Origin of the sequence: Aequitasia blattaphilus, from assembly GCF_024721305.1 — a bacterium.
In the GTDB taxonomy this organism is placed as follows: domain Bacteria; phylum Bacillota; class Clostridia; order Lachnospirales; family Lachnospiraceae; genus Aequitasia; species Aequitasia blattaphila.
On sequence record NZ_JAMXOD010000018.1, the window covers coordinates 1 to 52290 of the forward strand.

A 52290-nucleotide genomic window follows, 5' to 3' on the forward strand; every position below is an offset into this window, starting at 1 on the left:
TATTTAAGGTCTTTCAGGGTTGTTGTCTATTGTTTAATTATCAAGGTTCTGTTGTATTTCTTTGTTGTCTGCTCTTTCGAGTCAGCTCAACTATAGTATCACTTTAATCACTATACTGTCAAGGGTTAATTTGAATCTTTTTTTTCTTTTTTTTCAACCACCACTAATTGTGTTTTTATACTATAGTAAAAACTATATATTGATTAAGTGATTACAAACAAAAAACTGCCTAGCCGTTTTACTAAACAGTTTTTCATGAGCGGAGAAAGAGGGATTTGAACCCTCGCGCCGGTCACCCGACCTACACCCTTAGCAGGGGCGCCTCTTCAGCCTCTTGAGTATTTCTCCAGCAAAGGTTATTATACTAGAGCTAAATTTTAATGTCAATCAATTTTTTACTTTGTTTTTTGATCAATGAATTCTTGTATTCTGTCCTCCACAATCTTTGCAATCTCATTTGTCTTCATATCCTTGTATTCTTCATAGCTCAAAGACTCTAAAAAGTGAACTTGAACAGTAACTGATTTTGTAGAATTTTCATCGAAAGGTTTAAACGAATCAATCAATGCTACCGGAACAATAGGACATTTTGCTTTTGTAGCAGCCTTAAAACTTCCACCTTTAAAATCATGTACTTTATTACCATCCTTTGACCTGGTTCCCTCAGCAAAAATAAGATAGTTTCTGCCTTCTCTTACTTCCCTTGCTACATTATTGATTACTTCCAGTCCTTGTCTTGGGTCATCTCTCTTTAACATGTAAGCTTTCATACATGCGAAGGTTTGTTTTAAAAGAGGATAATTTGCAACCTCTTCTTTTGCGACAACAGAAAAAGGTATTGGACAAGCTTCTATAATAGCAAGTACATCATATAATCCCTGGTGATTTGGAAAAAACATAAATCCACTATCCTTTGGAATATTTTCTATCCCACCACTTACGATTTTTACATTACCACCGGTATTTGCTCTTCTAACAATATATTTTAAAAGAGTATACCTTTGTTTTTCAGTATACTTATCCACATGTTTCGCATAATAATTGAATTTTATCCAAATATATGGAAGTCTAAATATATTTCTCAACAACATCATAATAATTCTACGCACTTTTTTTCTCCTTAACTTACAAATTCACACTAATTATACATGTTTCTTCCGTTAATGTACAAGGAATATAAAAAAGAACTTGACTTTTGTGTATTGGTTAGTTAGTATAGTAATTAACCAAGGAGGTGATGTATGTGGAACTAACTCAGGATAAACCTATTTTTTTACAAATAGCAGAAACAATCGAGGACGGTATCTTAACCGAAATATTTAAAGAGGAAGAACAAATTCCATCTATAACTGAATTCTCAACTCAATATAAAATAAATCCGGCTACGGCCAACAAAGGAATTAATCTTCTAGTGGATGATGGAATAATCTATAAGAAAAGGGGTGTTGGAATGTTTGTATCAAAAGGAGCTACAGATTTATTAAGAAAAAAAAGACAAAATGATTTTTATCATACTTTTATAGAAAGACTTATAAAAGAAGCAAAAAAACTAAATTTGTCATCTACAGATATCATTGCAATGATAGAGAGGGGTTACGATTATGAGTAGTATTGTAATAGAAAACATTAGTAAAAACTTTGGTTCAGTAAAAGCCTTAAATCACATAAACTTAGAATTAACTGAACATAAAATATATGGTCTTCTTGGTCGAAATGGAGCTGGAAAAACCACTTTACTTAATTTAATAAACAATCGTCTATTTCCAAGTGAAGGGCAAATTCTTTTTGATGGTATAAACATTGAAAACAATTCATCTATACAAAATCAATTTTACTTTATTGGTGAAAAATCCCTTTATCCTGATTCAATGAAGGTAAAAGCTCTCTACAAATACACAAAAATGTTCCATCCTGATTTTGATGAAACGTATGCATATAAACTTTCAGAAATGTTTGGTGTACCATTGAAGAAAAAATTGAGCAGCTTATCCACAGGATATAAATCAATTGTAAAAAATATAGTTGCCCTATCAGTAAATGTTCCATTTGTTTTTTTTGATGAACCTATTCTGGGATTAGACGCAAACCATCGAGAGTTATTTTATAAGGTCTTGATTGAAAAATATATTGATCAGCCAGCGACATATGTACTTTCAACTCATTTGATTGAAGAAGTTTCAAACATTATTGAGGAAGTAATCATTATAAAAAATGGCGAGGTAATTAAAAATGAATCAAAAGAAGCTTTACTTGATAATGGCTATTCTATTTCCGGCCCTACTGGACTTGTTGAGTCTTATTGTAGCGGTAAAGAACTTATTGGTTTCGATACTTTAGGCGGGCTGAGAAGTGCCTATATAGTTGGAAAACCAGATGAAAACATACCACAAGGATTGGAATTATCCGGTATGGATTTACAAAAACTTTTTATTCAATTGACAAACATATAGGAGGGGATATAAATGTCACAACTAATAAAATATCAGCTTTTACAGTTGAAAAATTCATTCATCATATTCGCATTAATTTTATTTGGCCTTCTTATATTTGGCGGAATAACTCTTTACATTTTTGCAGATTCTAATGGAGCATCTTCTGTTAATGGTACAGAATTTTCTATGGTAATATTTATCTTTGTTATTTTTGTATGCTGCTTTGGAGAGAATTTTAGATTCTTTATTCAAAATGGTAAATCACGGAAAGAAATATTTACCAGTGTAATTTTCACTGAAATTATTACATCTTTCGGTATGACTATTTTTATATTGATTTTTAATTTTATAAGCAATGTTGTTTTTAATCGAAGTATAATAGCTTACAGTTCCTTAATAGAACAAATGTATGGAGAAAATCTATTTGGATTTATGAAATACATAGTTCAGTTTATCTTTATCTTTGCCACACTATTGGTTAGTGGAAGTTTTGGATTTTTGATTGCTACATGGTTTAACCGTGCTGGAAAAATTGGAAGAATTCTTATTGCCGCAGGAGTTCCTACCTTTCTATTTGTATTATTTCCTACACTCCTTGGAATTTTTCCTTCTTTAAGATTATTGATTGGCAATTTCCTTCTTTATTCTCTAGGACTGAAATCCAATAATCCTTTGATTGCTTCCTTGACATTTGTCATTACATTCATTATATTCTCAATTATCAGCTTCTTTATTGTACAAAGAACAGAAGCAAAATAATTGGGAGGTCATAAAAATGACAAAAGACATTGACATGAAAAAATTGCAAAAAGATGCAGAGGAAATCTTTCATAGCGGATTTGCCTGTTCAGAATCTGTTCTATATGCTATACGTAAAAACTTCGAAGTAGATATTCCTGATGATGCTATAGCAATGAGCTCTGGATTTCCTTGGGGATTGGGTGTAAATGGTGGATGCATTTGTGGAGCATTAGCTGGTGGCTGTATGTGTCTTGGCTACTTCTTCGGCAGAAGAAGCCCTGGTGAAGATAATCAAAAAATGCTGGAACTATCCGGGGAACTGCATAATCATTTTAAATCAAGAAATAAAAGCACCTGCTGCCGAGTTTTAACAAAAGGAAAAGAAAAAAATTCCCCAGAACGTAAAGCACAGTGTACCGATTTTGTTCAGGATACTACCGTCAAGGTTGCAGAAATATTAATCAGAGAGTTATAAAAATCAGAGGATATAAGAGTTGTCTTATATCCTCTGATTTTATAGATGACCATCATTAAACTCAATCATTGCATGGGTTGCATCACAAAATGGCTTATTTTTTGATTTCCCACACCGACAAAGTGCAACTCTGTTTCGAACTTCATATAAAGTCCCATCTGCTCCTTCAATTTGAATGGGTCCTTTTACGAAAATAGCAGAACTGGAATTTTTTTGAGGATCCTGCATAATAATGATTTCAGGTTCACTGGTTTCTTCTAAAATATTTCCCTCTTTATCAATCATAACAAGACGCCCTGCGGGACATTCTTTCGCAGCTTTGATTGCCATTTCTTTGTGATTTTCTATTCCATCACTTTCTGTCACACTCCATATATCTCCCTCTTCTGTATGACAAAATCTTGCAAAACAACATCTTCCATCATCTAAAAGGGTAATTTCATCCCCTTCTACTGCATCTTCAATTCTTTTAATATATTTTTCTTTTAACGCTGTTTCATCCCCGCGAAAGAAAGACTTTTCATGATTTCCGTCACAAAATGGCGCATTCTTAGATTTTCCACATCTACATAATGCATACTCTTCGCTTTGTGGTAATTTTCTTCCCTCTCTAAACTCATAGTGTTTTCCTACTGGAGTAATAATCATTTCTTTAATTGGAATATTCCCAGTAACAATATAAGGTCCATTTTCTGTAATTTTAATTTTCATGTCAAAGCCTCCTCTTTTTGATAATAGTATCATCAAAAAATAAAAAATACCCTAAATATTATCTTATTTAATAATATTTAGAGTATTTTAATTCTATTCCTCTTCAGCTAGTTCTTCATCTTCTTCATCCTTAATTCGAACCTTTGCAATACTTGCAACTTTATCAGTTCCAGATAAATTAATCAGTTTTACTCCTGAAGTAATTCTACCGATGACAGAAATGTCTGCGCTTTGCATACGAATAATAATTCCCTCTGTATTAATGATTAATACTTCACTATCTTCTTCAACAGCCTTAACTCCTACTACTTCACCTGTTTTATCTGTTATTTTATAGCATTTAACACCTTTACCGCCTCTTCGCTGGCTGGTAAATTCAGAAAGAACTGTTCTTTTGCCCATTCCTTTTTCTGATACAAAGAGTAAATGAGTACCTTGCGTATCCAACTGCATTCCAATGACTTCATCTCTATCTGCTAAATTCATGCCTCGAACTCCCATAGAAGTTCTTCCTGTCGAACGTACATCCTTTTCATTAAAGCGAATACACTGTCCATATTTTGTGACTAAGAAAATGTCTCTTTCATTATTGGTAAACTTCACTTCTATTAATTCGTCTTCATCACGAAGTGTAATTGCTGCCAATCCAGTTTTTCGAACATTTGAGTAATCCTTAATTGGAGTTTTCTTTACCAGACCTTTTTTCGTAGCCATGAAAAGATATTCTCCGTCTCTGTATTCAGAAATCGGAATAATCGCTGTTATTTTTTCTTCTGGTTGGAGCTGCAATAAGTTAATAATTGCTGTTCCTCTTGCAATCCTGCTGGCCTCTGGTATTTCATAACCCTTCATTCGATAAACACGACCAGTATTGGTAAAGAACATAATATAGTCATGAGTACTTGTCATAAATAAATCTTCTACATAGTCTTCATCTATTGTCTGCATCCCCTTGATACCTTTTCCTCCTCTGTTTTGAGATTTAAAAGTATCGTTTGACATTCTCTTAATATAACCCAATTTTGTCATGGTAATTACAACATCTGATCTTGGGATTAAGTCTTCCATATCAATATCAAATTCATCAAATCCTATGGAAGTTCTTCTTTCATCCCCATATTTATCACGGATTATGATGATTTCTTCTTTTATTACTCCAAGCAATAATTTACGATCTGCCAATATAGCTTTTAACTCATCTATTTTTTTCATGAGCTCTTGATACTCTGCCTCCAGCTTTTCTCTTTCCAAACCTGTTAATGCACGGAGACGCATATCAACAATTGCACTTGCTTGAACTTCTGAAAGTTCAAATCTTTTGATTAACTCTTCTTTTGCTATTTGAACATTACTGGATGATCTTATAATTTTAATTACTTCTTCAATGTTATCAAGAGCAATTAATAAACCTTGTAAAATATGTGCTCTTTCTTCTGCTTTATTTAACTCATACTTCGTACGTCTTGTAACAACCTCTTCCTGATGAGCCAGATAATGATTAAGCATTTCTAAAATATTCATTACCCGTGGTTCATTATTGACAAGAGCAAGCATAATGACACCAAAAGTATCCTGGAGCTGAGTATGCTTATAAAGTTGATTCAAAATAACATTTGCATTCGCATCTCTTCTCAATTCAATAACAATACGCATTCCTTCGCGGCTTGACTGATCACTTAATTCGGTAATCCCGTCAATTTTTTTATCCCGGACAAGCTCTGCCATTTTTTCAATTAACCTGGCTTTATTTACCATATAAGGAAGCTCTGTTACGATAATCCGACTCTTCCCATTTGGCATAGTTTCAATGTTTGTAATACCACGAACTCTGACTTTTCCTCTACCAGTGCGGTATGCTTCTTCAATTCCTCTGGTTCCTAGTATTTCACCACCAGTTGGAAAATCAGGTCCTTTTACTACACTTAATATTTCTTCTATGGACACTTCATCTATATCTTCAACGTGGTGATCTATAATTTTAATGACTGCATCAATAATTTCTTTTAAATTATGGGGGGGTATATTTGTTGCCATACCTACTGCAATACCAGAGGTTCCATTAATCAAAAGATTGGGAAATCTGGAAGGTAATACGGCAGGTTCTTTTTCTGTTTCATCAAAGTTCGGAACAAAATCAACCGTATTTTTATTAATATCTGCTGTTAATTCCATGGATATTTTACTGAGGCGTGCCTCGGTATAACGCATTGCCGCTGCACCGTCACCATCCACTGACCCAAAGTTTCCATGTCCATCTACAAGAGGGTATCTGGTAGACCATTCCTGTGCCATATTTACCAAAGCACCGTAAATCGAGCTATCTCCATGAGGATGATATTTACCCATGGTATCTCCAACGATACGAGCACATTTTCTGTGAGGCTTATCTGGACCATTATTCAGCTCTATCATTGAATATAAAATTCTTCTTTGTACTGGTTTCAATCCATCTCTTACATCTGGTAATGCTCTTGATGCAATAACACTCATCGCATAATCGATATAGGAGGTTTCCATTGTTTTTTTCAAATCCACTTCATGGACTTTATCAAAAATATTTTCTTCCATCTCTTATTTTCTCCTCCTATACATCCAGGTTTCTAACGTATTTTGCATTTTCTTCGATAAATTCTCTTCTCGGTTCAACCTTATCTCCCATTAACGTTGTAAAAGTTAAATCAAGCTCTGTGCTGGTTTCTTCATTCATTGTAACACGAAGTAAAACTCTGTGTTCAGGATCCATAGTAGTATCCCATAACTGATCAGCATCCATCTCTCCAAGACCTTTATATCTCTGAATCTTATTATTTCCATCCCTTCCTACTTCGGAAAGAATCTTATCCAACTCTTCATCAGAATACACATACCATACCTTTTTATTTTTCTCTAATTTATAAAGAGGCGGCTGTGCCAAATAAACGTATCCATCTTTAATTAAATCTGGCATAAATCGGTATAAAAATGTCAGTAAAAGTGTACTGATATGAGATCCATCTACGTCAGCATCTGTCATAATGATTATTTTATGATAACGTAATTTTGATATATCAAAATCATCATGTATTCCCGTACCAAAAGCTGTAATCATTGCTTTAATCTCTGCATTTGCATAGATTTTATCAAGTCTTGCTTTTTCCACATTTAAAATTTTTCCTCTAAGAGGTAATATTGCTTGAGTTCCACGATCTCGTGCTGTTTTTGCAGATCCTCCCGCAGAATCACCCTCCACAATATAAATCTCACACTTGCTTGGATCTTTATCCGAACAATCTGCAAGCTTTCCTGGAAGACTCATTCCGTCAAGTGCTGATTTTCTTCTTGTTAAGTCTCTGGCTTTTCTTGCCGCTTCTCTTGCTCGTTGAGCCATAACAGATTTTTCCACAGTCATTTTTGCAACAGATGGATTTTGTTCTAAGAAGATTTCCAACTGCTTACTAACTACATTATCCACAGCTCCTCTTGCTTCACTGTTTCCTAATTTTTGTTTTGTTTGGCCTTCAAATTGAGGGTCTTCAATCTTCACACTTATAATTGCTGTTAATCCTTCTCTTATATCTTCTCCTGAAAGATTTGGTTCACTTTCTTTTAAAAGCTTATTTTTTCTGGCATAATCATTAAAGGTTTTAGTAAGAGCATTACGAAAACCTACAATATGGGTACCACCTTCAGGAGTTGTAATGTTATTCACAAAGCCATAGGTATTATCGCTATAAGAATCATTATGCTGCATGGCAACTTCCACCATTACATTATTTACATTACCCTCACAATAAATAATATCTTCATACAAAGATTTTTTACTTCTATTTAGATATTTAACAAATTCTTTTATTCCACCTTCATACATAAAAGATTTTTCTATAACATTTTCATCTCTGTTATCTGTTAAAGTAATACGAAGCCCTCTTGTTAAGAAAGCCATCTCTCTGAATCTTTGTTTTAAAATATCGTAATCAAATATGGTTTCTTCAAATATGGTATTATCTGGTAAAAATGTAACCTTTGTACCAGTTTTATCTGGATCTGCTTCTCCTATTACTGTTAGTTTTTTCGCAACATTACCTTTTTCGTATCGCTGCATATATACTTTTCCATCATGATATATTTCTACTTCAAGCCAATTTGATAAAGCATTTACAACGGAAGCACCAACTCCATGAAGTCCACCAGATACTTTGTATCCACCTCCGCCAAATTTTCCTCCGGCATGAAGTACTGTAAATACTACTTCAACTGCAGGAAGTCCAGCTTTTTCGTTTATTCCAACTGGAATACCTCTTCCATTATCTGTTACCGTTACTGAATTATCTTTATTCAATATAATATGTATCGTATCACAAAATCCTGCTAAAGCTTCATCAACTGCATTATCCACAATTTCATAAACCAGGTGGTGAAGACCTCTTGAAGAAGTACTTCCAATGTACATACCTGGTCGTTTACGAACCGCTTCAAGCCCCTCTAATATTTGTATTTCATTTGCACCATATTCGTGTTGCACTTTATCTGCTGCCATTACAATCCTCCTAGTTTTCTCTTGTTACCTGACCTTGTTTTACATGGAAAAGTTTGTTAATAGAAAATCTGTGATTTACAAATTCATCTAATCCCGTACATGTAATAAGGGTTTGTATGTTTTTAATATTATCTAATAAATAGTTTTGCCTGTTTTTATCTAATTCAGAAAGAACATCATCTAAAAGTAAAACAGGATTTTGCTTCGTATACTTTTTAATCAATTCTATTTCTGATAATTTTAATGATAATGCCACAGTTCTTTGTTGCCCTTGGGATCCAAAGGTACGTATGTCTACATTTTCTACCATAAAACAAATATCATCTCTATGGGGACCAGAAGATGTACTTTTTAAACGTAAATCTCTTTCTCTATTTCTTTTCAACACTTGTTCTAAGGGTATATCTCCATTACTGGGTTCATAATAAATACTTAATTGTTCTTTTCCCCCAGTAAGGCTTAAATGTATTTTTGAAATAATAGAATTCAAAAATACAATAAGATTATTTCTCGCCTCTATAATTCTATTTCCATATTGTACTAATTGCTCATCCCATACATCTAAGGTTGATTCTAGTTTACCATTGAAAGAAATCTCTTTCAGTAAATGATTTCTTTGGTTAATTACTTTATTATAATTTGATAAATCACTTAAGTACAATTTATTAAGCTGCGAAAGCTCAAAATCTATAAATTTTCTTCTTTCTCCTGGACCATTTTTTATAATATTTAAGTCTTCAGGTGAAAAAAATACAAAATTTGTTATTCCCAATAATTCACTTGCCCTCTTAATCGGAAGCTTGTTAATAGCAATGCCTTTTGGACTATTTTTCTTTAAATGCATATCAATTTGATAATCTATTTCATTTTTTTCTGTTATCAATTCAATATGGGAAGACTCTTTACCAAACTGAATAATATCTTTATCCTTCGTTCCTCTATGAGACTTTGTTGTTCCACAAAGATAAACAGATTCTAATATATTTGTTTTTCCCTGGGCATTATCTCCATAAAAAATGTTTGTATTTTCATCAAAATCAATACTTAGAAAATCATAATTTCTATAGTTCTTAAGCTTCAATGATTTAATCTTCAATTTTAATTTCTTCCCCATTATAAGATACAGTATCCCCAGAATATAATTTTTTTCCTCTTCTGGTTTCTACTTCATTATTTACTTTTACAAGACCATTGCCTATAACATCTTTTGCCTCTACACCAGATTCTACAAGTCCAACTGCCTTTAATGCCTGGCCTAATTTAATAAACTCTTCTCTCAACTTTATGATTTCCATAATTACCTCACTTATGCAATTGAACTAAAATTAACTGGCAGCACTAAATAAATATAATTTTCATCTTCATCTTTTATAAAACAAGGAGCCTTTGCATTCATCAAATAAAGAGTAACTTCTTCATCATCAATTACACGGAGTGCATCAATTAAAAATCTTGGATTAAATCCAATCATTAAATCTTTCCCATCCTTATGAATCTCAATGCTTTCATCCATCGATCCAATCTGGGATTTTATTTGCAATTCCATGGATTCATCTTTGATATCAATAATAATTGGTTTTTTATCTCCTTCTTTTACAAAAAGGGTTGCCCTGTCAATAGCACTTAAGAGCTCTCTTTTATTGACTTTTATTTTTGTTTCATAATCTTTTGAAAGCATTTGATCAATTTTGAAATAATCACCTTCAATTAATCTTGAAACCACCATAGTCTGATCAAATTCAAATACAATATGATTGTTTGTATAAGATATTGTTACCATACTTTCTAACTCGCCAGACAATATTTTACTGATTTCCTGCAGCGTTTTTCCCGGTACAATCAATTTTGTATCTTCTGTCTCTTCTCCAAGTTCAATTTTACGAATGGAAATTCGATGTCCATCTAATGATACAACTCGAAACAGCCCTTCTTTAATTTCAAAAAGCTCACCTGTCATCTGCTTATTGGAATCATTATCTGCAATAGAAAAAATAGTTTGTCTTATTAATTCCTTTAAAGAAAACTGTGAGATTTTAAATTGATTGCTTTTTTCAATTTCAGGAAGAAAAGAAAATTCATCTGCTGCTTTTTCTGATAAGTCAAATTTAGCTTTTTCACACGTAATAGTAGTTTGATTATTTTCTTTTGATTCGATTGTAATTAAATTATCCGGTAATTTTCTTACAATATCAGAAAACAACTTTGCATCAATGGCAATCATACCATTTGTAATAATGTCTCCTTCTATAACAGTTTGTATACCTAATTCCATATCATTAGCAGTTAGCTTTATAATATCCATGCTGGCATCAATTAAAATACATTCCAATATTGGCATTGTAGTTTTAGAAGGTACTGCTTTGGAAACAATACTAACTCCTTTTAGTAAATCTGATTTATTACATACGATTTTCATGTGTGTAAAACTCCTTTCAGTGAATCTCTATATAAATATATATAAATGATTTCAGAAATAATAATAATAGGGCTTGGTGATACGTTGATAACTGCTGTAGAGCCCTGAAATACAGTGTTTTTAACGTATAAAAATCTGTGGATGAAGGATATTTACAATGTGGATGTGAGAGGATAACTTTCGTTGTATACCAACAGGTATAAACAATTGATTTGAGTTATCCTTATGTTATCCACAGAATTTTAAACAATTAAGAAGGATTTATCTTTTTTTGAATAATGCTTATAGTATTGGTTAAAAGCTCATCTTTTTTCAAATCCTGAGAAATTTTATCCACACCGTGTTTTATTGTCGAATGATCTTTCCCTCCCAGTAATGCACCAATCTTTTTTAAAGGTGTATCTGTCATATTTCTTATAAGATACATTGCAACTTGTCTTGGGTAAGATATTTCAGCGTTTCTCTTTGTTGATTTTAAATCACTGATGGAAACATTATAGTGTTCAGATATAATATCAATAATAAGTTCAGGAGTTACTTCCCTTTTATCTTCTGGAGAAATATAATCTTTTAATGCTTCTGAAGCAAGTTCAATATCAATATCACCCTTATTATTATTCAGTTTATAAAGAGCTATTAACTTGTTTAAAGATCCTTCCAGCTCCCGAATATTTGATTTAATATTGATTGCGATATATTCAATTACATCTTTCGGAATTTTATAGCGGTCTAAATGATCTAATTCAATTTTCTTTTGGAGAATTGCCATTCTTGTTTCATAGTCAGGAGAAGAAATGTCTGCCAGTAATCCCATTTCAAAACGGCTCTTTAGTCTGGCTTCCAAAGCTTCAAATTCTTTTGGCGGTTTATCAGAAGAAATAATGATTTGTTTACCCAATGAATGTAAATGATTAAAAGTATGGAAAAATTCTTCTTGAGTTGCAATCTTACCTATTATAAATTGGATATCATCAATCAATAGTACATCTGCGGATCTATACTTATCTCTGAATTTCGTCATTCCTGGTTCACTTTCAGAAATACGGCCTGTACGAAGAGATTCGATTACTTCGTTTGTAAAGGTTTCACTTGTTACATATAGTACTTTAGCATTTTGATTATTTTCTAATATAAAATTAGCAATGGAATGCATAAGATGGGTTTTTCCAAGACCAACGCCTCCATAAATGAAAAGAGGATTATATACTTTACCAGGAGATTCTGCAGTTGCTAAAGAAGAAGAGTAAGCAAATTCATTATTTTTTCCGACTACAAAGGTTTCAAATGTATATTTTGGTAGCAGTCCTGCTTTTTCAGCAGCCGTTTTAACTTTTTTTGAATGAACATTGGTTTGTCTTGATTTTTCAATACTGTTTATTCTTTCGTCGTCTTCCGATATAAATATGATTTCATATTCTTCATCCAGCATTTCAGCAATACATACTTTCAAAGGTAATAGATATTTTTTTTCAATGTATTCCACACTTGCATTTGATTCAACAAGAATATATATGGTATCATCAAGAACATCATAAATTTTAAGAGGTTTTATCCATGTATTAAAGGATATATTTGCTAGTTCATGCTCCACTCTTAAATGCTCAATTATTTCCGGCCATTTTTCCTTTACGACATTCATTTTTAATACTCCATTCTAATGATTTATTGGTTTATTTATTTTTAAACCTACTTTGTATATTTTACATCAAAAAGGAGAAATAGGCAATCAGTATTATGTTTTACTTGACGTTTCCCACTTTTTTTAATATAATCTAGTTTGATGTCTATAGAAATATGTAGGGTGTTTTCCCTTGCAGGATATAAGGAGGTGGATTCGTATGAAAATGACATTCCAACCAAAGAAAAGACAAAGATCTAAAGTACATGGTTTTCGTGCTAGAATGAGTTCCGCAGGTGGTAGAAAAGTACTTGCAAACAGAAGAGCAAAAGGAAGAAAAGTATTGTCTGCTTAGGCCGCATATTTGTGGCCTTTTCTTCTCTTTAAATTAGGAGAAAATGTATGGATTTTTCTGAATCATTGAGGAAAAATAATGAGTTTAGAAATGTATATAACAAAGGGAAAAGTCTTAGTAATAGACAGCTTGTTATGTACATATTAGAAAATAATCAGGAAAAAAATAGAATTGGAATTTCTGTGTCTAAAAAGGTAGGAAATAGCGTAGTAAGGCATAGAATAAAAAGACTAATTAAAGAAGCATATCGATTACAAGAAGAACGGTTTAAAGTTGGATATGATATTGTAATTATTGCACGAGCAAATGCAGTAGGAAGAAATTTTGATGAAATGAAAAAAGCAGTATTACATTTGAGCCGTCTTCATAATTTAATAAATTGAAAGTGGAGTGATTCTGTGAAAAGAGTTCTTATAGCTCTCGTTAAGTTTTATCGTAAGTATTTGTCGGGGTTAAAAGGAGGATCAAGTTGTAAATATTATCCTACTTGTTCTACTTATGCCTTAGAAGCGATTGAAAAATACGGCGCTCTTAAAGGTGGACGTCTTGCTATATGGAGAATTTTAAGATGTAATCCATTTTCAAAAGGTGGAGTAGATTTTGTACCCTAAAAAAGAATTTATTGGAGGATTTATAAATGACAGGATTGCTATTATCATCAACGGCTAATTGGCCGATTGTAGGTCAAATTGCGTGGTTAATGGGTAAATTGATGAACTTTATCTATACTACGCTGGATCAAATGCTGACAACAGATGTTGGATTGGTTGGTTTATCAATGGTAATATATACGGTTATCGTATATATGGTAATGTTACCAATGACAATTAACCAGCAGAAATCGTCAAAAATGCAGGCGGCAATGACACCTGAAATAAATAAGATACGTGATAAATATAAAAATAAAAAAGATCAGACTTCGATGATGAAGCAGCAAGAAGAAATGCAGCAAGTATATGATAAATATGGTACATCTATGTTAAGTAGTTGTCTTCCATTATTAATTCAAATGCCTTTCTTATTTGCACTTTATCCTGTAATTTTAGATATAAAAAAATATGTACCTGCAATTAAGAATGCTCCTGCAGCGGTGAATCGATTTTTAACAATACCAGATATCACGGTTTCACCTGCAGATATGATGAAAAATAGTGGATCTTTTGGCGTTGCATCTTGGATTATTATAGCAACAGCAATTGCACTTCCACTGATATCAGCTGTTACTCAGTTTGTAAGTAATAAGTTATTACAGTCAGCAAATCAAACATCTGTAGATAGTGATAATCCTATGGCAGGATCTATGAAAACGATGACTTATATAATGCCACTTATGTCAGTATTTATCGTATTTTCTTCGCCTTGTGCTATTGGTATATACTGGATTGTTAGTGCATTTGTTCGTTTGGTTCAACAGCTTCTTGTAAATAAGCATTTAAAGAAAATGTCTATTGATGAAATTATCGAAAAGAATAGAGAAAAAGCAAAGAAAAAGCAAGAAAAGCGTGGTGAAAAAGCAGAAAAAATAAATACCATGGCAAATGTAAATACAAGAAATATTAAGGAAAATGTTGAAAGAGGAAATTCAGGTATATCTGAGTCAGAACGTGAAAAAATTCTTAAAGAAGCGAAAGAAAAGACAAAGGATGCTAAACCAGGTAGTTTGGCTGATAAAGCAAATCTGGTTAGAAAATACAATGAAAATAAGTAGGAGGTAGAGGGATGGATTACATTACTGTATCGGCTAAAACTCTGGATGATGCACTTACTGAAGCTTTAGTAGAGCTGGGAGTTACAAGTGATCAATTGGATTATGAGGTTATTGAAAAAGGCAGTGCAGGTTTTTTGGGAATTGGGGCTAAACAAGCTGTTATTAAAGCAAGGAAGAAAATTCCTCAACCAAAAGTAGAAGAGGAAAAAGTAGAAAAAGAATTCAAGCAGGAAATTAAAAAAGAAGAAGCAGTAAAAGAAATAAAAGAAACAAAATCCTCAGAGGTTGTAGCAGTTCAAGCAGATACTGCAGAAGTAACAACTCAGTTTATAAAAGATGTACTGAAAGCAATGAATATGGAAGAAGTAAATGTTACATCTAAAATTGAGGATGAAGGTATGTTAAGCATTGATATGGAAGGTTCTAATATGGGAATCTTGATTGGTAAAAGAGGACAGACTTTAGATTCACTTCAATATCTTGCAAATCGTGTTGCAAATAAAAATCAAGAAGGTTATGTGCGTGTTAAGCTTGATACAGAGGATTATAGAAAAAGAAGAAAAGATACTTTGGAAAATCTGGCAAAAAATATTGCCAGCAAAGTAAAAAGAACTAGAAGATCTGTTTCTCTTGAACCAATGAATCCTTACGAGAGAAGAATTATACATTCCGCTCTTCAAGGTGATCCTGGAGTAGACACTCATAGCGAGGGTAATGAACCATATCGTAAGGTTGTTGTAACCTACGTAAATAGCAGAAGATAAAAAAGAGGGGATACATTTCCCTCTTCTTTTTTCTATTGTAAAGGAGTTTTTCTTATGATTAAAGATGAAAATAGAACCATTGCAGCAATATCTACAGCTGTAAGTCCTTCAGGAATTGGAATTGTAAGGATGTCAGGTAATCAGTCAATTGAGATTGCTGACAAGGTTTTTAAGGGTAAAAAAAGTCTGCATGAATCAAAGAGCCATAGGATACATTATGGACACATATATGAAGAAAATCAAATGGTAGATGAAGTTTTGGTTATGTTAATGAAGGGACCACATAGCTTTACGAAAGAAGATACAGTCGAAATAAATTGTCATGGAGGAGTTTTTATAGTAAAGAAAGTTTTGGATTTACTTATAAAGAATGGAGCTTCTCCAGCATTACCCGGTGAATTTACAAAAAGAGCTTTTTTAAATGGGAGAATGGATTTATCTCAGGCAGAAGCTGTATCAGATTTGATTTATTCACAAAACGATTATGCATTAAAAAATTCTGTAAATCAGTTAAAAGGAAAATTAAAAGATACAATTCAAGAGATACGAAATGAAATTATTTACAATACTGCATTTATTGAAACAGCTTTGGATGATCCAGAACATATAAGTATGGAGGGATTTTCAGATAAGCTTAATATAGAAATAAAAAAATGGCTTAAAAAACTTAATAATTTAATAGATAGTAATGAAAATGGTAAAATTATTAGTGAGGGAATTAAAACTGTTATTGTCGGAAAACCAAATGCTGGAAAATCTTCTCTTCTCAATGTATTATTAGGTGAAGAACGGGCGATTGTAACAGATATTGAGGGCACTACTAGAGATATATTAGAAGAGCATATAAATTTAAATGGTATACTTCTAAACATTATCGATACGGCAGGTATTCGTGATACGGATGATAAAGTTGAGAAAATAGGAGTTTCAAAAGCTGCTTCTTATGTGGAAGAAGCTGATTTGATTCTTTATGTTATAGATGCATCCAGAGCATTAGATGAGAATGATGAAACAATTATGAAAATGATAGATGGAAAAAAATGCATTTTCTTACTAAATAAGACGGATTTGGATACAGTAATTTCTAAAAGTGATTTTGCAAGTAATCTTGCAAATAGTAATTTAAAGGAAAATGCGGTAATAGAGGTATCTGCAATAAATATAACCGGTATTGATGAAGTTGAAGAAACTATTAAGAGAATGTTTTATGAAGGAAATATTTCATTTAACAATGAAATATTTATTACCAATGTGAGACAAAAGGATGCTTTAGTTCATGCAAAAGAGTCAATATTACGTGTTGAAAGTAGTGTAGAAAATCAAATGCCGGAAGATCTTTATACCATTGATTTATTAGATGCATATGAATATTTAGGTGAGATAACAGGTGAAACGATAGGAGAAGATTTAGTAAATGAAATATTCCAAAAATTCTGTATGGGAAAATAATGATTATTATGATGTAGTAGTTGTAGGTGGCGGTCATGCGGGATGTGAGGCGGCCTTAGCAACATCGAGACTGGGGTTTTCCACAATCCTTTTTACGGTTAGTGTGGATAGTATTGCTTTGATGCCTTGTAATCCAAATATTGGAGGCAGTTCAAAAGGCCATTTGGTTAGAGAAATTGATGCTTTGGGAGGGGAAATGGGCAAAGTAATTGATTCCTCTTTCATTCAGTCAAAAATGTTGAATAAATCAAAAGGACCTGCTGTTCATTCATTGAGAGCTCAAGCTGATAAAGCGAGATACTCTAGAAATATGAGACAAGTATTAGAAAAGCAAGAAAGACTAGAAATAAAACAAGGTGAAGTAGCAAAAATATTAACAGAGGAAAATAAGATTGTAGGTGTTATGACTTACTCAGGAGCAATTTTCTCTTGTAAGGCTGTTATTCTTTGTACAGGAACTTATTTGAAGGCCAGATGTATTTACGGTGACGTTGCTCAAAATATTGGACCAAATGGCCTTCAAGCGGCTAATAATCTTACAGATTCATTAAAAGAACTGGGAATTACTCTTTATCGGTTTAAAACAGGTACACCTGCGAGAATCGATGGGAGTACTGTGGATTTTTCAAAAATGGAAGAACAAAAGGGTGATGAAAAAATTCAACCATTTTCATTCACAACAAATCCAGCAGATGTACAAATCGATCAGGTTTCTTGCTGGCTTACATACACCAATAATGAAACACATAGTATTATACGGGAAAATCTAGATCGATCTCCTTTGTATAGTGGTATGATTGAGGGAACTGGACCCAGGTATTGCCCTTCAATAGAGGATAAGGTTGTAAAATTTGCGGATAAAGAAAGACATCAAGTTTTTATAGAGCCAGAGGGATTAGAGACCAATGAAATGTATATAGGTGGTATGTCCAGTTCGTTGCCGGAGGATGTCCAATATCGTATGTATCGAACAGTTCCTGGGTTGGAAAATGTGAGAATTACAAGAAATGCTTATGCTATTGAATATGATTGTATTGATGCCAGACAATTAAAGTCAACCTTAGAATTCAAAAAAATAAACGGATTGTTCAGTGCTGGTCAATTTAACGGAAGCTCAGGATATGAAGAAGCAGCTGCACAAGGTTTGATAGCAGGAATTAATACAGCTAGAAAACTACAGGAAAAAGAGCAGATATCCTTAGATCGATCAACATCTTACATCGGTGTTCTAATTGATGATTTAGTGACAAAAGAAAGTCATGAACCATATAGAATGATGACATCAAGGGCAGAATACAGACTTCTTTTGAGACAAGATAATGCGGATCAAAGGTTAACGAAGCTAGGATATGAAGTAGGTTTAATAGATGAAGAGCGTTTAAATAAGCTGACCTTAAAAGAAAAGCTGATTCAAGAGGAAATTAACAGGCTGGAAAATACACATATTGGAAATAGCCAAAGGGTACAAGAATTGTTAATTGAAAATAAATCGACTCTTCTTCCTTCGGGAGCATCTTTAGCGGATTTGATTCGTAGACCGGAATTAAATTATAGTATTTTAGCCGAAATAGATGAAGAAAGGCCTATATTCCCTGAGGATTTAGCAGATGAAGTAATTGAACAAGTAAATATATCGATTAAATATGAAGGATATATTAAACGTCAGAAAAAGCAAGTAGAGCAATTTAAGAAATTAGAGGATAAAAAAATTCCTGAGGATATTAACTATGATGAAATAGAGAGTCTCAGAATTGAAGCAAGACAGAAATTAAAAACGATTCGACCAAGTTCAATTGGACAAGCAGGACGTATTTCGGGGGTATCACCAGCCGATATTTCGGTTTTACTTGTATTTTTAAGTGGAGTGTAGAAATGAAAAATAAAATAAAAAGTGAAGTAGGAAAATTAGGAATTGATTTGTCTGATCATCAAATAGAGCAGTTTATTTCTTATTATGAGCTATTAGTTGAATGGAACCAGAAGATGAATTTAACGTCCATCACAGAATTTAATGAGGTGTTATTAAAACATTTCGTTGATAGTTTGAGTATTATTAAAATAATTGATTTAAAAAATATACAAAATGTAATAGATATTGGTACTGGAGCAGGATTTCCTGGTATACCTTTAAAAATTGTATTTCCTCATTTGGATGTTACTCTTTTGGATTCTTTGAATAAGAGAATTCTATTTTTAGAAGAGGTAGTTAAAAAATTGAATTTAAAAAATATCTGTTCTATACATGGTAGAGCAGAAGATTTTGCTAAAAATAGTGACTACAGAGAAAAATATGATTTGGTTGTTTCAAGAGCTGTGGCGAATTTATCCACACTTTTAGAATACTGTATTCCATATGTGAAAGTGGAAGGCAAGTTTATATCCTATAAGGCCAGTGGATCAGATGAAGAAATTCAAGGAGCAGGGAATACTTTCAAAATATTAAAGAGTCGTGTGGATAATGTATTAGAATTTAATTTAGGTGATACAGATATAAAAAGAACTTTTTTAGAAATAAAAAAGGAAGGGGAGACGGATATAAAATATCCGAGAAGATCTCCTCTTCCATCAAAAAAACCATTAGGATAAATAAATATTTAATATATCAATGAATTTTTTAGGACTTTCAATCTGAGGCATAGAATATGTATCGGATATGGAAGTCTTTTCTATTGCAGGTAAATATTCCATATAAGTATTTTCATAAACTTCATTTAATACATTATCTTCCCCAGTTATGATATAGATACTATTATTTAAGGTTTTTATAAAATGAATAACACTTGTATTTGTGTATCCTCCTAGTATACTTGCAAAAACATGTTTTGTAAGAGAATTATCTACATGGGCAGATTCAAAATAAATATCCAGAAGAGAGGAATCAACATGACCTGCTTTTGACTTGATTACACTTTTTCTATTTAGAATGTGGTAAAGTAAAGTTCCAATTAGAGGAAGATTAACAAACCAAGATAGAGTTCTTTTTCTTTTACTAAAACCCTCATTATGTTTTTTTAACTCTTCAGGTGTTACCATCACAATTTGATTGATAATATCCTTATCATTATTACAAGCAGCCAATACAAAAGAGGATGAACTACCACTTACAACGATATCTGTTTTTTTACCAATAACTTGTTTAATAAAATCGGATATCAATTGAACATATAAATAGTTTGTATATATGATATTTGGTTTATCAGAGCGCCCACATCCAAATAAATCTAAGGCATAAACAGTATATTTTTTTGAAAGTTCATCAAAAACTTTATTCCATTCATCACAAGAACTATAATTAACTAAATCGTGTATTAAAAGTATGGGTTTACCCCTTCCTTGTTTGCGGAAAAACACCCGACCGAATTTCCAGTTAAAAAAATCTCCAGATGTTCTTCGTAAATAATTCATTTTTGTTGCATTATATGATAGTACTCGATTTGTAATGTGAATTGCACCAATTGTCATTCCGGTGAATGATACCAAACATGCAAATTTCTTTTTCCAATTCATTTTAAACACCAACTTTCATCATAATATGAATATTATACTATAATAGAGAGAAAAGTTAAAGTACAGATAAGATGTTTCACGTGAAACATTTAAGAAAATGTGATTAATTGCCAATTAATGTTTCACGTGAAACATTAATATGGTATACTATCTAGGTACTGAGAATGGAAAGGTGAGAATTATGGGAAAAGTAATGGCTATTGCCAATCAAAAAGGTGGAGTTGGGAAGACAACTACAGCAATTAATCTTGCCTCGTGTCTTGCTGAAAGAGGTAAAAAGGTACTTGCATTAGATATGGATCCACAAGGAAACATGTCTAGTGGTTTAGGAATTGATAAAAATAATATAGAATATACGATGTATGATTTAATTGTTGGAGAAAGCAATTTAGAAAACACATTAATAAAGGAAGCACTTGATTATTTAGATGTTTTGCCTTCAAATGTTAACTTGTCAGCAGCAGAAGTTGAGTTAATTGGTATGGAGGATAAGGAATTTATAGTAAAAGAAATCATAAAGGAAATAAGAGATGATTATGATTATATAATCATTGATTGTCCTCCTTCACTTAGCATGCTTACAGTTAATGCGATGACAACAGCAGATTCAGTAATTATTCCGATACAATGTGAATATTATGCTTTAGAAGGCTTAAGTCAGTTAATGCAAACAGTTGAATTAGTGACAAATCGCTTAAATCCGGACTTGAAAATAGAAGGCATTCTTTTTACAATGTATGATTCCAGAACGAATCTATCTATGCAGGTTGTTGAAAATGTAAAGGAAAATATAGAGCAGCCAATTTATGAAACTATTATTCCAAGGAATATTCGTCTGGCTGAAGCTCCGAGCTATGGATTGCCAATTAATTTGTATGATGAAAAATCAGCAGGGGCATTAAGTTATACAAAATTAGCAGAAGAAGTGATAGGAAGAGGTAAGTAGGAGGTAATTATGGCAGTTAAGAGAAAAGGCCTAGGAAAAGGACTAGATAGTTTAATACCGGATAAAAATGTTTCTCCATCAACTAAAACAAAGGTAGAAGATGACACGAATTTAAAAGTAGTGCTACTGAACATAAATGATGTAGAACCAAATAAGGTACAACCAAGAAAGCATTTCAATGAAGACAGTATTATTGAATTAGCAGATTCAATCAAGCAAAAAGGTGTAATATCTCCAATTTTGGTTAATAAGAAAGATGATTATTATCAGATTATCTCAGGAGAAAGAAGATGGAGAGCATCAAAACATTTGGGATTGAAAGAAATTCCAGCCTTTATTAAGGATTATTCTGATTTAGAAACTCTTGAGGTAGCTATAATAGAGAATGTACAGAGAGAGGATTTAAATCCTATTGAGGAAGCTAAAGCATATAAGCAGCTTTTAGAAGAACATAGTCTAAAACAAGATGAAATAGCAGAAAAGGTATCAAAAAGCAGAACAGCAATAACGAACACCATGAGATTACTTAAATTGGATGATCGTGTACAAGATATGATTATTGATGATATGATATCTACAGGACATGCAAGAGCACTTTTAGCAATAGACGATAAAGAACAGCAATATACTTTAGCAACAAGAATATTTGATGAGAAATTAAGTGTTCGTGATATCGAAAAAATTGTTAAGAGTATGAAGAATCCCAAGAAAGAAAAACAAAAGAAAAAGCTTGAAAATGCCTTTATTTTTACTGATTTAGAAGAAAAAATGCAGCAAGCAATTGGTACTAGAGTTAAAATTGCAGCGAAAGATAACGGTAAAGGTAAAATTGAAATCGAATATTATTCAAATGAGGAACTAGAACACTTGTTCGAAATGATAACAAGCATACAAAAAGGAGAGTAATATAGAATGGAAAGTAAGATATTAAAGGGGATTGGGATCGATCCTGGAATATTTATTATAATCTTATTTATAGCAGTTATTATACTTGCAGCACTACTTTTTAAGATTAATATGAATTATGTAAGACTGAAAAATAGTTATGGAACTTTTATGAAGGGTAGAGATGCAAAGTCTTTAGAGGAAGCTTTTCGTGAAAGATTTTCGGAAATGGATTCCATTGTAAAAGTGGTAAAACAAAATCGTATAGATCTTCGTATTTTAATGAAAAAGAACGCAAATAATTATCAGAAGCTTGGTATTATTAAATATGATGCTTTTAATGAAATGGGTGGAAAATTAAGTTTTGCTCTTGCTATGTTAGATGAAAAGAACAATGGATGGATTATTAATGCAATGCATAGCAGAGAAGGTTGTTATACATATATTAAAGAAATTGTAAAGGGACGAAGTTATGTAGAGCTTGCCGAAGAAGAGGCAGAAGCATTGGATAAAGCAATCTATAATGAAAATTTTGAGTTAAATGAAAAGGAAAAAGAAGAGGAGTAAGTGAAATTATGTTAGATATAAAATTTGTAAGATCAAACCCTGATGAAGTAAGAGAAAATATTAAGAAAAAATTTCAAGACAGTAAATTACCATTGGTGGATGAAGTAATTGAATTGGATTTAAGAAATAGAGAAATCAAGCAGGAAGTAGAAGCTTTAAGGGCTGAAAAAAATAAAATATCTAAGGAAATTGGCGCTCTTATGGCACAAGGAAAGAAAGATGAAGCAGAGGAAGTAAAAAAAGAAGTTGCAAAAAACGCTGCTTCAATTGAAAGTCTAAGTGTAGAGGAAAAAGAAGTCGAAGAAAATATTAAAAAGATTATGATGACAATTCCTCAGATGATTGACGCATCTGTACCAGTGGGTAAAGATGATTCTGAAAATGTTGAAATCGAGAGATTTGGTGATCCAGTTGTTCCAGATTTCGAAATTCCTTATCACACTGATATTATGAAATCCTTCAAGGGGATTGATTTGGAAAGTGCTGGTAAGGTTGCAGGAAATGGATTTTATTACTTAATGGGAGATATTGCAAGACTTCATTCGGGCGTAATTTCATATGCCAGAGATTTTATGATTAATCGTGGATTTACATACTGCATCCCCCCTTATATGATTCGTAGTGAGGTAGTAACAGGAGTTATGAGCTTTGCAGAAATGGATGCAATGATGTATAAGATAGAGGGAGAGGATCTTTATCTGATTGGTACCAGTGAACATTCAATGATTGGAAAGTTTATTAATTCTATGACAGATGAAGCAGATTTACCACAGACTTTAACCAGCTATTCTCCTTGCTTTAGAAAAGAAAAGGGAGCACACGGTATTGAAGAAAGAGGAGTATATCGTATTCACCAGTTTGAAAAGCAAGAAATGATTGTTGTATGTAAGCCGGAAGAAAGTATGAAATGGTATGATGTATTGTGGAAAAACACAGTAGATTTGTTTAGAACTTTGGATATTCCAGTTCGTACATTAGAATGCTGTTCAGGAGATTTGGCAGATTTGAAAGTAAAATCTGTAGATGTTGAGGCATGGTCACCTAGACAACAAAAGTATTTTGAGGTTGGAAGCTGTTCTAACTTAGGAGATGCTCAGGCAAGAAGACTTGGAATTCGTGTAAAAGGTGAGAAAGAGAAATATTTTGCTCATACATTAAATAATACAGTAGTGGCACCTCCAAGAATGCTCATTGCATTTTTGGAAAACAATTTAAAAGAAGACGGAAGTGTGAGTATTCCAAAAGCATTACAACCATATATGGGTGGTATGGAAGAAATACAACCGAAATAAGAGATTATAAAATGCATAAATATTTTAAAGCAATTGGGTTTGAGGATGTCAAATCCAAGCAAGAAGAAGATATAATAATTGAAGATGTAAAATATGATTATACTCATCATGAATTGGTGGGGATTGATGAAGTATGGGATTTCTGTGAGTTTCAAAAAGAGTATGGCCCTGGAATCGGTGTCTCTGTTTGTGGTTACATGAATGAGTCTGAGTACTTCGAAAAGGAATATGAATATCCTTTTTTTCTGGGAACAGGTATTACCTCATATTCTGAGGTTCTGGTAGAAAAAAGGATTGATCGAAACGATTATGTTGGAATCTGTGAAGATTTAAATGTGGGGGTAAGCCTTGTTTTTAAACTCCAGAATACATTAGAGTTATTAAGAGAAAAGCAGAAGAAAAAACAGGAAGTGAAATACCGTTCGGTAACTCTTTCCGGACTCTGTAATGCAGGAACGATTCTTTTTCCAATTATGAAAAGCGAAGCACAGAAAAAGCAGATTAATGAAGAAAAAAAGAATCGTATGATGCTTATAAATGAAGCGAAAAGTGGAGACCAAAGAGCAATTGAAAGCCTGACGTTGGATGATATTGATACGTATTCCCAGGTATCAAGACGAATCATACATGAGGATGTTTTTAGTATCGTAGATAGTTATATTATGCCTTTTGGAATTGAAAGTGATATTTATTCAATACTAGGGGAAATAAAGCAACTGACAAAGGTGGAGAACGAATTGTCAAAAGAGGAGATTTATCTTTTAAGCCTGGAAGTAAATGATCTGAAATTTGATGTTTGTGTTCCTGTTTCTTCTATTATTGGAGAACCAGAGGTTGGAAGACGTTTTAAGGGAAATGTTTGGCTGCAAGGGTATATACATTTCCGTTAAAATCTAGTCATCTTTACAAAATCATAATAATAAAGTATAATAACTGCGGTCACCAAATTTATATAGGTGGTCGCAGAATATAGGTCTCTATAGTTAAACGGATATAATACGCCCCTCCTAAGAAAGTGTTAAAACATAACCCTAGGGGAAAAAAGAAAGTGTTAGCAAGTAAAAATAAATATAGATTTTTTCAGATGTCGCTATAGCTCAGCTGGATAGAGCGACCGCCTCCTAAGCGGTAGGTCGGAGGTTCAAATCCTCTTAGCGACGCCAAAAACTCCGCCGAAAGTGTTGTAAAATCAACGTTTTCGGCGTTTTCTATTTTCAAAGACAAATTGCAATATATGGTGAGCATTGGGCGGTGAGGATGACCGGAAAGAAATAGAACTATTCATTGTAAGCAAGAATTAGCTTGCTAATGATTAGCAGGATTTTTCGGGTTTTTGCTAATGAAAATGGCTTTCCTGCTAATTTGCGAAAAAATGACGCTAAAAACCTTGCTAATTCAAAAGGCGATTGTTACGAGTTCAAAGAGCTATTTTGTAGGCTTAAATAGTCTTTGGATTTACACATTTGAATATACTATGACCTATTTATATAATGAAGCCAAGAAAGGACGGTGCTGTTATGAGAGAGAAGTTAAGTCACCTATATGTGGATAGCCACGAAAGAACAATCTTATTACATAGCCTTGTGGAGTTAAAGAATCAGCTTATCCAGCAAAGGTTTCTTTTTATTAGGATTAAAGTTAGCACTTAACATGATTCTTCGTAGTAAGGAGTCTGCTTGTTTCACCACCTGTGTGTCAAAGTTGAGAGGGATGCTACAAATCACCCCATTGATAATCGTTTTTCCGTTGCACACAAATGGCTGCTTAAAGCGATAAACTTGGATGCTCCACTTGTTGTCAGGCGGAAGGAACGAACAGAACACAGGCATAATACTATCTGAAGAATTTGTATCTGCAGGATACACCGGAAGGTATTCATGGTACATCTCTAAAAGCCCTTTTTCATGGGGCGAACGATCAGTTTTCGTTATCGCCCATTGGACAAATTCTTTGGAATTTTTGCACGGTAAATCAAGTTCTTCAACGTGTTGCACTTCACTTAACATTGTTTCTGTAGAAATATGAGGTAATATAACCTGATTTCGAATATCATAAAGCTCTTTCCAACTAAGAAAATATGAAAGTTCCATAACTGGAAGAATATCCTGCTTTGGAAGTAATTCAATCGGCTCCGAGGTGATAATACAATCATATTTACGCAGATCCATATGATTCAACTCATAAGGGGTACAATGATCAATACTGTCAATATAATTCTCGTGCTGAGACTTGATCTTATAACTGATCGAGCGGGCGTAATGAAGGTTGTGCGGACCAACACAAAGCATCCGCAATTTTTTTCGATTGCTGGGTATCACCATCACCGTATTGTAAAACAACAGGGTGAAATTAATCAGCATATACTGATCTGCTGGATAACCAGAGATCTTTTCAAGCTCCATTAATGTTTCGCAAGCAAGCTGTCTTGAAGCGGGAATCAGTGTTGCATATTTATATGCGGACCCACCATACTCAAATTCTGTAATCTGTAATTCTTTGCGTATCAGAAATTGAAAAATCAGCTTAGTAAGGCAATGGGAAAATTGAGAATCTCCGGAGAAAACAATGGATAATTGACTCCGGAAAAATGTTTGAAGCTGATCATGATAAGAAAGTGCCCTTTGGTATAGTTGTCCATAATCGGTAAGAAGATGGCTGGGTGTATGATAAAAATCTGCATTCGCCAGTATCATCATAGCAAAGAATAAAATCTCATCTCCCTTGACCACTTCCGGGATATGAGGGCATACCGTATTTAAAATCTGACTAGATGCATAGTAAGCAGGCGTCTTATGCAACTGTTTTCCCGAAGCCAAAGTCTCGTTTATGGATATATAATTTTTTTCCTCGATGCGCTGTTTCATAATAAAGGCTAAAATTGCAAGCCGTTCAAGTGCTTGCTCACTGCAGCGAAGATCCATCTTCGTAAAAGTCTGAACCATTAGGTGATAACAATTTTTTATCTCATCATGAGGAATACCATAACGCGTATACCCATCATCTAAAAAAACAATGGGAACAATGGCATGGGAATAAGGCTTACAGAAATCCACCATACATTGTCGTATAGTAGATTCTTCACCTCGAATCATCATACCGTGATGTGGCTTCGTTTCAAGTTCCATGTTGTATCGTTTAATAATTTTCCGCACTTCTTTTAACTCTTGATTAATTGAACTTCTGGTAAGCCACAGTGCATTTGCAATTTCTTCCGATTTCACATAATCTCCGGATAACAGCAGAATTCGTATTACATCACCTGTTCGTTCGGAAAAATCATTTTCATGGTCAAAAGCATAACAATACCTAAGAATAAGCTGGCTTTTTATATAATGTAATTTATGCTCGTCTTCCCCAAAGCAAAAAAGTCCATTGCCTCTTCGATTTTCAAGCCTTAAATCAAATACCTTAATTTCTTTATTGATTGTTTCCATATCTGAAGTCAAAGTACGAGTGGATATGTTCACATTATAAGCAAGAGTTTCCGGAGCAATCCCCGGATTGCATACAATTTCTTTTAAAATAAGTGACTGGCGCTTGTTTAATATCATTGTTATCTCCTTCCCTCTATAATATCTATTATACATGATTACCATATTCTTTCTATAAAAATATTGTTTCGTAGGAAATTCTTCGTTGAATCAATGAAAAAAGCAACGTGGAAAAAATTATTTTATGCATATATACTAAGACACAACACAAGCGCTTATGAAAAAAGAGAGTGAGGTAAAAATTTATGTTACAAGCATTACTTATTGCGTTATGGGCGGGAATATGTTCCCTTGACGATGTTGGTCCCCAAATGATTCGTCGTCCTTTGCTTACCGGAACGGTAACAGGTCTTATTATGGGCGATTTGGCACAAGGATTAACTATTGGTGCAAGTCTTGAACTTATGTGGATGGGTATCGGAAATGTGGGGGCTTATTCCGCACCGGATCTGGTGACTGGAGCCATTATTGGAACAGCTCTAGGAATTTCATCAGGAGGCGGAGTGGCAACGGGAATCGCACTGGCTGTCCCGGTGGCTCTTTTAGCACAACAACTATTAGTTTTATGTCGCACATTAAATGTTGCCTTTGTACCTTGGGCACAGAAAACTGCCGATAAAGGTGATTTTGACGGAATTATGAAAATCATTCCTGTTTCGGCACTTATGTACTTTCTTGCTCGTGCGGTTCCTTGCTTTATCGCAGTGTACTTCGGAAGTGATTTAGTTTCTTCATTGGTAGATGCTATGCCCACAGCATTGATTGAAGGTCTGGGCGTTGCTTCTAAAATTGTTCCGGCAATTGGTATTGCTCTGCTTCTTATGATGATGCTTAAGAATTGGGTAGGATGGGTATTTCTGCTTCTTGGATTCACCTTGTCAACCTACTTGGAATTATCCATTATGCCAATTGCAATTATTTCACTTGCGTTTGCGGTTCTTTATGTGATGGTTTGTGAAAAGAACGCACAACCCACGGTGGCCATTTCAGAACAATCAGATACAGAGGAGGAGTATGATCTATGAATGAAGAGAGAACGATCGCCGTGGCAGATGCAAGCACGGAAATCACTAAAAAAGATTTAAACAAAATGTTTTGGAGGTTGCAGCTTATGCAACTTACTACTAATTTTCAAAATATGGCGGGAACAGCGTTCTGTAATATGATTAGCCCCGTGCTTAAAAAACTGTACGCCAATGCCGATATAGAAGCGAAAAGCCGCGCAATGAAGCGTCATCTTGAGTTTTTTGTTTGTCAGGTAAACTGTACTGGCCTAATTCTCGGGGTAACGGCGGCAATGGAGAAAAACACCCAGGAAGCTGATAAGGATAGCATTTCATCCATCAAAACCGGTCTTATGGGACCGCTTGCGGGAATTGGAGATAGTTTGGTTAAGTTCACCCTAGTTCCTATCTTTGGAAGTATCGGTGCCGCTCTTGCGCTAGAAGGAAATGTCATGGGCCCAATTCTGATGTTTCTTTTATACAATATTTTTAATGTGGGATCTAAGTACTTTCTTATTCACTGGGGTTACGAAATGGGAACCGGCCTGCTAGAAGGCGATAAGACGCAGGTATTAATCCGGAGAATATCTAATGCGGCAAGTGTGGTGGGCTTAATGGCAGTAGGAAGCTTGATAGCCACCTCCGTAAAACTGCAGATAGGAAGCACTATTAATGTTGGAGAACAGTCAATTGCTATACAGGAAATGCTTGATATGATTATGCCAAATCTGCTTCCTCTTCTCACAACAGTAGGAATTCTTGCCATTGTTAAAAAATTAAACGGAAAACATACAGCGCTATTGATATTAGCAACCTTTGCTGTTGCGATTGTGCTATATATGTTGGGAATCTTAGTATAAAGGAGAAATCGTATATGAATGCAATTATATTAGCAAGTCATGGGCTATTTGCACAGGGAGCCCTTGGAGCGGTAGAAATGATTATTGGAAAACAAGACAATGTTCGGGTTCTTTCTTTGACCGAAGACAAAAATTTGGAAAGTTGCCTGCCGGAGATGAATCAAATGTGCGAAGAATTAGATACTTCATCCGGACTTTTGATTTTGGTAGATATGTATGGCGGAACGCCCTGTAATGTGAGCAGCAATATTTTGCTTCAAAAACAAGATGAACTTGACATTGAATTACTATCCGGCTTTAGTCTGCCGATGCTATTGGAAGTGTTTATTGACCGGGAAAAAAGTCCGGCGCAGATCAAAGAAGATATTATAAATAATTATTCGGATATGATGAAGGATTTAAAACTAATTTTAAATGAAAGTGGTGATGAAGATGGCAATCAACTTGGTTAGAATCGATGACAGATTAATTCATGGACAGGTGGCAACTACCTGGGTAAATGTAAAAAATATTGAGCAAATTTTATTGATTAGTGACAAATTAAAAAGTGACCCGGTGCAACAAAAGATAGTGATGATGACTGCACCGGCAGGAATCAAGGTATTAGTATTTGATGTGGAGAAGTTTATTTCGGTTTACCAGACGACCGAAATCAAAAAAAGAACGATGCTGATTTTGACCAATAGTACCGATGTATTAAGGCTCCTTGAGGGCGGGGTAAAATTTGATCATTTAAATGTTGGTGGTATGCGTCTTCAAGGAGATCGGGTACAGTATACCAAAGCATTATCAGCAACTCAAGAGGAAAAAGAGGCCTTTTTAAAAATTGCGGATATGGGTGTTGATATTGAAGTGCAGATGGTACCAAATGATCCTCCTGTAAAGATAGAACAAATTTTTACTGGAGGAGGTAAGTGATTTGAGTGAACAGTCAACGCAAAGAAAAAGACTGCCAATTGATGGCACACACAATATAAGGGATATTGGTGGATATATAGGAAAAGGTGGAAGAAAAGTTAAAATGGGGCTTTTGTATCGAGGCGATCAGCTTTCTAAAGTGACCGATCAAGGGATTGAGGAATTTAAGAAGCTTAATATTAATACGATTATTGACCTACGTTCCCCTCCTGAGATAAAAAAATCTCCGAATCAATACTGTGGAGAACAAAAGACTATTCACTGTGACCCTTCTGCGGAGACAGCGGAACTTGCTGCAAGCTTTCAAGTAAGCGCACAAGATGAAGATCGAATGTTGGTAGAAAAAATCAAACAGCGAGTTGAACAAAGTGACAATGGTGAGAGTATGTATGCTCAGTATCGAAAGTTTGCGTCTCACCCTAAATGCATTGATGCATTTAAAAGGCTCATGCTGGAAGTGAGCAAGGAAGATTCTGCACCCCTCTTTTTCCATTGTCGAGGCGGAAAGGACCGAACGGGATTTGCAGCGATGCTAATTCTTGGCACTTTGGGTGTTTCCGATGAAGATATTATTAGAGATTACTTGATTACTAAGGAAAATCGGGCACAGAGAACTCAGGAAAAAATGGAAAGCTACCGTCAATATACGGATGATCAAGCCGTCCTTACTTACTTAGAATCTTTGCTGGATACAGCACCGGATTTTATCGACGCTTCCCTTAAGGAGCTTAAATCAAACTACAATTCAGTGGAGCAATATGTAAAAGAGGTCCTTGACTTGGATGAGAAAGCGATTAAGCGGATACAAGATATTTATTTAGAAGAAAGCTAGAGGAAGAAAAGATGAAAGAATATGCTATTTGTATTGTCGGGGGAGGTAGTCGGTATACGCCAGATATGCTAGCTATGTTATGCAATCAAAAAGAACGTTTTCCCCTGAGAAAGATTGTACTATATGACAATGAAAATGAACGCCAAGATGTGGTGGGAGCCTATGCTGAAATCCTATTTAAAGAGTATTATCCCGAACTAAAAGAACTCGTCTATACCACCGATCCAGATACGGCATTTTCAGACATTGATTTTGCTTTAATGCAGATTCGTGCAGGACGACTTAATATGAGAGAGCAGGATGAAAAGATAGCCATTAAGCACGGCTGTCTGGGGCAAGAAACCTGCGGTGCTGGGGGTTTTGCCTATGGTATGCGGAGCATTCCGGCTGTTGTCGAGATTATTAAGCAAATTAGAGAAAAATCACCAGAGTGCTGGATTTTAAATTATTCTAATCCTGCGGCAATCGTTGCGGAAGCAACCAATCGGATCTATTCGGATGATAAGAGGATTATCAATATCTGTGATATGCCCATCGCAATTATGGACATGTATGCAGCTGTGTTAGGAAAGAAGAGAAAAGATTTGGAGCCCAAATATTTTGGTTTAAATCATTTTGGATGGTTTACTAATATTTACGACAGGGAGACGGGAGAAGATTATCTTCCACGGTTAAAAGAAATCCTGAAAACTCCAGTAGATGTACAGACGGAACCATTATTCCAGGAACCTTCATGGAAAGCGACATTTAAATTTATGAGTACCATGATTCAAGATTATGATGAGTATCTGCCCAATACTTATCTTCAATATTATCTCTATCCCAGGAAGATGTTTGAAAAGCAAAATTCAGACTATACTAGAGCAAACGAAGTAATGGATGGAAATGAAAAAGAAACCTATGAGCGGATGGAGACAATTATTGCACTTGGGAAAATAAAGGGTACTGAATTCGCAATTACTGAAGATGTAGGGTGCCATGCAGAGTATATTGTTGATTTGGCCACGGCGCTTGCCAATAATACTAAAGAAGTTTTTCTTTTAATGACAGAAAATAAGGGTATTATAGAAAATCTGGACCGACATATGATGGTAGAGGTTCCTTGTCGAGTAGGCAGCAGTGGAGTAGAGCCATTAGTGGTGGGTACAGTACCTACTTTCTATAAGGGTTTGATTGAGCAACAATATGCTTATGAGAAGCTAACCGTGGATGCCTATTTAGAAGGCAGCAAGAAAAAAGCAATGCAGGCTCTAGTGCTTAATCGAACCGTTGTAAACACAGACACGGCGATTGCACTACTGGAAGATTTAATTAAGGCAAATAAAGAATACTGGAGAGAACTAAAATAAGAAGGGATAAAAAATGAAGAATTTCAACTATGTGGTTAAGGATACTTTGGGATTACACGCAAGGCCGGCAGGATTATTGGTAAAAGAAGCCGGAAAGTTTGAATCCACAATTATGGTCCACACAAAAGGAAAACAAGCGAATGCAAAAAAATTACTAGCACTTATGTCGCTAGCCGTCAAACAAGAAGATGAAGTAGCGGTTACTATTGAAGGTGCAGACGAAGACGTGGCGGCACAAGCCATGGAGGTGTTCTTTCAGACAAATCTGTAGGAGGTTGATCCATGGAATATTACAGTGGTAAAAGCATTAACAATAAAATTGCAATCGGAAAATTGTTTTATTATAAAAAGCAAGAAGCAAAAGTAAAGCGAGAACGAATCGAAGATGTGGAAAATGAAGTAAAGCGCTTTGACGAGGCACGCGAGTTAGCTAAGGAACAGGTTCTTGACTTATATGAAAAGGCTAAGTCTGAAGTCGGGGAGGCAGAAGCCGCTATCTTTGAGGTCCATATGATGATGCTGGATGATGAAGATTATGGGGACTCCGTATGTAATATGATTGAATCACAGATGGTATGTGCCCCTTATGCCATCGCCTCTACCGGTGAAAATTTTGCTAATATGTTTGCTGAGATGGAGGATGAATACATGCAGGCTCGCTCTGCAGATATTAAAGATATTTCAGAGCGAATGGTAAGTATTTTACTTGGAAATAACGATACTGGTGCCGTGTTCGATGAACCTGTAATTTTAGTTGCGGATGACTTGGCACCTAGTGAGACAATTCAGCTAGATAAGGATAAATTATTAGGTTTTGTAACCCGACACGGGTCCATGAATTCTCATACTGCAATTCTTGCCAGAACGATGAATATCCCCGCCTTGATCCAGGTGGATATTAAGCCTGAATGGCATGGGAAGGAAGCTGTGCTTGATGGTTACAGTGCGCTACTTACCATTGAACCTGATGAATCCGCTCTATTTAAGGCCCGTGAACAGGTCGCACAAGATAACAAAAAAGAAGAACTTTTAAAGGAACTAAAGGGAAAAGAAACAGTTACAAAAAGTGGGCAGAAGGTAAAACTTTATGCCAATATCGGTAATGTTGCTGACACGGCAGCAGCTCTAATGAATGATGCCGAAGGAATTGGATTATTCCGAAGTGAGTTTTTGTATCTGGAATCCGCTGATTTTCCCACCGAGAATGAGCAGTTTCTTGCATATAAAATTGTGGCAGAAAACATGGCTGGAAAGCCTGTGATTATCCGAACACTAGATATTGGCGCAGATAAACAGGTCGATTATTTTAACTTGAAAAAGGAAGAAAATCCAGCACTTGGGTATCGTGCCATAAGGATCTGCCTTAATCAGACAGATATTTTCCGCACTCAACTTCGGGCAATTCTTCGAGCCAGTGCGTTCGGAAATATTGCCATCATGTTTCCTATGATTATCTCCTTATCTGAGGTACAAAGAGCAAAGGAGATTTTGGCGGAGGTAAAGTCTGAGTTAAAGGAGCAGAACATTTCTTACAAAGATGTAGAAGTTGGTGTGATGATTGAAACACCTGCCTCAGTTATGATTAGTGACGAGCTGGCGAAAGAAGTCGATTTCTTTAGCATTGGAACCAACGATTTAACGCAGTATACTTTAGCTGCTGACAGGCAGAATCCGGCATTAGATGATATGATTGATATTCATCATCCGGCTATTCTTAAGATGATTGAAATAACCGTTAAAAATGCTCATGATAATGATATATGGGTGGGTATCTGTGGAGAGCTTGGTGCGGATTTGGAACTCACGAAATTCTTTTTGGATTTAGGTGTGGATGAGCTTTCTGTTTCATCGTCCAGCATATTACCTGTACGAGAGAAAATACGAGAACAGGAATAATTGTCGAATTTCAAAAGCTATATCATTATCTTGAAGGGTATGTTCCTCTTTCTACGCAACATAAAATTAAAGGATTAGAATTTGATAATGTATTGATTCTTTTGCATAATGGTGGATGGAATAATTATAATTTTGACTATTTGCTTAATATGGAAATATATGAGACATTGACTCCAGCAAAGAAAAAAAGTTACGACAATATATTACATAGGACAAAAAAGCTGTTTTATGTTTGTTGTACACGAGCTAGAGAAAATCTAGTTGTTTTTTATCCGGAACCGACGCAAGAAGTTATTTCTGGAGCCCAAGAGTTGTTTGGGAAAGAAAATTGTGTTAATTTAGATGATTGATAATGTATAGATTTACATAGCCGAGTGGTTTTCAAAATGAAAACTGCCCGGCTACTTTTACGTCTGGAGGTGATGTGATTGAATGAGAAGTAACAAACCCTATGTTCAACTTGACCCCGCAGCCATTGAGCAAGCCCGGCAAATGGATTTGCTGTCCTACTTGCAACGATATGAGCCTGGTAATCTAAAACGAGTGGCTGGCAATGTCTATTGCACTAAAGAACATGACAGCTTAAAGATTTCCAATGGCAAATGGTACTGGTGGTCAAGAGGTTTTGGCGGTATTTCTGCCCTTGATTATCTCATTAAGGTTAAGGAATACGGATTTGTGGAAGCGGTTCAAGTTATTGCAGGTGTTGCAGTCGGGTGGACACCACCACCCCCTATCATTCCAAGGGATGAGCCAAAAGTCTTACTCCTACCGCCTAAAAATGAAACTAGCAATAATGTAATAAAGTATCTTTCGGGTCGTGGTATTGACTATGAACTCATACAGGAATGTATTGCCGATGGTACGATATTTGAGAGTGCTGATCGTTATCACAATGAGATTATAATTTAGTGAAAAGATTTGAATGGGTTTGAAAAACATAAGGCGGGGTGATTTTCTCCCTTTCGCATGAGTAATCAGAGAAATTCCAAATCGGCAACCGCAAAAGAGAAGAAATTTTACGAAAGGTTCTGACAAACGGAAAGCCTGTTCAAACGCAAAAAAGCCCGATGGGATATAATCCAATCGGGTGTGTGGGTAAATATTTCCTATTGTGTAGTGTATGTGGTTACATTGCGGAGCATAATATGCCGCAGATGAGAATAGGCTTTTTTTGATAGTGTAGTCTTCATTTCTTTATATCGAATGACAAAGTTTAACACGGCGGCAACCTCCTTGAGTAACCGCCATGTCTCTAAAAATGGGCGAATTTAATACGCCCACCGTATGTTCGATTTTTCAAAAGAAAAAACGGCGGCTTTGATTTTCATTTCAAAACCGCCGTTTGGCTATGTGATTATCATTTGGGCGCACCATTACCTCTGCCAAATGACGGCTTTTTTTATATGCCGTCATGGGCAAAAACAATATCGTTCTATAATTGTCGGAAGTATCGGATTATTCAATGCTTTTGATATAATCTTCAATATCATTTACAATGCAAATGACAAGTTCTGCTATTTCACTTGTTAAGAAAGTGTTAAAACATAACCCTAGGGGAAAAAAGAAAGTGTTAGCAAGTAAAAATAAATATAGATTTTTTCAGATGTCGCTATAGCTCAGCTGGATAGAGCGACCGCCTCCTAAGAAGAAAGTGTTAAAACATAACCCTGGAGGAAAAAGTGTTACGTATAGCAGTTCAACTTAATTAGTGTTTTTATAAAAGTTTCCTTAGTTCAACGGATAGAATAAGGGCCTCCTAAGGCTGTGTTATAACATAACCCTGAGGGAAAAAGGGAAATGGTTACAAGTAAAAATTTTAATAGATGTCTCCGTAGCTCAGTGGATAGAGCATTCGCCTCCTAAGCGAAGGGTCGGACGTTCAAATCGTCTCGGGGACGCCAAAAACAATGCCGCAAACCTGCATAAATACAGGCTTTGCGGCTTTTATAATTTCCCGAGAGAAATTGAACTCGTAGTAAACGGCGATTAGCAAGAGCAGTTTCTGCTAATCAAATTGGAAGAAGAAAAATTGAACTTCTGTCGTTTCGTCACCGATTAGCTTGCTAATGATTAGCAAGAATTTTCGGGTTTTTGCTAATGAAAACGGCTCTCCTGCTAATTTGCGGAAAAAAGGTGCTAAAAATCCTGCTAATTGAAAAGGCGATTGTTTCTTGTTCAACTACTCGTTATCGGGTCTTATATAATCCTCATTTTTTCATATTTGAGTGTCCTGCCCTCTGCGTATATACTGTAAATATAAGGAGGTTGCGACTATGAGAGAGAAAAAGAGCCATTTGTATTTGGATAGCCACGAAAGACGACTTTTGCTACATAGCCTTGTGGAGCTGAAAAATCAGCTCATACAGCAAGGCAGATATACGGACTGTGTTGATGAACTTATCTTCAAGGTTACTACTGCTTCCGTTAAAAAGGTAAAAGTGATATAATGGTTTTGAGTAGATAAGACGCAGTAGTGAGGAGGATATTTGTGGATAAAAGCCTAAATGATTATGTAGAAATTTATAAGGCCGAATTGGATAAAGGGGATATTCAAATCGCTTACGAGCAGTTATTAAAATATGTAATGGCATTGAAAGTTCATTTCCAAAAGGTACAGCCTGACAGCTACACTTTCGGGAATGTGTACCTCGGTTTTATGGACTACACATATTTCTATTTCTTCAATGATTTTCTGCGTAGTAAAAAATTGCGATTTGGAATTGTCTTAAACCACCCTAAAATGCAGTTTGAGCTTTGGCTATTAGGACAAAACGCAGAAGTGCAGAGCATTTATTGGGAATTGTTGAAAATAACAAAATGGAATGCAGGACGGACAGCAAAGCCAAAATACGCTGTTCTTGAAGCTGTTTTAATTGAAAATCCCGATTTTAATGACTTAGATGCTTTGTCAGATAAAATTGGAACAGCAGCACAAAGTATAATACAAGAAATTATGCCCTACCTCCAAGATTAACTTTTGGTCATAAGTCTGACAACTTTGAAGTTGTGGAGGAGGTTGAAATGAAAGCAGAGTTAATAGCCCCATGTGGAATGAATTGCCGTCTGTGTTATGGGTATATCCGTCCACGCAACCAATGTCCCGGCTGTAATGCTTCTGATGATAGCAAGCCGAAGTCATGTACAAACTGCAAAATTGTGGTTTGTGAAAAAAGGAACCAAAATGATTGGTTGACTTGTGCTGACTGCGATACTTACTGCCGACGTTTGAGAGACTTAGACAAGCGATATAGTTCTAAATACCACATGAGCATGATTGAGAACCTTGCTACTATACGCAATCATGGCATGGATTTCTTCTTGGAACAGCAGTATAATAAATTTTGCTGTCCTGCGTGTGGTGAAATAACCTGTGTACATAGAGTTGAATGTCCATCGTGCAAAAAACCGATATGGTAATTGAGCATAAGTTCAATAAATTTGAAGTTGTGGAGGTAAAATATAGATGAATCAAGGTAGAATTATTGTAATCACAGGTGCGCCGGGGACAGGAAAAACTACAACGGCATCTGCTGTTGCAAAAGAATCAGATTTGGAAAAGTCTGTGCATATGCACACAGATGACTTTTATCATTATTTGAGTAAAGGGGCAATACCACCGCATTTGCCAGAATCAAATGAGCAAAATTTGATTGTCATTGAAGCGTTTTTAGAAGCTGCGAAGCGATATGCTCGTGGTGGATATGATGTAATTGTAGATGGTATTGTAGGACCGTGGTTTTTAGAGCCGTGGCTCAACATTGTTCAAGAGCATTATGAAGTACACTATATCGTTTTAAGGGCAAGTAAAGAAGAAACTATGAAGCGAGCTATCGAACGCTCAAAGTTAGACAGAGAAACAAATATTGAATTAGTTGAAACAATGTGGAAGCAATTTTCCAATTTAGGAATCTATGAATTAAATGTTATAGATACAACTACGCATTCAATCAAAGATACTGTTTCAGCAGTAAAAGAAAAAATAGTAAGCGGTACGGCTTTACTATTTTAGACAATTCCAGTTTGTATAACAGGAATTTATCAGAAAATGAGGAATAGTTGAAATGGAGGCGCTATAATAACATGAAGATTGAAGGGAACCAGAAAGAACTGGATGCAATGGTAGAATTTCATAAGGGAAACCGTGTCGAGGGGTTGAGACTGCAAGAAGAATTTGCAGCGGAATTTCGTAAGGAGTATAAAGACAAAGATCACTGTCCTTGCCTGAAATCCTGTCGTTATCACGGAAACTGTAAGGAATGTGTAGCAATCCACAGAGCGCATCAGGAACATGTTCCTAATTGTATGCGACCATTGATTAATAAAAAATTGAAATTGATGTCAGAATTAACAGAGCATACCTTGGCAAATGAAATAGAAGCTCCACATGAGATTTTAAGAAAATAGGCAAGTCAAATTCCCGTTTATTGGGAAGTCGCAGAGAACGAAAAATCGGAAGTTTACAGCGAGGTGAAAGAGGATATTATGCAGTATTCAAAGGAAGAAAGTAAAGCAATCTGGAATCAAAACGCTGAATTTTGGGATTGTGCAATGGGGGATGAATCAAATGATTTTCACAGAGAAGTTGTCCGCCCCAAAGTAACAGAGCTTCTAAATCCTGATCCAACAGACTATATTTTAGATATTGCCTGTGGAAATGGAAATTATTCTGCATATCTTGCAGAAAAAGCTGTCTCTGTTTTGGCTTTTGATTATAGTGAGAAAATGGTGGAACTGGCAAAAAAGCGCCAAAAACGGTATGCTGATTACATTGAGTTTTGTGTAGCAGACGCCACGAATGAAACAAGTCTGATGGCATTAAAAAGAAATAAGCCGTTTACAAAAGCAGTCTCCAATATGGCGGTCATGGATATTACCGATATTAAGCCGATTTTTACCTCTGTTTATAAATTGCTTGAGGATAACGGAGTATTTGTATTTGCGACACAGCACCCCTGTTTTGTAACGCTCACAGAAAATATATGACGCCGCACAGCTATTACGATATTGCGATTGAAGGACAGCCGCAAAAACAATGTTATTATCATCGTTCTTTACAGGATATTTTTAATCTGTGTTTTGATACCGGATTTGTCATAGACGGATTTTACGAAGAATGCTATTTTAATAAAGAAATCCCGGATATTATCATTGTCAGAGCCATAAAAATTGAGAGGTAGATAGTAGATTTGCCATTTCCTGTAATTGTAAAAAAACTTAAATGATGGATATTCCGGGGATGCAGGATGAAATGCGCCGTCCCATGATGCTGATTGTATCGGCGAACAAAAAAGTGGATAGATAGAACTAAAACACCTATAAGGTATAAATGGAGGTAATTTATGTTTAAAGAAAAAATTATTATAGAGATGAAAGAAGTATTCAAAGAAATTCCTTTTGGCATAGAGCATACTCTCAAAGTTTTGAAAAATGCAGAAGATATAATGAAAGGAGAAAATATCGGAGAGGAAGAAAAAGAATTCATCAGTATTATTGCTATACTACATGATATTGGTGCGGTTGAAGCACAAAAAAAATACGGTTCTATTGATGGTGTCTATCAAGAAAAGGAAGGACCAGAAGTAGCGAAAGAAATATTAAAAAAGGTAGGTTATAACAAAAATATTGATAGAATATGCTTTATAATAGGCAATCATCATACTCCATCTAAAATTGATGGACTTGATTTTCAAATACAATGGGAAGCTGATTTGCTTGAAAATTTAACGGTTATGGATAAAGAAAAAGAACAGGAAAAGATAAAAAAGTGTATAGATGAAAACTTTAAAACAAACACAGGAAAAAGGATAGCTTATAATCGCTTTATTTTAGATTAGTAGTAGATTATTACAGTTATGTATTTTATATCGCAAAGAAAAAATAGTAGTTAAGTTTAACCCTAGGGTTAAATGATGAATATGTTGAGGGCATTTTTGTTTCTGGTGAAATGCAATCGCAGGGTATAGGTAAAATTCTGCTGAATTATGCAAAGGATAAAAGGAATAAGTTGTACTTGAACGTATACCAAAAGAACGCACGGGCAATATCTTTTTATAAGAGAGAAGGATTTGAGATTCAGCATAGTGGCTTAGATGAGGCTACCGGAGAAAAAGATTATGTAATGACATGGCAACACAAATAGAAATTCCAGTTTGTCTACGAGCAACACCATATAAGTGAATAAGAGTTTTACATAGCCGATTGGTTTTCATATTGAAAATCAGTCGGCTTTTTTGCGGTGCGCCTGGCGGCGCACGTTTCTAACCGGTGAAAGTCGTGTGTTCTGAAAGCTGTTATCAGCTTGCCAGTGAAAGTCTGGTCAAGGTAATCGCCAGTGAGCCTTGTAGCAAGCCTCCAGTGCTTATGGGTGACCGTTTGTGCTGAAGCGAGGTGATACCTATGTGAAATAGGTGCAAATTAACAGTCCGTAACATTAAGTGAATTCTGTAGCATCGTTACGTTAGCCCTGAAAAGGGGAAAAGAGGGAGTCGAATCACTGACTTTCTGATGAAGACCATGGAAAATGTGAAGATACTGGATAACAGCATTGAAGAACCCTCCGGTGTAGAGGAAGCGGAATGTTAAGAAAGTTGATAGCGGAACAGAAGAGACCTCATATGGTCATACTGCCACAGGTATGTAATCCAAGATATAAGTACGCATACGAAATTCTTGGAAATGCTGTATGAGGAGTCGGAGGAGCCCATAGTATCAATGAACTATCGGTAAGATAAACGATAGGAGAGAAGGGGCTCTACTTTAATCAAGATTAACGGGAAGGTAAGGGATAGTGCATGCCTAACAAAGGACAACAACACTCAATAGAAAAATCACGACAACTTCAACGTAATCTATATCTGGCAGCCAAAAAGGATAAACAACGCAGATTCCATGCGCTGTATGACCGTGTTTATCGCCCGGATATTTTGTGGCGGGCATGGAAAGAAGTAAGAAAGAACAAAGGAAGTGCTGGTATTGATGGCATTACCTTTGAAATGATTGAGGAGTATGGAGTGCAGAAGTACCTACAAGAAATAAATGAAGAACTGGTAGGTGGAACATATAAACCTATGCCAGTAAAAAGAGTATATATTCCAAAGCCAGACGGAAAACAACGTCCGTTAGGAATACCTATTATTAAAGACCGAATTGTACAACAGGCATATAAGATAGTTGTTGAGCCGATTTTTGAAGCGAACTTTTTAGAGGTCTCCTATGGGTTTCGTCCCAAAAGAGATGCAAAACAAGCTACGGAAAGAGTAAAGAAGGGGCTGTATAAAAACTGGTATGTGGTAGATGCAGATATACAAGGATACTTTGATAACATCAATCATGAAATTCTCTTAAATCTCATGAAAAGAAGAATCAGCGACAGAAGAATTATAAAACTGTGTAGGTTATGGCTACAGGCAGGAGTAATTGATAATGGCAGATATGAGAAGACTACAAAGGGTTCTCCGCAGGGCGGAGTGATAAGCCCCTTACTGGCGAATATCTATCTACACGTACTGGACTCGTATTGGTGTAATGATACGAGTAATGGAGAGATAATAAGATATGCGGATGATGCGGTGATTCTTTGCTATACAAAGAAAGACGCAGAAAAAGCATATAAACAATTACAGCTAATAATGAATAAATTGAAGCTAACACTCAATCCAGGAAAAACGAAGATAGTAGATATGAATAAAGACAGTTTTGAATTTTTGGGATTTCAATACCAGAAATTCAGAAGCCAGAAAAGTGGCAGAATGCTACCTTATATGATGCCATGCAAGAAGGCCTTGAAGAAAATGAAAGATGCCATCAGAATCATTACTTGTAAGAAGTCTGCCTACGAAGGACTAGATAGCAAAGTCAGAAGGTTAAATCCACTAATTAGAGGATGGCGTAACTACTTTTCCCATGGCAACTCGACGAAAAGATTCATACAACTGGATGAGTACTTATGGATGAAGTTATGGAGACGAGTATATGATAGCCGCAAGCAGAAAAAGTATAAAGAACGTGTACTGTATGGATTCAAACGCTGGTATGCAAAAAGTGGGATTGAATACTTCTATAAGGGAAACACTGATAAATACAGTTATGTCCTTTGAATGTTCCAGAAAGAAGATTATCGGAAAGCCGTGTGAGGGAGAACCTCATGCACGGTTTGAAGTGGCAGGTGATGGAAACGGTGGATATCGCGCCATCACTTGACCCTACCGTAATCCGCCCGGTAGTGGGAAGGATATAGCCGAAGGCAAGGGTGTCCATCGTGAGATGGAATCTGAAGGAAGCTGGATGTTGGGAACATACTAACCAACGGGCAAATCTCTGGTCTGACGAACAGAAATCACATCAGGCTATGCATGAGGGTAAGGCTGCCGCACAAGCCAAAGCCCAATAACTACACGGAATCATGTATGGTATATGTGGCAGATAGGTGGAGAGAAAGAAACGTGTGGTACCCAGGGAGGTCTGTGTGATACGCTCTGAAAGGAGTAACCACTGTACAAGGAAACGAGGCAGTGCTGAACACGCAGAAGTCAGCAGAGGTCATATTAGCCGAGCACCCGCAGGGCACTTAGGTGAAGGACCGAATCAGTAGGAATCTTTAGTACAACCGGGAAAGGAGGGAAGAGCAATGGGCGCAGAAAACAAGGAAAGCTACTCACAGAGAGATAGCACGGAATGCAAAGGATATGTGAGAGCGCGTCGCTCTTTCCATCAGATATGGAAGGAAAGAGATAGTGCGCAGCCGGAGCTTTTGGAGAAGATACTGTATAAGGATAACCTTAACAGAGCTTTTAAGAGAGTGAAGGCAAATAAGGGAGCACCGGGAATCGACGGAATTACAGTAGAGGAAATAGGCAAATATCTACAAGAGAATCAAAAAGAGATTGTGGAAAGAATCTACAGAGGAAAATATACCCCCGACCCGGTAAGAAGAGTAGAAATCCCAAAGGCGGATGGTGGAATACGAAAGCTTGGTATTCCGACCGTTAAAGACCGTATATTCCAACAGGCAATTACACAACAGCTAATGCCTATCTATGAACCGCTGTTCTCGGACAATAGCTATGGCTATCGTCCGGGAAGGAGTGCAAAAGAAGCCATTCTGAAAATAAAGGAATACGCAGAGCAAGGATACGTTTATGCAGTATCTTTGGACTTATCGAAGTACTTTGATACCTTGAACCACGAGATGCTCCTAAATATCTTGAGAAGAAATATAAAAGATGAGCGAGTGATTCAGTGGATTAAAAGATACCTAAAGAGTGGCGTCATGGAGAAGGGCGTTGTCGTGAAAACAGAAGAAGGTTCACCGCAAGGGGGAAACTTATCTCCCCTTTTAGCGAACATCTATCTAAATGAGTTTGATCAAGAGTATCAAAATCGAGGCGTATCTTTCGTACGTTATGCAGATGACATCGTACTGTTGGCGAAGAGCAAAAGAGCCGCAACGAGACTCTTAGAATCGTGCACGAAGTATCTGGAAGGAAAATTAAAGTTAAAGTAAACCAGGAGAAAAGTCGTGTGGTAAGCGTGTTTGCAATCCGAAATTTTAAGTTCCTTGGCTTCACATTGGGAAAGAACGGAAAGGGCATATATGTCCGGGTTCATGGGGAGTCATGGAAGAAGATGAAGTCAAAGCTGAAAGAACTTAGTTCCCGAAGGTCTGTTCAGAGCATACGGCCTGCCCTTGAGAGAATAAAGGTGTATATGCGTGGATGGCTTAATTACTACGGGATTGCTGACATGAAAAATAAGATAGATGCCCTTAATTCATGGCTCTACCATAGGATTCGTATGTGTATATGGAAACAATGGAAATTGCCTAGAACGAAGAAAAGGAATCTAATAAAACTTGGAATACCGGAGCACTTTGCACATATGGCGGCAAATAGCCGCAAGAAACAGTGGTATGTGTCAGGAATGGGAGCGGTCAACAGAGCCTTGACAAAAGAAAGACTGATAAACAATGGCTTCTATGATTTAGCCACAGCTTATCAGTCTGTGCACGTCAACTATTGAAAGCGCCGTATACCGAACGGTACGTACGGTGCTGTGAGAGGACGGCGGTTAGTCACCGCCTCCTACTCGATGCTATCACATCTACGACCACTATGCAAAAGAAGCCGAGCAGATTGAAGCCTTTGAGGACATTGCCGAGGTTGTCGAACAGGCACGGGAGTCTGAGGAAGATACGCCCGACATTCCATACTCTGAAGCTGAAAATATCCTTCCCAATTATGGCGAGCTGTTTCTTCAAAATGCCGATATGGTCGGGTGGATTACGATTGCCGGCACGACAGTCAATTATCCTGTGATGCAGACCCCGAACGAGCCGAATTACTATCTCAAACGCAACTTTGAAAAGGCATACAGTGATTTAGGTACGCCTTATATACAGGAAAATTGCGACCTTAACGCAAGCGATAACCTTATCATTTACGGACACCACATCAAGGACGGTAAAATGTTCGGAGCATTGGAGAATTACAAATCCCATAGCTTTTATGAACAGCACAAAATTATCCAGTTTGATCCCCTCACGCAGCGTGGTGAGTATGAAATCGTTGCCGTGTTCAAGACCGTAGCATATAGCGGGAGTGGCTTTCGCTACTATGATTTTGTCAATGCAGAAAGTGAAGAAACCTTTAGTGCCTATATTGACCAATGCAAGGAGCTTGCCTTTTATGATACTGGTGTGGGTGCCGAATACGGTGATAAGCTCATTACGCTTTCTACCTGTGAATACTCTGCCCAGAACGGCAGGCTTGTTATCGTGGCAAAAAAGGTCGGCTGATATGACTGCAATCTCTCTGGGAAAGGAGGTTTTCTATGGCTGATATAAAGACCAGAGATGCAGTCAAGGGTACGATAAAGACCATTGACAAAGCGGCGGTTGCTTCGGAACGTATGAAATCCGCCTATGCCAAAACAAAAGATAAGGCGGAAAATAGCTATTATGCTGATGAGAACTCTGCCACCGAATATGCAACCAATAGAGTTTCGGATGCTGCCGAACGTGTGACCCGTGACGGTATCCACCAATTTGACAAAAAAGGGCGGAAAGCGGTTGGTGACACCAGAGAGAACATTGGTAAGGCAAAGGATAAGCTCTCCGATTTCAAGGAAAAACGAGCGGTAAAAGGAGCCGAAAAAAAAGCAGCAAGGTCTGGGCAGGTTGGCTCACCTACTAACTCTGGAACGGCAGTTCACTCCCCTGTGGGGGCAGTCAAATCGGCATCTCAAGCGGAGAAGTCGATAAACACCTCTGCCCATAATACCAAAAAGACAATTAAACAATCTGCCCGTGGTGCGGAAAAGACGGTCAAGACCGTCACTAAGGGAACAATTAAAACGACTGCCAAAGGTACTGTCAAGTCGACTGAAAAGGGTATTAAAACAGCTCAAGCTACCTCAAAGGCGGCAGTTAAGACCACACAGCAGGCGGCAAAAACAGCACAGGTTGCAGCAAAGACCTCTGCTAAAGCTGCTCAGAAAACCGTGCAGGCAGCTAAAACTACTGCAAGGGCTACAGCTCATGCTGTGAAAGTGGCGGCTAAAGCAACGATTTCTGCTGTTAAGGCAATTATTGCAGGAACAAAAGCACTGATTTCCGCTATCGTTGCAGGCGGTTGGGTGGCAATTGTAATTATCCTAATTGTGGTATTGCTTGGCAGTGCAATTTCTATTTTTGGCGGTGGTAGCGAAAATTCATCCTACACTCCTGTCAGTGCGGAGGTGGAAACCTACACACCGATGATACAAAAATATGCAAAACAGCATGGCATTCCCGAATATGTTGAGCTTATCAAGGCAGTTATGATGCAGGAGTCTGGTGGGCGTGGTAATGACCCGATGCAGGCATCCGAATGTGGATACAATACAAGATATCCCAATTCACCAAATGGGATAACAGACCCAGAGTATTCGGTCAATGTGGGTATACAGAATTTGGCTGCCTGCTTAAATGCCGCAGAGGTTAAAAGTCTAATTGATATGGATAACATTAAACTGGCTCTGCAAGGCTACAACTACGGTAACGGCTATATTTCATGGGCTAGGAGCAACTATGGCGGCTACACCTATGCAAATGCGGCGGAGTTTTCCACCATGCAAGCAGCAAGATTAGGTTGGAGCAGCTACGGCGATACACAGTATGTGGCTCATGTGCTGCGTTATTATCCATATGGTCGTGCCTTTACAAGCGGTGGTGGCAATCAGGCAATTGTTGAAGTTGCTTTGTCGCAGCTCGGGAACGTAGGTGGTCAACCCTATTGGTCGTGGTATGGCTTTGGCGGACGTGTAGAATGGTGTGCCTGCTTTGTATCATGGTGCGCTGAACAATGTGGTTATATCGAATCAGGGGTTATACCGAAATTTGCAGGTTGCGTTCAAGGTTCTAATTGGTTTAAAGAACAAGGACAATGGCAGGATAGAAACTTTGAACCGACAGCAGGTCATATCATCTTTTTCGATTGGGAAGGCGACGGAGTTACCGACCATGTGGGGATTGTAGAAAAATGTGAGGATGGTGTTGTCTATACTGTAGAGGGCAACTCTGGTGATGCATGCAGACAAAGAAGTTATGCGGTAGGAAGTAGTAATATCTATGGATATGGCACTCCTTCCTACTAATCGGGGAGCGTTGCTCCCCGTACATAAATAAAGAGTATTCTATAAATTTTTTAAAGATATATTGACATTTACCAATGCGGTGCATATAATAATATATAGATGTTTATCTATTCGTTCTTAAGGGAGGTGAAAAATTTGAACGTTGATGAGAAAAAAATGGCTGTAGTATTTAAGGCATATTGCGATGAGAATCGTATCCGTATACTAAAGCTTTTAAGTACAGGTGAAAAATGTGCATGTAAGCTACTTGAGGAAATAGATGTTACACAACCCACTCTGTCACATCATATGAAGATACTTTGTGACTCTGGCATTGTCGTCGGGCGAAAAGAAGGAAAGTGGATGCATTATTCCATTTCTACAAAAGGTGCAGAGTATGCTATGGAGTGTTTGCACACATTAACAAAAGTTAATTTTACTTGTGAGGATAAGTCGTGTTGTGAAGAATAAGAGGAATAATCTTCTCTACACGACATCCTTTTAAAGACACACATAGACACATTTAAATATAACAATGTAAAAACCGGAGGTTAGATATGGAAATATTTAAAGCAGCTTGGGACTTTTTTCAAAATCAAGTCCTTGGTATGAAATGGCTGAACAGTTTAATCGGTTCAGCACTTGACGCCTGTGGCTTAGATACCACAGGTAGAATTGGTGGAAGCATACAATTTTTTATTTATGACATAATTAAAATTATGGTTTTACTTGGTGTTCTAATTTTGATTATCTCATATATTCAAAGCTACTTTCCGCCCGAACGGACAAAAAAAATATTAGGTAGATTTCACGGTGTTGGAGCAAATATTATTGCCGCTCTACTGGGCACGGTAACCCCGTTCTGTTCCTGTTCATCTATTCCTTTGTTCATTGGCTTTACAAGTGCAGGATTGCCACTTGGTGTAACATTCTCATTCCTTATTTCATCGCCCATGGTTGACCTCGGTTCTCTTGTCCTACTCATGAGTATTTTTGGTTGGAAAGTTGCTGTGGTTTATGTATTGTTTGGTTTAATTATTGCTGTCGCAGGCGGTACATTAATTGAAAAGTTAAATCTTGAAAATCAAGTAGAGGAATACATTAGAAAAGGAAATTCACTAGATGTTCCGCAGGAAGAACTTCATTTTAAAGATAGAATAAACTTTGCTTGGGAGCAGGTTGTCTCCACTGCTAAAAAAGTATTCCCATATGTCCTTATCGGTGTCGGAATTGGCGCACTAATCCACAATTGGATACCTGAAGACTTTATCGTTAAAGTGCTTGGTGACAATAATCCATTTGGTGTTATTTTAGCTACACTAGCAGGCGTTCCTATGTATGCAGATATTTTTGGTACAATTCCGATTGCGGAAGCTCTACTTGCAAAAGGAGCATTACTTGGAGTCGTGTTATCCTTTATGATGGGGGTTACCACCCTTTCACTTCCTTCAATAATTATGCTGCGCAAGGCAGTCAAACCGAAACTACTCGGCATCTTTATTGTAATATGTACGGTTGGAATTATTGCCGTAGGCTATTTGTTTAATGCAATTCAACCTCTACTTGTTTAATGAAAGGTATTGAAATGGTTAAAAAATGGTATCTAGTTATTGATATTATAAAGTGTTTTAAATACAAAACGTTTGGAGGTGATTGCTGTGGCTGATAATCAGACCACTAAGAAGGAAAGTAAAAAGCAGTTATGGCTACGTATAGGTGTTATTGCTGCGATTATTGTAGTTGTTGGAATCATTTTTATTGTAAAAAATATTTCTAAAAAAGAGTCTACTACGCTCGCAAATGAAAGCTCTCAAATAACAGGTCAGTCCGATATCGATGAAACATATTCATTAAAATTGACAGTGGCTGATTTAGAAACAATCAAAACTTATGGAGTACCGACCGTAATTGACTTTGGCTCTGACTCTTGTATTCCTTGCAAGGAAATGGCACCTACGCTTGAAAAACTTAATGCTGAATGGCAGGGAAAAGCCGTCGTTCAGTTTATGGATGTTTGGAAATATACAGACGGTGTTTCAGATTTTCCAGTACAAGTAATTCCTACACAGGTGTTTTTCGATGCAGATGGCACACCGTTTATACCAAGTGAAAATTTGCAAAAGGAAATCCAATTCGATATGTATTCTGTTAAAGAAAGCGGAGCCCATGTTTTTACTGTACATCAAGGTGGATTAACAGAAGAACAAATGCGAATAATATTTGCTGAGATGGGGGTAGAATAGTATGATTGATACTTGGCTGTCTCAGATTGCAGAAATAATCGGAAGCAACCTCTGGTTAGCGCCAATACTTGCTCTAATTGCTGGAGTGTTGACTTCTTTCACTCCCTGTTCGCTTTCTAGTATCCCTCTCATCATTGGATATGTTGGTGGTATAGGCGAAAAAACCACGAAAAAGGCTTTTGCGTATTCGGCTATTTTTTCTGTTGGTACAGCGGTTACATTTGTATCCCTTGGCGTTCTTGCCACCTCAGCAGGAAAATTAATGGGGACATCATCGCCAATATGGTATGGTATTCTTGGCATACTTATGATTTTAATGGCACTTCAAACCTTTGGAATTATTAATATTATTCCGTCAACAAATTTGCTGTCAAAAAGCAAGAAACGAGGTTTTGTTGGCGCATTTTTAGCTGGTGTTCTTGCAGGTGTTTTTTCCTCGCCATGCTCAACCCCCGTGCTAATTGCCTTACTTGCTATTGTTGCTGGTAAAGGTAATATCTTTTGGGGGATTCTATTGATGTTACTTTATTCTATAGGTCACAGCTCTCTGGTAATGGTAGCGGGAACATCAGTTGGTTTTGTTCAAAAAACTAAAAACAATGAAAAATATAAAAACACTGCTAATATATTGAAAATCGTAATGGGTATTGTGATTTTGCTCATTGGTTTTTATATGTTCTATCTTGCATTTTAACTAAACAAAAATTAGGAGGAAAGTATTATGGCGTTATTTAATTTTGGAAAGAAAAAAGAAGAAGAAAAGGTACCTGCTTGTTCATGTAATGGAGAATGCAGTACAGGCGAGGTTGATGAGATTGTAAACGACTGTTGTGGTGAAGCAAAGGATGGAATCTGCTGTATTAAGGTGCTCGGTTCAGGGTGTAAAAATTGTCACGACTTACTTGAAAATGCTAAGAAAGCCACAACAGCAATGGGACTTAGCGTAGAGGTAGAATATGTTACAGATATGCAAAAGGTTATGGAATATGGCGCTATGAGTATGCCTGCGCTTGTTGTTAATGAGAAGGTTGTCTCTATGGGTAAAGTTTTGAAACCTGCTGATGTTGAAAAGCTATTTCGGAAGTTAGGATTTTAGGGAGCGATAATCAATGGGCAAAGAAAAAAGTAGCATTAGTATTTTTCAAAAGTACCTATCACTTTGGGTTTTTATCTGTATGGTTGTTGGCGTTGCTATTGGAAAGTATTTACCAGGTATTCCAACTTTTCTAAACAAATTTGAATATGCAAAGGTATCTATACCTATGGCGATACTTATTTGGTTAATGATATATCCCATGATGATAAAGGTTGATTTTCAAAGTATAAGAAATGTTGGGAAAAATCCGAAAGGATTATTTGTTACTTGGATAACTAATTGGCTTATTAAACCATTTACAATGTATGGCATTGCAAGTCTATTTTTCTTTGTGATATTCAAGACATTTATCACACCAGAACTTGCAACAGAGTATCTGGCGGGAGCAGTTTTACTTGGGGCTGCTCCTTGCACAGCGATGGTGTTTGTTTGGAGTTCACTAACAAAGGGGAATCCCGCTTACACGGTAGTACAGGTAGCAACAAATGACCTTATCATTCTTTTGGCATTTGTTCCAATTGTGAAATTTCTACTCGGTATTTCTAATGTTTCAGTGCCATGGGATACTCTTATAATATCAGTCGTACTATTTGTAGTAATACCACTTATTGGCGGATTGGTAACTCGCTATCTTGTAGTTAAGAAAAAAGGCAAGGATTATTTGGAAAATATTTTCGTTCATAAGTTTGACAATGCTACAAGCATAGGACTTTTGCTGACATTGATTATGATTTTTTCTTTTCAAGGAAATGTTATTCTAGAAAATCCTCTGCATATTGTTCTGATTGCTATTCCATTAATCTTACAAACATTTTTGATATTTGCAATTGCCTATGTGGCTTGTCGTATTCTAAAATTGCCATATAATATCGCAGCCCCTGCGGGGATGATAGGCGCATCAAACTTTTTTGAACTTGCTGTTGCAGTAGCGATTGCTTTGTTTGGAACGACATCGCCTGCAGCATTAGCAACCACAGTAGGGGTTCTCACAGAAGTACCTGTAATGCTGTTACTAGTGAAAATTGCAAATAGTACGAAAGGTTGGTTTGTAAATGAATAAAAAGAAGGTAGCCTTTATTTGTGTTCATAATTCGTGCCGAAGTCAAATTGCCGAAGCCCTTGGTAAACAATTTGTAGGTGATATTTTTGATTTCTATTCAGCAGGGACAGAAACAAAACCACAAATTAATCAAGATGCTGTTCGATTGATAAAACAACTTTATGGGATTGATATGGAACAAGCACAGTATAGCAAGACCATAGCAGACATACCTACTCCTAATATTGCTGTCTCTATGGGCTGTGACGTTGGCTGTCCATATATCGGTAAAACTTTTGATGATAATTGGAATTTACCAGACCCTACTGGTAAAAGTGATGCTTTTTTTAAAGAAGTGATTAAAGAAATTGAAAAGAATGTTTTGGCATTGAAGAGAAGTATTTTATAGAAAAAGAGTTGGTGAAAAAACTAAAGAGCAAACGAAGACATCTATTCCTCGATTTGCTCTTTAGCATCACATATTTCTTTAATTGTTCCAGCGATTATAATAAGTTGGACCTACGTCAATACCTTGGACAAAAAAAGTCGAAAGTTTTTATGCCACTCT

Annotated in this window: 52 protein-coding genes, 3 tRNA genes and 3 pseudogenes; 47 read left to right on the top strand and 11 right to left on the bottom strand. The window is 36.1% G+C overall.

Annotated elements, in window-relative coordinates:
• Positions 1-260: 260 nt before the first annotated feature.
• A tRNA-Ser gene (locus tag NHH15_RS11805) sits at positions 261-348 on the bottom strand.
• Positions 349-395: 47 nt separating this feature from the next.
• Complete coding sequence (locus tag NHH15_RS11810) at positions 396-1109, bottom strand: lysophospholipid acyltransferase family protein (RefSeq protein ID WP_262066882.1); 714 nt, start codon at positions 1107-1109, stop codon at positions 396-398.
• Positions 1110-1237: 128 nt separating this feature from the next.
• Here NHH15_RS11810 and NHH15_RS11815 point away from each other — a divergent pair, with 128 nt between their 5' ends.
• From NHH15_RS11815 to NHH15_RS11830, 4 genes are read left to right on the top strand one after another with little or no spacing between them, the layout of a single operon-like run.
• Positions 1238-1609 (top strand): GntR family transcriptional regulator, encoded by a 372-nt coding sequence (locus tag NHH15_RS11815; protein ID WP_262066883.1) that lies wholly within the window; start codon positions 1238-1240, stop codon positions 1607-1609.
• Positions 1602-2450, top strand: a complete 849-nt coding sequence (locus tag NHH15_RS11820) for an ATP-binding cassette domain-containing protein (RefSeq protein WP_262066884.1) — start codon at positions 1602-1604, stop codon at positions 2448-2450. The genes NHH15_RS11815 and NHH15_RS11820 overlap by 8 nt, the downstream gene beginning before the upstream one ends.
• A 12-nt stretch (positions 2451-2462) precedes the next feature.
• Entirely contained in the window at positions 2463-3191 is a 729-nt protein-coding gene (locus NHH15_RS11825) for a hypothetical protein (protein WP_262066885.1), read from the top strand.
• A 16-nt stretch (positions 3192-3207) separates the two neighbouring features.
• Positions 3208-3648, top strand: a complete 441-nt coding sequence (locus NHH15_RS11830) for a C-GCAxxG-C-C family protein (RefSeq protein WP_262066886.1) — start codon at positions 3208-3210, stop codon at positions 3646-3648.
• 39 nt (positions 3649-3687) lie between these two features.
• Here the strand turns inward: NHH15_RS11830 and NHH15_RS11835 are convergent, their stop codons facing one another.
• From NHH15_RS11835 to dnaA, 7 genes are all read right to left on the bottom strand, one after another.
• Positions 3688-4359, bottom strand: a complete 672-nt coding sequence (locus tag NHH15_RS11835; RefSeq protein ID WP_262066887.1) for a CDGSH iron-sulfur domain-containing protein — start codon at positions 4357-4359, stop codon at positions 3688-3690.
• 93 nt (positions 4360-4452) lie between these two features.
• Positions 4453-6927, bottom strand: a complete 2475-nt coding sequence (gene gyrA, locus NHH15_RS11840; RefSeq protein WP_262066888.1) for a DNA gyrase subunit A — start codon at positions 6925-6927, stop codon at positions 4453-4455.
• A 16-nt stretch (positions 6928-6943) separates the two neighbouring features.
• Positions 6944-8875, bottom strand: a complete 1932-nt coding sequence (gene gyrB, locus NHH15_RS11845; protein WP_262066889.1) for a DNA topoisomerase (ATP-hydrolyzing) subunit B — start codon at positions 8873-8875, stop codon at positions 6944-6946.
• A gap of 10 nt (positions 8876-8885) precedes the next feature.
• Positions 8886-9971 (bottom strand): DNA replication/repair protein RecF, encoded by a 1086-nt coding sequence (recF, locus tag NHH15_RS11850; protein WP_262066890.1) that lies wholly within the window; start codon positions 9969-9971, stop codon positions 8886-8888.
• Positions 9961-10170, bottom strand: coding sequence for an RNA-binding S4 domain-containing protein (locus NHH15_RS11855; protein WP_262066891.1), 210 nt, complete (start codon positions 10168-10170; stop codon positions 9961-9963). The genes recF and NHH15_RS11855 overlap by 11 nt, the downstream gene beginning before the upstream one ends.
• An 11-nt stretch (positions 10171-10181) precedes the next feature.
• Positions 10182-11291, bottom strand: coding sequence for a DNA polymerase III subunit beta (dnaN, locus tag NHH15_RS11860; RefSeq protein WP_262066892.1), 1110 nt, complete (start codon positions 11289-11291; stop codon positions 10182-10184).
• A gap of 250 nt (positions 11292-11541) precedes the next feature.
• Positions 11542-12930, bottom strand: coding sequence for a chromosomal replication initiator protein DnaA (gene dnaA, locus NHH15_RS11865; protein WP_262066893.1), 1389 nt, complete (start codon positions 12928-12930; stop codon positions 11542-11544).
• A 199-nt stretch (positions 12931-13129) separates the two neighbouring features.
• On the opposite strand from dnaA, the gene rpmH reads away from it, so the two are divergent.
• Genes rpmH through rsmG form a run of 8 tightly spaced genes read left to right on the top strand, consistent with a single transcriptional unit; the run spans position 13130 to position 19771 of the window.
• A complete protein-coding gene (gene rpmH / locus NHH15_RS11870; protein WP_262066894.1) occupies positions 13130-13264 on the top strand; it encodes a 50S ribosomal protein L34 in 135 nt (44 codons plus the stop codon).
• A gap of 47 nt (positions 13265-13311) precedes the next feature.
• Positions 13312-13647, top strand: a complete 336-nt coding sequence (gene rnpA / locus NHH15_RS11875) for a ribonuclease P protein component (RefSeq protein WP_262066895.1) — start codon at positions 13312-13314, stop codon at positions 13645-13647.
• Between the two features lie 15 nt (positions 13648-13662).
• Entirely contained in the window at positions 13663-13875 is a 213-nt protein-coding gene (gene yidD, locus NHH15_RS11880; protein ID WP_262066896.1) for a membrane protein insertion efficiency factor YidD, read from the top strand.
• Positions 13876-13901: 26 nt separating this feature from the next.
• Complete coding sequence (gene yidC, locus NHH15_RS11885) at positions 13902-14972, top strand: YidC/Oxa1 family membrane protein insertase (RefSeq protein WP_262066897.1); 1071 nt, start codon at positions 13902-13904, stop codon at positions 14970-14972.
• A gap of 11 nt (positions 14973-14983) precedes the next feature.
• Entirely contained in the window at positions 14984-15736 is a 753-nt protein-coding gene (gene jag, locus NHH15_RS11890; RefSeq protein ID WP_262066898.1) for an RNA-binding cell elongation regulator Jag/EloR, read from the top strand.
• A 54-nt stretch (positions 15737-15790) separates the two neighbouring features.
• Positions 15791-17185, top strand: a complete 1395-nt coding sequence (gene mnmE, locus NHH15_RS11895) for a tRNA uridine-5-carboxymethylaminomethyl(34) synthesis GTPase MnmE (RefSeq protein ID WP_262066899.1) — start codon at positions 15791-15793, stop codon at positions 17183-17185.
• Positions 17151-19055, top strand: coding sequence for a tRNA uridine-5-carboxymethylaminomethyl(34) synthesis enzyme MnmG (mnmG, locus tag NHH15_RS11900; protein WP_262066900.1), 1905 nt, complete (start codon positions 17151-17153; stop codon positions 19053-19055). Before mnmE ends, mnmG begins: the two co-directional genes overlap by 35 nt.
• Positions 19056-19057: 2 nt before the next feature.
• Positions 19058-19771, top strand: a complete 714-nt coding sequence (gene rsmG / locus NHH15_RS11905; protein WP_262066901.1) for a 16S rRNA (guanine(527)-N(7))-methyltransferase RsmG — start codon at positions 19058-19060, stop codon at positions 19769-19771.
• Here the strand turns inward: rsmG and NHH15_RS11910 are convergent.
• A complete protein-coding gene (locus NHH15_RS11910; RefSeq protein WP_262066902.1) occupies positions 19763-20692 on the bottom strand; it encodes an alpha/beta fold hydrolase in 930 nt (309 codons plus the stop codon). The two genes, rsmG and NHH15_RS11910, sit on opposite strands and share 9 nt — an antisense overlap.
• Before the next feature lie 181 nt (positions 20693-20873).
• Here NHH15_RS11910 and NHH15_RS11915 point away from each other — a divergent pair, with 181 nt between their 5' ends.
• From NHH15_RS11915 to NHH15_RS11940, 6 genes are all read left to right on the top strand, one after another.
• Positions 20874-21638: a ParA family protein gene (locus NHH15_RS11915; RefSeq protein ID WP_262066903.1), complete on the top strand. Its 765-nt coding sequence runs from the start codon at positions 20874-20876 to the stop codon at positions 21636-21638.
• Positions 21639-21647: 9 nt separating this feature from the next.
• Entirely contained in the window at positions 21648-22544 is an 897-nt protein-coding gene (locus NHH15_RS11920) for a ParB/RepB/Spo0J family partition protein (RefSeq protein WP_262066904.1), read from the top strand.
• A gap of 6 nt (positions 22545-22550) precedes the next feature.
• The gene (locus NHH15_RS11925) at positions 22551-23090 is read left to right on the top strand and encodes a DUF4446 family protein (RefSeq protein ID WP_262066905.1); all 540 of its coding nucleotides are present in this window, start codon (positions 22551-22553) and stop codon (positions 23088-23090) included.
• Between the two features lie 8 nt (positions 23091-23098).
• Positions 23099-24382: a serine--tRNA ligase gene (gene serS / locus NHH15_RS11930; RefSeq protein ID WP_262066906.1), complete on the top strand. Its 1284-nt coding sequence runs from the start codon at positions 23099-23101 to the stop codon at positions 24380-24382.
• A gap of 11 nt (positions 24383-24393) precedes the next feature.
• On the top strand, positions 24394-25272 hold the full coding sequence (locus tag NHH15_RS11935) for a DUF3881 family protein (RefSeq protein WP_262066907.1): 879 nt from the start codon (positions 24394-24396) through the stop codon (positions 25270-25272).
• Positions 25273-25468: 196 nt separating this feature from the next.
• Positions 25469-25545, top strand: a tRNA-Arg gene (locus NHH15_RS11940).
• 426 nt (positions 25546-25971) lie between these two features.
• Here the strand turns inward: NHH15_RS11940 and NHH15_RS11945 are convergent.
• The gene (locus NHH15_RS11945; protein ID WP_316044073.1) at positions 25972-27978 is read right to left on the bottom strand and encodes a BglG family transcription antiterminator; all 2007 of its coding nucleotides are present in this window, start codon (positions 27976-27978) and stop codon (positions 25972-25974) included.
• A gap of 140 nt (positions 27979-28118) precedes the next feature.
• On the opposite strand from NHH15_RS11945, the gene NHH15_RS11950 reads away from it, so the two are divergent.
• The 29 genes and pseudogenes from NHH15_RS11950 (at position 28119) to NHH15_RS12095 (ending at position 52131) form a co-directional block, all read left to right on the top strand.
• Positions 28119-28898 (top strand): PTS mannose/fructose/sorbose/N-acetylgalactosamine transporter subunit IIC, encoded by a 780-nt coding sequence (locus tag NHH15_RS11950; protein ID WP_262066908.1) that lies wholly within the window; start codon positions 28119-28121, stop codon positions 28896-28898.
• On the top strand, positions 28895-29737 hold the full coding sequence (locus NHH15_RS11955; RefSeq protein ID WP_262066909.1) for a PTS system mannose/fructose/sorbose family transporter subunit IID: 843 nt from the start codon (positions 28895-28897) through the stop codon (positions 29735-29737). Before NHH15_RS11950 ends, NHH15_RS11955 begins: the two co-directional genes overlap by 4 nt.
• Positions 29738-29751: 14 nt before the next feature.
• A complete protein-coding gene (locus NHH15_RS11960; RefSeq protein WP_262066910.1) occupies positions 29752-30189 on the top strand; it encodes a PTS sugar transporter subunit IIA in 438 nt (145 codons plus the stop codon).
• Positions 30170-30655, top strand: coding sequence for a PTS sugar transporter subunit IIB (locus NHH15_RS11965; protein ID WP_262066911.1), 486 nt, complete (start codon positions 30170-30172; stop codon positions 30653-30655). Before NHH15_RS11960 ends, NHH15_RS11965 begins: the two co-directional genes overlap by 20 nt.
• Before the next feature lies 1 nt (position 30656).
• Positions 30657-31487, top strand: a complete 831-nt coding sequence (locus NHH15_RS11970; RefSeq protein WP_262066912.1) for a tyrosine-protein phosphatase — start codon at positions 30657-30659, stop codon at positions 31485-31487.
• A gap of 11 nt (positions 31488-31498) precedes the next feature.
• Positions 31499-32836: a 6-phospho-alpha-glucosidase gene (locus NHH15_RS11975; protein WP_262066913.1), complete on the top strand. Its 1338-nt coding sequence runs from the start codon at positions 31499-31501 to the stop codon at positions 32834-32836.
• Between the two features lie 13 nt (positions 32837-32849).
• Positions 32850-33107 (top strand): HPr family phosphocarrier protein, encoded by a 258-nt coding sequence (locus NHH15_RS11980; RefSeq protein ID WP_262066914.1) that lies wholly within the window; start codon positions 32850-32852, stop codon positions 33105-33107.
• Positions 33108-33118: 11 nt separating this feature from the next.
• Positions 33119-34732 carry a phosphoenolpyruvate--protein phosphotransferase gene (gene ptsP / locus NHH15_RS11985; protein ID WP_262066915.1) on the top strand — a complete coding sequence of 538 codons (1614 nt, stop codon included), beginning with the start codon at positions 33119-33121 and terminating at the stop codon, positions 34730-34732.
• On the top strand, positions 34732-35082 hold the full coding sequence (locus tag NHH15_RS15770) for a 3'-5' exonuclease (protein WP_262066928.1): 351 nt from the start codon (positions 34732-34734) through the stop codon (positions 35080-35082). The genes ptsP and NHH15_RS15770 overlap by 1 nt, the downstream gene beginning before the upstream one ends.
• Before the next feature lie 82 nt (positions 35083-35164).
• Complete coding sequence (locus NHH15_RS11995; RefSeq protein ID WP_330639225.1) at positions 35165-35644, top strand: hypothetical protein; 480 nt, start codon at positions 35165-35167, stop codon at positions 35642-35644.
• A gap of 916 nt (positions 35645-36560) precedes the next feature.
• Positions 36561-36636: transfer RNA gene (locus tag NHH15_RS12000), tRNA-Arg, on the top strand.
• Between the two features lie 372 nt (positions 36637-37008).
• The gene (locus NHH15_RS12005; RefSeq protein WP_262066916.1) at positions 37009-37182 is read left to right on the top strand and encodes a hypothetical protein; all 174 of its coding nucleotides are present in this window, start codon (positions 37009-37011) and stop codon (positions 37180-37182) included.
• A gap of 41 nt (positions 37183-37223) precedes the next feature.
• Entirely contained in the window at positions 37224-37709 is a 486-nt protein-coding gene (locus tag NHH15_RS12010; protein WP_262066917.1) for a DUF7000 family protein, read from the top strand.
• Between the two features lie 489 nt (positions 37710-38198).
• A complete protein-coding gene (locus tag NHH15_RS12015) occupies positions 38199-38744 on the top strand; it encodes a P-loop nucleotide/nucleoside kinase family protein (protein WP_039121379.1) in 546 nt (181 codons plus the stop codon).
• A gap of 71 nt (positions 38745-38815) precedes the next feature.
• Positions 38816-39139, top strand: coding sequence for an LPS biosynthesis protein (locus tag NHH15_RS12020; protein ID WP_132381054.1), 324 nt, complete (start codon positions 38816-38818; stop codon positions 39137-39139).
• Positions 39140-39217: 78 nt separating this feature from the next.
• Positions 39218-39912, top strand: a pseudogene (locus tag NHH15_RS12025) (class I SAM-dependent DNA methyltransferase).
• Between the two features lie 162 nt (positions 39913-40074).
• Positions 40075-40569, top strand: a complete 495-nt coding sequence (locus NHH15_RS12035) for an HD domain-containing protein (protein WP_008981870.1) — start codon at positions 40075-40077, stop codon at positions 40567-40569.
• A gap of 83 nt (positions 40570-40652) precedes the next feature.
• Positions 40653-40874 (top strand): annotated as a pseudogene (locus tag NHH15_RS12040) (GNAT family N-acetyltransferase); the annotation flags it as partial.
• A gap of 652 nt (positions 40875-41526) precedes the next feature.
• Entirely contained in the window at positions 41527-42831 is a 1305-nt protein-coding gene (gene ltrA, locus NHH15_RS12045; protein WP_262066918.1) for a group II intron reverse transcriptase/maturase, read from the top strand.
• Positions 42832-43361: 530 nt separating this feature from the next.
• A pseudogene (ltrA, locus tag NHH15_RS15775) lies at positions 43362-44752 on the top strand (group II intron reverse transcriptase/maturase).
• Between the two features lie 247 nt (positions 44753-44999).
• Positions 45000-45527, top strand: coding sequence for a class B sortase (locus NHH15_RS12055; RefSeq protein ID WP_262066919.1), 528 nt, complete (start codon positions 45000-45002; stop codon positions 45525-45527).
• A 35-nt stretch (positions 45528-45562) separates the two neighbouring features.
• Positions 45563-47365 carry a lysozyme family protein gene (locus tag NHH15_RS12060; RefSeq protein WP_262066920.1) on the top strand — a complete coding sequence of 601 codons (1803 nt, stop codon included), beginning with the start codon at positions 45563-45565 and terminating at the stop codon, positions 47363-47365.
• A 156-nt stretch (positions 47366-47521) separates the two neighbouring features.
• A complete protein-coding gene (locus tag NHH15_RS12065; RefSeq protein WP_262066929.1) occupies positions 47522-47815 on the top strand; it encodes an ArsR/SmtB family transcription factor in 294 nt (97 codons plus the stop codon).
• A gap of 86 nt (positions 47816-47901) precedes the next feature.
• Complete coding sequence (locus tag NHH15_RS12070; protein ID WP_262066921.1) at positions 47902-48915, top strand: permease; 1014 nt, start codon at positions 47902-47904, stop codon at positions 48913-48915.
• An 87-nt stretch (positions 48916-49002) separates the two neighbouring features.
• A complete protein-coding gene (locus NHH15_RS12075) occupies positions 49003-49587 on the top strand; it encodes a thioredoxin family protein (protein WP_262066922.1) in 585 nt (194 codons plus the stop codon).
• Position 49588: 1 nt separating this feature from the next.
• Positions 49589-50281 (top strand): cytochrome c biogenesis CcdA family protein, encoded by a 693-nt coding sequence (locus tag NHH15_RS12080; RefSeq protein WP_262066923.1) that lies wholly within the window; start codon positions 49589-49591, stop codon positions 50279-50281.
• 27 nt (positions 50282-50308) lie between these two features.
• Entirely contained in the window at positions 50309-50683 is a 375-nt protein-coding gene (locus tag NHH15_RS12085; RefSeq protein WP_262066924.1) for a thioredoxin family protein, read from the top strand.
• 13 nt (positions 50684-50696) lie between these two features.
• Entirely contained in the window at positions 50697-51743 is a 1047-nt protein-coding gene (gene arsB / locus NHH15_RS12090) for an ACR3 family arsenite efflux transporter (protein WP_262066925.1), read from the top strand.
• Entirely contained in the window at positions 51736-52131 is a 396-nt protein-coding gene (locus tag NHH15_RS12095; RefSeq protein WP_262066926.1) for an arsenate reductase/protein-tyrosine-phosphatase family protein, read from the top strand. The genes arsB and NHH15_RS12095 overlap by 8 nt, the downstream gene beginning before the upstream one ends.
• The last annotated feature ends 159 nt before the right edge of the window (positions 52132-52290 follow it).

What these genes read in the sequence shown, in the direction of transcription:
- NHH15_RS11815 (WP_262066883.1), top strand. Translation starts at nt 1,238, where the DNA reads ATGTATGTGGAACTAACTCAGGATAAACCTATTTTTTTACAAATAGCA.
- NHH15_RS11820 (WP_262066884.1), top strand. Translation starts at nt 1,602, where the DNA reads ATGAGTAGTATTGTAATAGAAAACATTAGTAAAAACTTTGGTTCAGTA.
- NHH15_RS11825 (WP_262066885.1), top strand. Translation starts at nt 2,463, where the DNA reads ATGTCACAACTAATAAAATATCAGCTTTTACAGTTGAAAAATTCATTC.
- NHH15_RS11830 (WP_262066886.1), top strand. Translation starts at nt 3,208, where the DNA reads ATGACAAAAGACATTGACATGAAAAAATTGCAAAAAGATGCAGAGGAA.
- NHH15_RS11835 (WP_262066887.1), bottom strand. Translation starts at nt 4,359, where the DNA reads ATGAAAATTAAAATTACAGAAAATGGACCTTATATTGTTACTGGGAAT.
- gyrA (WP_262066888.1), bottom strand. Translation starts at nt 6,927, where the DNA reads ATGGAAGAAAATATTTTTGATAAAGTCCATGAAGTGGATTTGAAAAAA.
- gyrB (WP_262066889.1), bottom strand. Translation starts at nt 8,875, where the DNA reads ATGGCAGCAGATAAAGTGCAACACGAATATGGTGCAAATGAAATACAA.
- NHH15_RS11855 (WP_262066891.1), bottom strand. Translation starts at nt 10,170, where the DNA reads ATGGAAATCATAAAGTTGAGAGAAGAGTTTATTAAATTAGGCCAGGCA.
- dnaN (WP_262066892.1), bottom strand. Translation starts at nt 11,291, where the DNA reads ATGAAAATCGTATGTAATAAATCAGATTTACTAAAAGGAGTTAGTATT.
- dnaA (WP_262066893.1), bottom strand. Translation starts at nt 12,930, where the DNA reads ATGAATGTCGTAAAGGAAAAATGGCCGGAAATAATTGAGCATTTAAGA.
- rpmH (WP_262066894.1), top strand. Translation starts at nt 13,130, where the DNA reads ATGAAAATGACATTCCAACCAAAGAAAAGACAAAGATCTAAAGTACAT.
- rnpA (WP_262066895.1), top strand. Translation starts at nt 13,312, where the DNA reads ATGGATTTTTCTGAATCATTGAGGAAAAATAATGAGTTTAGAAATGTA.
- yidC (WP_262066897.1), top strand. Translation starts at nt 13,902, where the DNA reads ATGACAGGATTGCTATTATCATCAACGGCTAATTGGCCGATTGTAGGT.
- jag (WP_262066898.1), top strand. Translation starts at nt 14,984, where the DNA reads ATGGATTACATTACTGTATCGGCTAAAACTCTGGATGATGCACTTACT.
- mnmE (WP_262066899.1), top strand. Translation starts at nt 15,791, where the DNA reads ATGATTAAAGATGAAAATAGAACCATTGCAGCAATATCTACAGCTGTA.
- mnmG (WP_262066900.1), top strand. Translation starts at nt 17,151, where the DNA reads ATGAAATATTCCAAAAATTCTGTATGGGAAAATAATGATTATTATGAT.
- rsmG (WP_262066901.1), top strand. Translation starts at nt 19,058, where the DNA reads ATGAAAAATAAAATAAAAAGTGAAGTAGGAAAATTAGGAATTGATTTG.
- NHH15_RS11910 (WP_262066902.1), bottom strand. Translation starts at nt 20,692, where the DNA reads ATGAATTGGAAAAAGAAATTTGCATGTTTGGTATCATTCACCGGAATG.
- NHH15_RS11915 (WP_262066903.1), top strand. Translation starts at nt 20,874, where the DNA reads ATGGGAAAAGTAATGGCTATTGCCAATCAAAAAGGTGGAGTTGGGAAG.
- NHH15_RS11920 (WP_262066904.1), top strand. Translation starts at nt 21,648, where the DNA reads ATGGCAGTTAAGAGAAAAGGCCTAGGAAAAGGACTAGATAGTTTAATA.
- NHH15_RS11925 (WP_262066905.1), top strand. Translation starts at nt 22,551, where the DNA reads ATGGAAAGTAAGATATTAAAGGGGATTGGGATCGATCCTGGAATATTT.
- serS (WP_262066906.1), top strand. Translation starts at nt 23,099, where the DNA reads ATGTTAGATATAAAATTTGTAAGATCAAACCCTGATGAAGTAAGAGAA.
- NHH15_RS11935 (WP_262066907.1), top strand. Translation starts at nt 24,394, where the DNA reads ATGCATAAATATTTTAAAGCAATTGGGTTTGAGGATGTCAAATCCAAG.
- NHH15_RS11945 (WP_316044073.1), bottom strand. Translation starts at nt 27,978, where the DNA reads ATGGTAATCATGTATAATAGATATTATAGAGGGAAGGAGATAACAATG.
- NHH15_RS11950 (WP_262066908.1), top strand. Translation starts at nt 28,119, where the DNA reads ATGTTACAAGCATTACTTATTGCGTTATGGGCGGGAATATGTTCCCTT.
- NHH15_RS11955 (WP_262066909.1), top strand. Translation starts at nt 28,895, where the DNA reads ATGAATGAAGAGAGAACGATCGCCGTGGCAGATGCAAGCACGGAAATC.
- NHH15_RS11960 (WP_262066910.1), top strand. Translation starts at nt 29,752, where the DNA reads ATGAATGCAATTATATTAGCAAGTCATGGGCTATTTGCACAGGGAGCC.
- NHH15_RS11965 (WP_262066911.1), top strand. Translation starts at nt 30,170, where the DNA reads ATGGCAATCAACTTGGTTAGAATCGATGACAGATTAATTCATGGACAG.
- NHH15_RS11975 (WP_262066913.1), top strand. Translation starts at nt 31,499, where the DNA reads ATGAAAGAATATGCTATTTGTATTGTCGGGGGAGGTAGTCGGTATACG.
- NHH15_RS11980 (WP_262066914.1), top strand. Translation starts at nt 32,850, where the DNA reads ATGAAGAATTTCAACTATGTGGTTAAGGATACTTTGGGATTACACGCA.
- ptsP (WP_262066915.1), top strand. Translation starts at nt 33,119, where the DNA reads ATGGAATATTACAGTGGTAAAAGCATTAACAATAAAATTGCAATCGGA.
- NHH15_RS11995 (WP_330639225.1), top strand. Translation starts at nt 35,165, where the DNA reads ATGAGAAGTAACAAACCCTATGTTCAACTTGACCCCGCAGCCATTGAG.
- NHH15_RS12005 (WP_262066916.1), top strand. Translation starts at nt 37,009, where the DNA reads ATGAGAGAGAAAAAGAGCCATTTGTATTTGGATAGCCACGAAAGACGA.
- NHH15_RS12015 (WP_039121379.1), top strand. Translation starts at nt 38,199, where the DNA reads ATGAATCAAGGTAGAATTATTGTAATCACAGGTGCGCCGGGGACAGGA.
- NHH15_RS12020 (WP_132381054.1), top strand. Translation starts at nt 38,816, where the DNA reads ATGAAGATTGAAGGGAACCAGAAAGAACTGGATGCAATGGTAGAATTT.
- NHH15_RS12035 (WP_008981870.1), top strand. Translation starts at nt 40,075, where the DNA reads ATGTTTAAAGAAAAAATTATTATAGAGATGAAAGAAGTATTCAAAGAA.
- ltrA (WP_262066918.1), top strand. Translation starts at nt 41,527, where the DNA reads ATGCCTAACAAAGGACAACAACACTCAATAGAAAAATCACGACAACTT.
- NHH15_RS12055 (WP_262066919.1), top strand. Translation starts at nt 45,000, where the DNA reads ATGGTCGGGTGGATTACGATTGCCGGCACGACAGTCAATTATCCTGTG.
- NHH15_RS12060 (WP_262066920.1), top strand. Translation starts at nt 45,563, where the DNA reads ATGGCTGATATAAAGACCAGAGATGCAGTCAAGGGTACGATAAAGACC.
- NHH15_RS12065 (WP_262066929.1), top strand. Translation starts at nt 47,522, where the DNA reads ATGGCTGTAGTATTTAAGGCATATTGCGATGAGAATCGTATCCGTATA.
- NHH15_RS12070 (WP_262066921.1), top strand. Translation starts at nt 47,902, where the DNA reads ATGGAAATATTTAAAGCAGCTTGGGACTTTTTTCAAAATCAAGTCCTT.
- NHH15_RS12080 (WP_262066923.1), top strand. Translation starts at nt 49,589, where the DNA reads ATGATTGATACTTGGCTGTCTCAGATTGCAGAAATAATCGGAAGCAAC.
- NHH15_RS12085 (WP_262066924.1), top strand. Translation starts at nt 50,309, where the DNA reads ATGGCGTTATTTAATTTTGGAAAGAAAAAAGAAGAAGAAAAGGTACCT.
- arsB (WP_262066925.1), top strand. Translation starts at nt 50,697, where the DNA reads ATGGGCAAAGAAAAAAGTAGCATTAGTATTTTTCAAAAGTACCTATCA.
- NHH15_RS12095 (WP_262066926.1), top strand. Translation starts at nt 51,736, where the DNA reads ATGAATAAAAAGAAGGTAGCCTTTATTTGTGTTCATAATTCGTGCCGA.